Source organism: Gracilimonas tropica DSM 19535, from assembly GCF_000375425.1.
Lineage (GTDB): Bacteria > Bacteroidota > Rhodothermia > Balneolales > Balneolaceae > Gracilimonas > Gracilimonas tropica.
The window spans coordinates 57,672-115,342 of sequence record NZ_AQXG01000009.1 but is presented as its reverse complement, the minus strand read 5'-3'; the positions used below and the strand labels follow the sequence as shown (position 1 = coordinate 115,342).

The 57,671-nt window shown below is 43.1% G+C and carries 48 protein-coding genes (2 of these 48 cut by a window edge); 20 read left to right on the top strand and 28 right to left on the bottom strand.

Going from position 1 to position 57,671, the window contains the following annotated elements; genetic code table 11:
- From B151_RS0113420 to B151_RS0113380, 9 genes are all read right to left on the bottom strand, one after another.
- On the bottom strand, positions 1–643 hold the start of the coding sequence (locus tag B151_RS0113420; RefSeq protein WP_020404165.1) for a glycoside hydrolase family 9 protein. Its footprint begins 1,103 nt before the window's first position; only the first 643 of its 1,746 coding nucleotides appear in the window; the start codon lies at positions 641–643; the stop codon falls past the left edge of the window.
- A 14-nt stretch (positions 644–657) separates the two neighbouring features.
- Positions 658–1,782, bottom strand: a complete 1,125-nt coding sequence (locus B151_RS0113415) for a glycosyltransferase family 4 protein (RefSeq protein WP_020404164.1) — start codon at positions 1,780–1,782, stop codon at positions 658–660.
- On the bottom strand, positions 1,779–2,675 hold the full coding sequence (locus B151_RS0113410) for a polysaccharide deacetylase family protein (protein ID WP_020404163.1): 897 nt from the start codon (positions 2,673–2,675) through the stop codon (positions 1,779–1,781). The genes B151_RS0113415 and B151_RS0113410 overlap by 4 nt, the downstream gene beginning before the upstream one ends.
- Positions 2,676–2,845: 170 nt before the next feature.
- Positions 2,846–4,204: a GNAT family N-acetyltransferase gene (locus tag B151_RS0113405; protein WP_020404162.1), complete on the bottom strand. Its 1,359-nt coding sequence runs from the start codon at positions 4,202–4,204 to the stop codon at positions 2,846–2,848.
- Between the two features lie 25 nt (positions 4,205–4,229).
- Entirely contained in the window at positions 4,230–5,762 is a 1,533-nt protein-coding gene (locus B151_RS0113400) for an oligosaccharide flippase family protein (RefSeq protein WP_083909915.1), read from the bottom strand.
- On the bottom strand, positions 5,731–7,245 hold the full coding sequence (locus B151_RS0113395) for an O-antigen ligase family protein (protein ID WP_169332218.1): 1,515 nt from the start codon (positions 7,243–7,245) through the stop codon (positions 5,731–5,733). The genes B151_RS0113400 and B151_RS0113395 overlap by 32 nt, the downstream gene beginning before the upstream one ends.
- Before the next feature lie 66 nt (positions 7,246–7,311).
- Entirely contained in the window at positions 7,312–7,473 is a 162-nt protein-coding gene (locus B151_RS20115) for a hypothetical protein (RefSeq protein ID WP_020404159.1), read from the bottom strand.
- Between the two features lie 12 nt (positions 7,474–7,485).
- Positions 7,486–8,205: a CpsD/CapB family tyrosine-protein kinase gene (locus tag B151_RS0113385; protein WP_211207856.1), complete on the bottom strand. Its 720-nt coding sequence runs from the start codon at positions 8,203–8,205 to the stop codon at positions 7,486–7,488.
- 25 nt (positions 8,206–8,230) lie between these two features.
- Positions 8,231–9,559, bottom strand: a complete 1,329-nt coding sequence (locus tag B151_RS0113380) for a GumC family protein (protein WP_020404157.1) — start codon at positions 9,557–9,559, stop codon at positions 8,231–8,233.
- Between the two features lie 383 nt (positions 9,560–9,942).
- Here B151_RS0113380 and B151_RS0113375 point away from each other — a divergent pair, with 383 nt between their 5' ends.
- From B151_RS0113375 to B151_RS0113340, 8 genes are all read left to right on the top strand, one after another.
- Positions 9,943–10,650 carry a polysaccharide biosynthesis/export family protein gene (locus B151_RS0113375; protein WP_020404156.1) on the top strand — a complete coding sequence of 236 codons (708 nt, stop codon included), beginning with the start codon at positions 9,943–9,945 and terminating at the stop codon, positions 10,648–10,650.
- Positions 10,650–11,624, top strand: a complete 975-nt coding sequence (locus tag B151_RS0113370) for a PorV/PorQ family protein (RefSeq protein WP_020404155.1) — start codon at positions 10,650–10,652, stop codon at positions 11,622–11,624. Before B151_RS0113375 ends, B151_RS0113370 begins: the two co-directional genes overlap by 1 nt.
- 3 nt (positions 11,625–11,627) lie before the next feature.
- A complete protein-coding gene (locus tag B151_RS0113365) occupies positions 11,628–12,449 on the top strand; it encodes an AAA-type ATPase lid domain-containing protein (protein WP_020404154.1) in 822 nt (273 codons plus the stop codon).
- A gap of 17 nt (positions 12,450–12,466) precedes the next feature.
- Complete coding sequence (locus B151_RS19675) at positions 12,467–14,401, top strand: undecaprenyl-phosphate alpha-N-acetylglucosaminyl 1-phosphate transferase (protein WP_020404153.1); 1,935 nt, start codon at positions 12,467–12,469, stop codon at positions 14,399–14,401.
- 2 nt (positions 14,402–14,403) lie between these two features.
- Positions 14,404–15,672, top strand: coding sequence for a glycoside hydrolase family 18 protein (locus tag B151_RS0113355; RefSeq protein WP_020404152.1), 1,269 nt, complete (start codon positions 14,404–14,406; stop codon positions 15,670–15,672).
- Positions 15,673–15,694: 22 nt separating this feature from the next.
- Entirely contained in the window at positions 15,695–16,468 is a 774-nt protein-coding gene (locus B151_RS0113350) for a hypothetical protein (protein WP_157471013.1), read from the top strand.
- Between the two features lie 23 nt (positions 16,469–16,491).
- The gene (locus tag B151_RS0113345) at positions 16,492–17,727 is read left to right on the top strand and encodes a glycoside hydrolase 5 family protein (RefSeq protein ID WP_020404150.1); all 1,236 of its coding nucleotides are present in this window, start codon (positions 16,492–16,494) and stop codon (positions 17,725–17,727) included.
- Positions 17,728–17,790: 63 nt separating this feature from the next.
- Positions 17,791–18,957 (top strand): carboxylate--amine ligase, encoded by a 1,167-nt coding sequence (locus B151_RS0113340; RefSeq protein WP_157471011.1) that lies wholly within the window; start codon positions 17,791–17,793, stop codon positions 18,955–18,957.
- Between the two features lie 9 nt (positions 18,958–18,966).
- Here B151_RS0113340 and B151_RS0113335 read toward each other — a convergent pair whose 3' ends face one another.
- Positions 18,967–19,755, bottom strand: a complete 789-nt coding sequence (locus tag B151_RS0113335; RefSeq protein WP_020404148.1) for a class I SAM-dependent methyltransferase — start codon at positions 19,753–19,755, stop codon at positions 18,967–18,969.
- 583 nt (positions 19,756–20,338) lie between these two features.
- On the opposite strand from B151_RS0113335, the gene B151_RS19670 reads away from it, so the two are divergent.
- Complete coding sequence (locus B151_RS19670) at positions 20,339–22,471, top strand: cellulase family glycosylhydrolase (protein WP_157471009.1); 2,133 nt, start codon at positions 20,339–20,341, stop codon at positions 22,469–22,471.
- Positions 22,472–22,570: 99 nt separating this feature from the next.
- Here B151_RS19670 and B151_RS18810 read toward each other — a convergent pair whose 3' ends face one another.
- From B151_RS18810 to B151_RS0113310, 4 genes are all read right to left on the bottom strand, one after another.
- A complete protein-coding gene (locus B151_RS18810) occupies positions 22,571–23,569 on the bottom strand; it encodes a sigma-54 interaction domain-containing protein (protein WP_020404146.1) in 999 nt (332 codons plus the stop codon).
- A gap of 261 nt (positions 23,570–23,830) precedes the next feature.
- On the bottom strand, positions 23,831–24,205 hold the full coding sequence (locus B151_RS0113320; RefSeq protein WP_020404145.1) for a response regulator: 375 nt from the start codon (positions 24,203–24,205) through the stop codon (positions 23,831–23,833).
- A gap of 33 nt (positions 24,206–24,238) precedes the next feature.
- Positions 24,239–25,294 carry an SDR family NAD(P)-dependent oxidoreductase gene (locus tag B151_RS0113315; RefSeq protein ID WP_020404144.1) on the bottom strand — a complete coding sequence of 352 codons (1,056 nt, stop codon included), beginning with the start codon at positions 25,292–25,294 and terminating at the stop codon, positions 24,239–24,241.
- Positions 25,295–25,673: 379 nt separating this feature from the next.
- Complete coding sequence (locus B151_RS0113310) at positions 25,674–26,582, bottom strand: methionyl-tRNA formyltransferase (protein WP_020404143.1); 909 nt, start codon at positions 26,580–26,582, stop codon at positions 25,674–25,676.
- Positions 26,583–26,948: 366 nt separating this feature from the next.
- On the opposite strand from B151_RS0113310, the gene B151_RS0113305 reads away from it, so the two are divergent.
- The 8 genes from B151_RS0113305 to B151_RS0113270 all read left to right on the top strand — a co-directional run bounded on the left by B151_RS0113305 (position 26,949) and on the right by B151_RS0113270 (position 34,089).
- Positions 26,949–27,956 (top strand): LLM class flavin-dependent oxidoreductase, encoded by a 1,008-nt coding sequence (locus B151_RS0113305; RefSeq protein ID WP_020404142.1) that lies wholly within the window; start codon positions 26,949–26,951, stop codon positions 27,954–27,956.
- On the top strand, positions 27,953–29,575 hold the full coding sequence (locus B151_RS0113300) for an amino acid adenylation domain-containing protein (RefSeq protein WP_020404141.1): 1,623 nt from the start codon (positions 27,953–27,955) through the stop codon (positions 29,573–29,575). The genes B151_RS0113305 and B151_RS0113300 overlap by 4 nt, the downstream gene beginning before the upstream one ends.
- 25 nt (positions 29,576–29,600) lie before the next feature.
- Positions 29,601–29,837: an acyl carrier protein gene (locus B151_RS18805; protein ID WP_020404140.1), complete on the top strand. Its 237-nt coding sequence runs from the start codon at positions 29,601–29,603 to the stop codon at positions 29,835–29,837.
- A 184-nt stretch (positions 29,838–30,021) separates the two neighbouring features.
- Positions 30,022–30,402 (top strand): BlaI/MecI/CopY family transcriptional regulator, encoded by a 381-nt coding sequence (locus B151_RS0113290; protein ID WP_020404139.1) that lies wholly within the window; start codon positions 30,022–30,024, stop codon positions 30,400–30,402.
- Positions 30,402–32,411, top strand: coding sequence for a TonB family protein (locus tag B151_RS19665; RefSeq protein ID WP_020404138.1), 2,010 nt, complete (start codon positions 30,402–30,404; stop codon positions 32,409–32,411). Before B151_RS0113290 ends, B151_RS19665 begins: the two co-directional genes overlap by 1 nt.
- A 128-nt stretch (positions 32,412–32,539) precedes the next feature.
- Complete coding sequence (locus B151_RS0113280) at positions 32,540–32,722, top strand: PspC domain-containing protein (RefSeq protein WP_020404137.1); 183 nt, start codon at positions 32,540–32,542, stop codon at positions 32,720–32,722.
- Between the two features lie 63 nt (positions 32,723–32,785).
- Positions 32,786–33,640 (top strand): Gfo/Idh/MocA family oxidoreductase, encoded by an 855-nt coding sequence (locus B151_RS0113275; protein ID WP_020404136.1) that lies wholly within the window; start codon positions 32,786–32,788, stop codon positions 33,638–33,640.
- 98 nt (positions 33,641–33,738) lie between these two features.
- Entirely contained in the window at positions 33,739–34,089 is a 351-nt protein-coding gene (locus B151_RS0113270; protein WP_020404135.1) for a hypothetical protein, read from the top strand.
- 225 nt (positions 34,090–34,314) lie between these two features.
- Here B151_RS0113270 and B151_RS0113260 read toward each other — a convergent pair whose 3' ends face one another.
- The 4 genes from B151_RS0113260 to B151_RS0113245 form a co-directional block, all read right to left on the bottom strand.
- On the bottom strand, positions 34,315–35,172 hold the full coding sequence (locus B151_RS0113260) for an SDR family oxidoreductase (protein ID WP_020404133.1): 858 nt from the start codon (positions 35,170–35,172) through the stop codon (positions 34,315–34,317).
- Between the two features lie 100 nt (positions 35,173–35,272).
- Positions 35,273–36,460, bottom strand: a complete 1,188-nt coding sequence (locus B151_RS0113255; protein WP_020404132.1) for a thiolase family protein — start codon at positions 36,458–36,460, stop codon at positions 35,273–35,275.
- 33 nt (positions 36,461–36,493) lie between these two features.
- Positions 36,494–38,839: a 3-hydroxyacyl-CoA dehydrogenase/enoyl-CoA hydratase family protein gene (locus tag B151_RS0113250; RefSeq protein ID WP_020404131.1), complete on the bottom strand. Its 2,346-nt coding sequence runs from the start codon at positions 38,837–38,839 to the stop codon at positions 36,494–36,496.
- Positions 38,840–38,914: 75 nt separating this feature from the next.
- Positions 38,915–40,705, bottom strand: coding sequence for an AMP-dependent synthetase/ligase (locus B151_RS0113245; RefSeq protein WP_020404130.1), 1,791 nt, complete (start codon positions 40,703–40,705; stop codon positions 38,915–38,917).
- 179 nt (positions 40,706–40,884) lie between these two features.
- Between B151_RS0113245 and B151_RS0113240 the strand changes: the two genes are divergently transcribed.
- Positions 40,885–41,313, top strand: a complete 429-nt coding sequence (locus B151_RS0113240) for a PaaI family thioesterase (RefSeq protein ID WP_020404129.1) — start codon at positions 40,885–40,887, stop codon at positions 41,311–41,313.
- Positions 41,314–41,324: 11 nt separating this feature from the next.
- On the opposite strand, the gene B151_RS18795 is transcribed toward B151_RS0113240, so the two are convergent.
- The 7 genes from B151_RS18795 to gltX form a co-directional block, all read right to left on the bottom strand.
- Complete coding sequence (locus B151_RS18795; protein WP_020404128.1) at positions 41,325–42,320, bottom strand: stealth family protein; 996 nt, start codon at positions 42,318–42,320, stop codon at positions 41,325–41,327.
- 126 nt (positions 42,321–42,446) lie between these two features.
- The gene (locus B151_RS18790; RefSeq protein ID WP_020404127.1) at positions 42,447–44,093 is read right to left on the bottom strand and encodes a class I adenylate-forming enzyme family protein; all 1,647 of its coding nucleotides are present in this window, start codon (positions 44,091–44,093) and stop codon (positions 42,447–42,449) included.
- Between the two features lie 78 nt (positions 44,094–44,171).
- Positions 44,172–44,636 (bottom strand): GNAT family N-acetyltransferase, encoded by a 465-nt coding sequence (locus B151_RS0113225; protein WP_020404126.1) that lies wholly within the window; start codon positions 44,634–44,636, stop codon positions 44,172–44,174.
- A 20-nt stretch (positions 44,637–44,656) separates the two neighbouring features.
- On the bottom strand, positions 44,657–46,000 hold the full coding sequence (locus B151_RS0113220; protein ID WP_020404125.1) for a M24 family metallopeptidase: 1,344 nt from the start codon (positions 45,998–46,000) through the stop codon (positions 44,657–44,659).
- A gap of 144 nt (positions 46,001–46,144) precedes the next feature.
- Complete coding sequence (locus B151_RS0113215; protein ID WP_020404124.1) at positions 46,145–48,169, bottom strand: LVIVD repeat-containing protein; 2,025 nt, start codon at positions 48,167–48,169, stop codon at positions 46,145–46,147.
- Between the two features lie 83 nt (positions 48,170–48,252).
- Positions 48,253–48,978 (bottom strand): DUF305 domain-containing protein, encoded by a 726-nt coding sequence (locus B151_RS18785; RefSeq protein WP_245550415.1) that lies wholly within the window; start codon positions 48,976–48,978, stop codon positions 48,253–48,255.
- A 196-nt stretch (positions 48,979–49,174) separates the two neighbouring features.
- Positions 49,175–50,653 carry a glutamate--tRNA ligase gene (gltX, locus tag B151_RS0113205; protein ID WP_020404122.1) on the bottom strand — a complete coding sequence of 493 codons (1,479 nt, stop codon included), beginning with the start codon at positions 50,651–50,653 and terminating at the stop codon, positions 49,175–49,177.
- A gap of 235 nt (positions 50,654–50,888) precedes the next feature.
- Between gltX and B151_RS0113195 the strand changes: the two genes are divergently transcribed.
- Positions 50,889–51,551: a WbqC family protein gene (locus B151_RS0113195; RefSeq protein ID WP_020404121.1), complete on the top strand. Its 663-nt coding sequence runs from the start codon at positions 50,889–50,891 to the stop codon at positions 51,549–51,551.
- Between the two features lie 313 nt (positions 51,552–51,864).
- Positions 51,865–53,592, top strand: coding sequence for a sodium:solute symporter family protein (locus B151_RS0113185; RefSeq protein WP_020404119.1), 1,728 nt, complete (start codon positions 51,865–51,867; stop codon positions 53,590–53,592).
- Positions 53,593–53,626: 34 nt separating this feature from the next.
- Here the strand turns inward: B151_RS0113185 and B151_RS18780 are convergent, their stop codons facing one another.
- The 3 genes from B151_RS18780 to B151_RS0113170 all read right to left on the bottom strand — a co-directional run.
- Positions 53,627–54,490 (bottom strand): sterol desaturase family protein, encoded by an 864-nt coding sequence (locus tag B151_RS18780; protein ID WP_020404118.1) that lies wholly within the window; start codon positions 54,488–54,490, stop codon positions 53,627–53,629.
- 128 nt (positions 54,491–54,618) lie between these two features.
- Positions 54,619–57,123 carry a zinc-dependent metalloprotease gene (locus tag B151_RS0113175; protein WP_020404117.1) on the bottom strand — a complete coding sequence of 835 codons (2,505 nt, stop codon included), beginning with the start codon at positions 57,121–57,123 and terminating at the stop codon, positions 54,619–54,621.
- A 115-nt stretch (positions 57,124–57,238) separates the two neighbouring features.
- Positions 57,239–57,671 carry the 3' portion of an alpha/beta hydrolase family protein gene (locus B151_RS0113170; RefSeq protein ID WP_020404116.1) on the bottom strand. Its footprint extends 443 nt past the window's final position, so 433 of the gene's 876 nt are visible here — the last part of the coding sequence; the start codon falls outside the window, past its right edge; the stop codon is at positions 57,239–57,241.

Genomic DNA, 57,671 nt, shown 5'->3' with positions numbered 1-57,671 from the left:
TTTCTGCTTCGGGAATAGAAAGCTGTCCGTCTTGAAAGACGGTCGGATCCGATTCATACAAATACAACAATAAGGCTGTACTGTAGGAGGTGTTCACTGAAAACTTATTGTAATCGCCCGCATCATGCCAGCCACCGGTAACATCCATCTTTTTTTCTTCCCGGTTGTAAAAAGGAGCATCCTCAATATGACAGCGTTCATGCTTCCAGGGGCTTCCATTATCTACCGCTGATCCACATCGGTGGTAATAATAGCTTTGAATGGCCGTCAGCGAAGCTTTTAAATAGGGATTTTCACCGATCATAAAAATCTCCGACTCATAATACTTTGGGCTTGTGATACGAATGAAATAAGACCCGGCTTCTTTGAATTCTGAAAAATCAAGTAAGGTGATGTAATCGCCGGAAGCCAAATCCGACTCTTGCCTTCTATCAGCCATCTTCATGAACACCACTTTATGATCCTCTGCCCGCACCAATTCAAAATGATTGGTTAGCCCGTTTACGAGAAACGCCTGTTTTTCGCCCTCTAAAGGATAACCAACCTGGTTGATGGCAATGAATTCTGCTTTCTCATATTGTGTGCAGGAGATCATGCTTATCAAAAGAGGAAAAAATACTGCTATACGGACACCTGCTGACATGATATGCTCCTTTTTCAGGCTGAGTTTGATACTTGTTGAACCACATAGTCTTCTTCTGCGAGCGAAAGGGGGATTACCGATTCCACTTCCGAACGGATATCATCCACAAATTGCTCCATGTTGTGATATTGCTCAATAAACCTGCGGCCTGCTTTTCCGGCAGTCTCACATTTTTGAGGATCGTTCCAGAGTTCAACAATCTTATGGCGAAGGGCCTCAGGATCTCCTTGTGGCACAAAGAAACCCGTCACGCCGTCTTCAATGATCCCTATCTGTCCTTCCGTTTGGGAACATATCACCGGCTTGCCCATCGCCATTGATTCTAATATCGTCGTTAACCCATTATCTGAGTCGCTTTTCATCAATGGCACAACCACAAAACGGCTTTGAGCATACATCTCCCGCAATTCAACCGGGCTTTTTCTGCCTACGGTAATATGCTTCGGTATATCCGTAATGCTGTACAGTTTTTTCACGGTATCAAATAATTCTCCCCTGGAGGCGGTGACTGCAATATGGCAGGGGATATCGAGCGGACGAAGTGCTTCTATTAAGGTGGGGTAATCTCTCGCCTCCATACCCGCAGCACTGATCATAATGCTTTTACGTTCCATGGGCTTCCAGAAATTCTGATCGGTGCCCCGGCGAACCAGTTTTATTTTAGCCGGATGAACGCCCAACTTTTCGATAGCTAAGTTGCGTTGCGAGATCGACCAAATCAGAAATTTTGATACAGAGTCTTTGACTCTCTTCATGAACCATATCTTCCGTTTTGACTGCCGTTCATCCACCGAAGTTATTCGTGAGATCACAAATACATGAGGGGTTTTCATGTGCAAAATCTTCATGATGTAAGCCAGCGGAAAAGCCACTTTCTCCGATTGAGACAGGATCACATCGTAGTGATGCTGTATGATCAGTGCTTCAATGATCTGTCTGAAATGAACCGGAATCTTTTTATATAACCGTTTGCGAAAAGCAGGCACCTTATCCTCCAGAAATCGCTCGTCCAGCACATCTGCATTGATCTCCTTTTCCAGCAGTGTAACCCGCGGTATCTTGTTTTCCTGTTCCATTCGGATGATCTCTTCTTCAGAAGCTTTTCCGATTCCTTTGGATATGATATAAAGTGTTTTCAATTGACCAATACCTCTGGTTTCTGTTGAAGGCCATCCTTGACGAGCTTACCGTTCTTTCTCGAGTTATCAAGAGACGGTTTTTTACGGTCGCGTGTAAGCGTAGTGTCTTTGATCTTAGCATACGACCACTCCACATATTCAAATGGTGTGAGTACCCTTAGCAGGAAAGTGAGACTTCCTATTTCGTCTCCAATGGCTATGCGACGAATGTCGAAGTTATTTTCTCCAAACCAGGCCGGACCCGTGTACACCCCGCAGGCAAATCTAAAACCGGCTTCTAAAGCGGCCATTTGAACCCGTTCATCTACCCTGCCATAGGGATAAGCAAAACTGTAGATCGGTTTACCCAGGATCTGTTCGATCTGAAATTTCGACCACATAATCTCGTGTCCGAGGTCTTCGTCATTAATAGAAATAAGATCCAGGTGATTCATAGAATGTGCCCCGATCTCAAATCCAAACGACTCTGCCATTCGTATCTGATCGTCATTCATCAGCAGGCAGTCATTTTCAATTTCAGGATCATCCCAGTTAGCCCGGCGCATCGAACGGTTGCCCATCACAAAAATGACCCCGCGCATATTATATTTGAGCATAATTGGGATAGCATTCTCAAAGGTGTCGTGATAACCATCATCAAAAGTGATGATGATCGGTTTTTTGGGCAAACTCAGATCACCCAGTTGATAAAGCAAATAATCAGTAAAAGTGATGGTAGTGTAGCCAAACCGGTCAAGCCATTTCATGTGATTCTCAAATTCCGTAGCCGTCACATAATGCCACTTTACCTCTTCCTCCGGTTTTTCCCATAAAACCCGGTGATACATCAATACTTTGATGTTTTTATTCACCTCTCCGTTTTTATTGTTTTGTATTAATTCGGCATTTATCATGATTCTCTCTTCTTTTTTGATCAATTGGCAACAAGTGTGCCAATCCGATAAAACTCTTTAAAGTCTCTTAAAAGAGCTTGTTTAATTGATTCTTTGCATACTCCCAACCCATCGTGTACCATATGTTCACAGCCTGTATTTTCAGATGTGTAATTATTCCACAAGTTAGATCAGTCGCCTTTCAGTCTTCTTCGAATACTCTCTGTACGGAATGAAATATAGCCGGGTAATGCCCCCATCCAGCCTCTGTTTTGATATTGAACCTTCAGCAAGTTTTTCTCTTTTCCAACAGTGGTGTATATGGCAGAAACCACCCGGAGTAATTTATTGGAGAGTCGCTTTACAAGGCTTTTATGGGCTTCGGATGTGATCGAAATTTCCCAGTTTTTGAAATTCAGATCCGTAAAGTCATACTTGTAGCTTTCTTCACCCCTGAGCAGTTCTATGCGGTTTATATTTTGAGCGATCGCATCCTGAACCACTTCCAAAAGAAGTCCAAATCCCGGCCGATATTTGGCCGATGGACTTTCAGGATCAAACCCACTTATATAATCATAAAAACGGCCGTTAAAGCGAATCAACATCCGTGATGCAGACACACCGGCTACATCCTGCGCTTCTTTAAACCATAACCATTTTTTTTCGGCGCTTTTCTTTATCAGGTCTTCAAAAAATTGTTCAAACCGCTTATCGTGAAATACCCCCGGGAAACCCAGCTCATTCCATCGGGCCTGATGCAATTCGATCAGCCGTTGCGTAGCCCGCATCAAACCATCCGGAGTCAGTACTTCCGTTACCAGGAATTCGGGTTCTTTATCCATTGCACGCATAGTTTGCCGCAGCCGGCGTCGCGCGTTGGATTTCACTCCCTTTATGAAATCATCCAGATTGGAAATACCGGCAAGATCTACATACGGGCAGGTATCGCTATGATTTAATGTAACCTGCCAGCTTTTGCTTTCCATTTTCGGGAACAGTACCTGCTTAATGAAGCTGTCTTCTCTGACCTGATGAAAAGTGATCTCATCTACATTCTCGGTAAGAACAGAAAGTATATCCATCAGCAGAACACCCAGCGGTTCCCTGAATTCAGGGTCTGTGATGATATCCAGGAAATCACTGATGCCATAGTCGTTGGTAAAGCCCCATTGTTCATTTTTACTGCCGCCACTGCCAATAATTTGAAGCCTGCGGTGAATCACCTGCCCTGCGATCCCGGAATAACCTACATAAAATGGGGCCAGCCCTACCAGTTTTTTCTTATTTCGCATGGTGATGATATATAGCTGACGGTTGGGGTTTTCCCCAAAATGATGCCACCAATTCTCTACCCATTCCAAAGTCATGCACAGCGGGGCATCTGCTTTGATAACTAGTTCATTCCACTCACTGGCAAGTGATTGAAATGCTGTTTCATCGGTGTAGACATCTACATTCAGAGCCATCATCTCCTTTGTCTCGGGTGGGCCTGCAAGGCGCGGTTTTGCATTTATGTTTGTAGAAAGCGGGTATTCGATTGTCAATTCCATTGCTATGTCATTATTAGGTTATGTTTCAGTTTGGCTCCTTTGACAGTTTTAGAAATCCTTTAATGTGCTCCACCGATATGAATTCCCTGAGTAAACTGACTTCAACATTTGAAAAGGTTTTGAAGAGAAATAAAGCACCGAGGTAAACGACCCCACCAACCAGCATGGAGATCATCCAATACAAATTCAAAAGTCCTGCACCCAGTATAGAAATCCCCATCACTCCTGTAGCCAATGCCGGTTTGAACAGAAACGATGGCTTAAAGCCTTGCAAGTATCCTTTTGGCAACAGGATAAAAGCCGAACCCATCATAAATACTTCTGTGAAAAGTGTTGCTGCAGCAGCCCCAACGCCACCATTTCCATATGCTGATTGGGTGTAGGGAATCAGTACATAATTCAGCCCGATATTCACAAAAATGGCAATGAATCCCACGGTAGCCCATTCTTTTTGACGATCGGCGGCGCTCAGTAACGCACTTCCCAGAATGATATCGAGATAAATGATCGGGATGCTGGCAGAGAAAATTTGAAGTATCAAAACAGATGGTCCAAACTCATCGAGCCCCATAAAGAACTGGATAATATCTTCCGCGAACCAGAACACCACCAGCGCAACCGGAAGTCCAAGAATGATCATCAGCCGTAAACTTTGGCTGATGGTATGCTGGAGCTTGCCTTCAGTATTGTTCCATAATCTTGAGAATACCGGGAAGATGGCCGTTTTGTAGATGAGGGGCAAAATCATCACAATATCAAAAAAGCGAAAAGCGCCGCCATACCAGCCGGTTACCGTTTCGCTGGTAAAGGAAGCGATCATAACTGCATCAATACGATAATAGATCACGGAAAAAAGAGAGAACAAAAAGTAGGGCAATCCGGTGTATAAGAGTCCGAATATCTTGAAATCAAACGCATATTTAATGGGCACGATCTTATGCGAGAAATACAGTAATACAATGAGGTGCAATAAAGCGCCTGTTGCCATGATGACGGCAATTGCGATTGAATCGGCTCCAAGAAAAAGCGCTATGATCGAAAAAATAGCAACGGCCATTCGTTCAACAATACTTCCCAAAGAGGGATATTCCATCCGTTCAATGCCCTGAAAGTATGCTCCAATGGCGGAGTAAGCTCCTTCCCATAACTTCCCAATTGCAAGGATCAGGATCAGGAAATGAACATGCTGCGAATACCCAAGGAGGTTCGAAAACAGGATGATCATTCCAATGGCCAGGATCCAAAGCAAGATTCTTAAAATGATATAACTGCTAAGGATGGAGGAGCCTACTTTTTGGGAACGGGCCACTTCTTTTGGAATGAGATAATTGCCTCCAAAATCGATGAGTAACCCTAACATCATTTTTATAGAGAGGGCCAGGTATAACCGGCCGTAGTCTTCGCTTCCCAGAAAACGAGGCAGAAAGTAGAGCAGAATGAAACTGGATACCCAATTCACCGCTTGCGCACTGAACATTACCGACATATTCCGGGCTACGGATCTGCCTATACTTTTATCGGTGGAATCATTGGTCTTCATCACCGGCTTCCTCCTCATTTTTCTTGTGATCTTTGCCCTCTTTATCCCATATATATTCGATGGATGGGACCAAAGCCATCAAACAGCCCAGGTACAACATGTTTCTGTAATAGGTAAGCTGAAGGTCGAAGAAGGAAACTACCATCTGATTGATCACCGCCAGTGATATCATCAGCAGTAGAGCCTTGAAATAGGGATCATCTACCCTCATGAACAGCCGTACACTCTTGGCAACAAAGGCATTGAAGAAAAACCAAAAGGCAAGAAATCCAACCGTTCCCGTTTTTACAATGATCCAGAATATTTGGTTGTGCGGAATATAATCTTTGAGCGAAAACCGTATTTGGGCAAGCGGTATCGGCTGCTCGTATCGTTTACCGAATCCTACCCCCCAAACCGGGTTTTTAGCTACGGTATAAGCAAGGTTATAATTCTCAAATTCCCGATATAGATTTGAATAATAGTCTCGGGCGTTGGTTTCCAGGCTGGGTTTCTCAAAACCGGATTTCAGGGTTTGAACCGGCCCGGCAAGTGTTGAATTGCTGTTCCAAAATGCGGCCCCATAAACTAAAAGTACCACCACCGTGGGAATGAAGAATTTCAGAAACTGCATCCGTTTTACAGCCGGCAACAACAATATGAGCAGGGCCACAGATACAATCATAGAAGCATAGGCCGCGCGACGCTGAGCCACGTAGAATCCCAGCATCATAAAAAGCATTGAGATCAGGATGAACCTTCTCTGGCCATTCCTAACCCCGAACACCATAAACCCGATCAATAGCAAAAGGATGGTGACGATGAAAACTGCATCCTCGTGATTGGTGAGCACATCAAGCCCGCCGGTAGTAAAGCCCAACTCAATAAAGCGCTTGATGCCTTGCAGCGATTTAAATACCGTTCCGGTTATGAAGATCCAAACCAACGTTACTACCTGCTGCTTTGAAGAGATAATGTGCGGCACGGTCACGAAAATAATGCTCAGGTAAAACAAGGCACGGATCTCCCAAAGGGAAACCATAAAATCACCACCGCCTTTAAGACCCCGAAGCACTGAAAAAATAATGGCTCCCAAAAAACCCAGGAAAGGCAGAAAAACCGGAATGGGCTTCATAATTACATTCACCCGTAAGATGAGCTGCAACAACGTTGAAAGTACGATCGCAATGAGATGTATTTCGGCAGGACTTACCATCCCGGCTTCAAAAAACGGGATGTAGCTGATCTCTTTCAGATTGCTGAAATAGCTCAGTTCCTCGGTCATTGTTACGAAACCCGGAACGGGATACTGATCGAGAAACATTACTGCGGCCATCAACAGATACAGGCTCAGATCCAGGCGGAGAAAGCTGAGTATCACAACCCCGGTCATATAAAGAATAAAGGCAACCAAAGGCACATTACCCAGCGACCAATAGTTGCTCAGAAACAACAGCGCCGTAAATAAGATAACCAACCAAAAAACCAGGGCATTTTCACGATCCAGCCCAAGCGGTTTCAAAAAAATCTTTTGAAAGATCGAATCTTCATATGATAGCAATGATCTTGTCCCCATAACCCACATCCTCTATCCGGGTACTTTCATATTTGTCATTAAAAAAGCAACTGCAGCTACCATCAGTGCGGAGAGCAGAAGCACACTAAGCGTCGGAAATTCCCCTTCAGGAGCTGTTTTAGCTCTTAGAATCACTAACGCATGAAATCCTATGATTACCAGAAGTATGAGCATAGTCGGGTTCCCTTATTTTTTAACCTTATTGAATACATAGCCCATGAACCGATGCTCATCCAGGTGTTTGAATATCTTATTGAACTCGGTTTTTTTCGTTCGCGTAGTATCGATCACGCTGATGAGCCCATCTACTTCATTGATGAAATGAACCGGAAATTCGTTGATTGGCAGAATTGAGGTCATGTCTATCACAATGAATTCGAATTCCTCTTTCAGAGTTTGAAGTATATTCCGAAGTACCAGCGTATGCTCAATACCGGGATTAATTTCTTTTGTGTGGCCGGCCGTCATCAGGTAAAGATTGGGCTCCGGAGTAGGCCGGACTTTGATCAGTTTTTGATCCATAGCATCCGCCAGTCCGGGGCCTAAAGGAGCATCAAAAACATGGTGTAACTGAGGGTTTTGAAAATTGAAATCAATAAGCAGTGTTTTCTGCTGATACCCCCGTGCCAGAGAGATCGCCATATTCACGGCCACCATGGTTTTGCCATCATGGCGATTTGCACTTGTAATCCCAATGGTCGTTTTCTTTAATGAAAAGGCATTGGATAATCTCAGAAAATTAAAATTGCTGTAATGTCGGGCTGATACATACTCTGAGATCGGCGATTCCGATTTTTCTTTTGTGATGGTAACCGGCAACAGTGCTTCTTTGCCTACCGTCAGCCTTTCTTCTCTCTTCTGGTCTTCATCAAACCGTTCAGGGATAAATAGTTTACTCTCTTTCATTCGATGTGGACGTTCCATAATTAAGTTATCCATGAGTCAGGTAAGCAATGATCGGTTTCTGTATAGGCAGGTCCTCTTCATTTCTGATGGTGGTATCCATAACCTCAGCAACGCCACTAAGCGAAATAGCTACAAAAAGTCCCAGCAAGAATCCTATCCCCACAACCAATCTCTTATTGGGTTTGGCCGGACGTTCCGGAATGTAAGGTGCATCAAGTACGATGAATTGCTCGGCCGCGCGATCTCCAATATCACGGGTCATTTTGGCCTGCTCAAGCTTCACTTTTATATCGGCAAGTAACCCTTCATATATACTGAAATCGGATTGTTGGGTGTTTGCCCGCTGTGTTGCAATAAAGGAGCGTTGCATCTCATCAATAAGATCCATTCGCTGCCGGACAAGCGCTTCTTTCTGTTTTTTAAATCCTGCTACAATACGCTCCTGAGCGGGCAGAATTCTCTCGGTTGTTTGTTTTATCTGCCCGGCAAGTGCCCTTAACCGCGGGTAGCTTTCGGTAAATTGTTGAGCAAGCTGATCGTGTTCATTCAGCAATGCCGATAATTCTTCACCAAAAGGCAGCGTTGAAAACGGCAACTTATAAAGAACCTGAATTTCATTGGGTTTACTTCCATTATCTACGAAGGAACGGATGGCATTCAGGGTTTGCTCTTCCTCATAGAGCTGCCAATCCACGGTTTCGATATTGGCTTCCATGCTTTGCAACTGAAGTTGCAGGGCTTCGGTTTCGACAGGCACTTCCCGAACTCTTGTAGACTGGTCGCTTTCTGAAATTTGCCGTTGTTGGTCAACGATCTGCTCCATCTCTCTCAGTTTATCCGAAAAGAAATCAACGGTTTCATTATTACGGCGATTTTCAAGACGGAGCCTGGTTTTGATAAAATGGCCGGCTAACAACGACACTCCGTCCCGTGCCCGCACCGGATCGGTATCCAAAAAGGTGATCTGAAACGAATCGGAAGCTTTGAAACTGGTTCCAATCTTTTTCTTAAGATCCTCGATCAGCTTCTGCTTCTCCATTTCCGTTTTGATGTTTTCATCCAGCCCAAGACTGTCAATAAGCATCTCCATCGTAGAGCGGCTGTATATGATCTCATTAAAAGATTCCAGCCGGTTTTCTGATACCGTGTTCACGGCGATCTCATACAACACCAATGGATTAAGTGTCTCATCTTTTTGAACCAAAATAGACGTTGACGACATATACTCAGGTGAGATCATGTAAACAGCCGCTATGCTCATTCCCACGAATAAAATGGGCACGATGACCAGCAGTTTAATACGTCGTTTTGCGGCTTGTTTTACTTCATAAACCACATCTTTAATATTATACACAGCAACTCCGGATTAATTATTTGGGGTTGTATTGTTAGTGAGAAATGCTTTTGCAATTGCTGTGCCAAAGTATATCTGTGATCAGCCCAAAACCCCTAAAAACCGCTTTAAACACCCTTCAGGCTATTTTTTGGGAGGATAGTCCCTCCCTGAATCTTCTACTCCTTCGCCTACTGATACAAAATTACACAGCTAACCTATCGAATTCTGTAACGTTTATTCTCACTTTCATCTGTTCGGTTTTTTTTCGGGAAGTCACATTTCACTTAAACCTATTAATTACTGTGGTTTATAAATCACAATGAAAGCCCAAAACATGGATTGGCACACTTATTGTATTTCACGGGTAAACTTATTCAATCCATTCACTAATCCATTTCATCGTGAACAAAATCTTAAGAATTACGGCTTTTTTTGGGGTGATGATCTTCACCTTATTTATCATTGAGGGGTGTTCCAGTTCCAGACGGGCAATGGAGGAGTCTGCCGCGCTACCTGAAGACGTGAATCAACGCACATTCGAAGATACCTATCGCATACGAACGGGAGATGAGATCGAAATACTGGTTTGGGAGCAGCCTAATTTTAATACGCTTACCACCGTTTCAGGCCTTGGCTTTATCGCCATTCCACTTGTAGGTGAAATACAGGTAACCGGCATGACCAAAGAGGAACTTCACCGTGAATTAGAACGGCGGCTTTCAGAATTCATAAAGGGAGATATTGAGCTTACTATTTCCATCCGCAATACAGATGGATTGATGGTCTCCATTTTTGGAATGGTAACAAGGCCCGATAATTATCCGGTGGTTGATAAAACATCCATTTTTCGAGTGCTTTCCACTGCCGGAGGTCCTACCCCTGATGCAAACCTCCGCCGTGTAAAGGTCTATCGCCCAAAAAACCGTAAACCGGCTGAAACACTGGATCTTACAGAGTACCTGGAAAACGGTGAGCTGGACTCAGAAGAAGTAATGATCTATCCCGGAGACATCATATATGTAGATCAACGCGAAAACGTGGTTCGCGAAATGTCTGAGTTTTTGCGTGATGTAGTCATCTTGTTTGGAATCTTTAGAGTCTTCAACTGATGAAAGCAACCGGATTATATATCGCCATTTGGATATCAGCCTTGTTACTGGGTCTCTTATGCTCCGCATCCATTCAAGCGCAAACCACCCCATTTCCTTTTGAGGGATTGGTGGGATATCCCCGAACCTACAAACTGGATGCCCGATCTGTTTCATTAGCCGAAGCAAACTTTGCTGATCCGGCTTCATTTGCTTCCTTTACCGTTAATCCTGCCATACTGGGCTTCACGCACAGCTCCAGAAGTATATACATGAGCGGATTCCAGAATTGGCAAAATAACTTAAACCAGTTCGATCTTAGCTTACCTTCAGTAACCCTCGGCAGACATTCCGGGTTGCTTCGTTTTGGATATTTCTATCCCGGTTTGGGAGACATCAATCCACTGGGAAGCAGTGATCAGCCCGAACCTGATCTTGCTCTTTATCAGATCGAATTTACCTATGCCTTTTTCGTCCGATCAAATTTCAGCGTTGGTATCGCTCAAACGCTTTCATACGGAAATAACGATGATGCGCAGTTTACAACCTACATGGTAAATGCCGGGCTTATTTACGATCCGGATGGAGCAATAAGTTATGCCATGGTATTAAACGGTATTGGCCGGGGATTGAAGTATGAATTCATTGAAGATGGAACCACCATTCTCGGAAGTCGAAGCATTCCGGTCAGTTTACAAATCGGAGCCTCTTTCCGTTTTCCCGTTGATGATGACGAACCGTACCTGACGTTATCTTTTGCCAACGAAAAACGATTTGGGGAAAGCGGTTTATGGTACAAAGGCGGTTTAGAGATAAAACCCGCTTCATTCCTGTCCTTAAGAAGCGGACTGATGTTCCAGCCTGAAGATCTCACGTATGTGCCCAGATATGGCATAGGCTTTGAGACTTCATTCCTGGAATTTGACTACGCACTCTCTCCCAATGAATTTCAGGATGAGAGATATCACACAATAGGAATCACTATTCATTTTTAGATCATGCTACCACTGCTACAATATCACTCTAATCACCCTTCTTCCCGGCTGCAAGATGAGGTTTATGCCAGTCCTCTCATGAAGGACATATATGCAAAAGCACAAGCACTTGCCCAGCTTGACAATCCCGTTATTATTGTCGGTGAGATCGGTACCGGAAAAAAACATATGAGCCGATACATCCACCGGCACAGTAACAGAAAAAATGAGCCTTTCCACTGTTTCTACTGTGTAGATATCAACGAAGACTCCTATAAAGAAGCATTCTGGGAGCATGTGGAGATCCAGGGCTCACATATTGTACTCACCTATGATGCGATCGAAAAAGCCGCGGGCGGCATACTTTACCTTGATCAGTTTTCTGAGATCGAAGAGCGGTTCATGCTGGATATCATAGAATCTTACCAACAAGGTTGCCGGCAGATCTACAGGTTCAATATGAGTCAGGCTCCGCGTTTATTCATATCCATCAACAGGGAATCGTACCGAAAAATGATCGGCCATTCTACCTGGAAGGCTTTACTGGATATGCTGAATCCGTTGGTGATCATGATTCCCCCGCTTCGCGAACGGCGGGAAGATATCCCGGGACTGATCTCACTGTTTATGCAAAAGATCAGGTACAACAGAGAACAATGGTTCAACCTTAGTATATCTCACCAAGCTATGGAAGCATGCCTTCATTTCAATTGGCCTGGAAATGTAAGACAGCTCAAAAACGCCTTGTTGCAGGGAGCAATTTTGTCGAACGGTAAGCAAATAGAAGTGCAACACCTTCCATTTTCACTCAACTGGCGACTTCCATATCGCCTTGGCAAAGAATAAATAAATAGAGGTTACTCATGATCATTCCTGTTATTACCGCATTCCTGCTTCCCGTACTGCTTTCACTGGCTATCACTCCTTGGGTTATTCATTTTGCAAAAGTGATCGGTGCCACAGACAAACCCGATGCGCGTAAGGTTCATACCGTAATTACTCCACGGCTTGGCGGCTTGGCTGTATTTCTATCTGTTGCGATATCATTGCCTGTAATGATTTTTCTGGCTCCGTTGCATATGGCGGAACTGATTGAGCATCTGAGGCTTACCATTGTGCTCTCCGGATCACTGTTCCTCATTTTTCTGCTTGGTTTTTGGGATGATCTTCATCCTCTTAAACCGGGCATAAAATTTGGCATCCAGTTCCTGGTTGCAGCTGTGATCTACTTCGCAGGCTTCAAGATCTCCAACATTACAAATCCATTGGGCGGTGAGATGCTGAATGTCGAGATCATTGATTTTCCACTCACTCTTTTATGGATCGTCGGTATTACCAATGCGTTTAATCTCATTGACGGGCTCGACGGACTGGCCTCCGGAATAGCAACCATTGCCTGTGTTTCAATTTATACCGTTTCGGCAGTTACCGGTGAATGGGCAACAGCTATGCTGGCACTGATGATGGCCGGGGCTTTAGTCGGTTTTTTAAGATATAATTTCAATCCTGCTCACATCTTTCTTGGAGACTCAGGAAGCCTTTTTATCGGCTTCAGCCTCGCCCTGATGTCGATACACAGTACAACAAAGATCACCACCGGCTTTGCATTGGTGTTTCCTCTATTGGTATTGGTTCTCCCAATTACCGATACGCTGGTATCGATGGTTCGACGACTTTTAGGCAGTATCCTCAACGAGCAAACGAATAAGAAAAGAGCGTCTCTGATTCAAAAGTTACATGAAATGTTTATGCCCGACCGGTCTCATATTCACCATCAGCTGCTTTCACTGGGACTTTCTCACCGAAATACCGTACTGCTTCTGTATGGGATCTCCGCCTTTTTTGCGGCAGGTGCTTTTGCCGTTACGTTGATCGACAGTTTTCAGGAATCGCTGGTAATCGCTCTCATTTTTGGCATCGTTCTGATTTATGGCATCAAAAAACTGAAATACCATGAAATATCTATTTTCAACAATGGATTGATCATGCCGATATACGAACGGTGGGTGCTTAAAAAATCCATGTATTTACGGTTATTTGACCTGGCATTTATCATGGTTTCTTACCTGGTGAGCTATTGGCTTTTGCAACGGGTTGAGCCTGTCATTGAACAACCTTTATTTGAAAAAGGACAAACGTTCGTCATCATGATCTCGGTGCAACTGTCCGTGTTTTGGCTTGCCGGCCTTTACAAAGAAAATATTCGCCTGATCGGCATTGGAAGTATCATACGGGTAGTTTCAACCATTGCCTATGCCGTATTTGCAACTTCTCTGCTGCTGTATTATCAGACCAAACTTCCCCTGCTGCACACGCTACTATTCTTCTTCTTTGATTTCTATTTCCTGCTCACCCTAACCCTTGGATTCCGGGTCGCTTACCAGGTTTTGAATTTCTGGTTTAACCGTGAGAAAAAAGGGCGTAAAAACATACTCATCTACGGAGCAAATGAGACCGGTGCTTTGATGTTAAATCACCTTAACCACTCAGCAGACAGTGAATTCAAGGTCTTAGGTTTTTTGGATGACGACTCAACACTCGAAAATAAACACTTTGATGGGTATCCCGTTTGGGGCGCTCACTGGAAATTGCCCAAGATCGTGAAACGGTACCCGGTACATTCCATTTTTTTGTGTGAAGATGAAATCAAAGCAGAAAACCTGCGCCGGCTTAGCAAAATTGCTGAAGATCATAACATTGGAGTCAAAAGGCTCAACATCAGCCTGGAAGAGGTAAGCTCCAAAAACATCCCAAGGATTCTTTCAGCGTCATCAAAACCTATGATCTCCTATAGCTGAACATGAAATTCAAATCTACATATTTCCTCATAATTCTGATCCCATTTCTGGGATTTTCTTCCTGCGAATTATTCCGGAACGACCCCGGCATTCCGGTCAATGACGATATTTGGGTAAATGCGTATCTCGCCTCATGGCAGCACGACCCGGAGACCCGCCCCAGCACCGGCACCAAGATCAAAACGAGCGAGATCAATTGGGATGCCATGACCCACATGACCTACTTTTCTCTTAGCATTGCCGAAAGTGGAATGCCTTCACAAGACCTGGATTCCCTTGGCAATTTCAACTCTGAACGGCTGTATTCGATTGTACCAGCAGCACATGCCCACGACAAAACTATAATTTTCAGTGTAGGCGGCGGCGGTAACTATGCAGGATTCAGCGGAGCGATAGAAAGCCAGAACCGGACAGTCTTTATCCAAACCATTCATCATATTTTAAAAGAGTACGGGTTTGATGGAGTCAACTTAAGTATGCCTCCGTTTATAGCTCCGGCCGGTAGCAGCTCCTCTCAGGCCGAAGCAGAATATCTTAATTACAGAGCCAACTTCAGTGCATTTGTGGTTCAGCTTTATAATTCTTTTGAAGACTTCCGGACAAACCGCAACCGCAAGCCTTTGATCACCATTGCGGCCCTAAAAAATGCGGAACTGATCTCTCTCTATGCCGAGCTTCAGCCTTATTTTGATCAAATAAACATTCTCAGCTACGATATGGCTCAGCCTTGGAGGGGCTGGCAAGCCTGGCATAATTCTGCTTTATATAACAAAAATGAATTCTTCGACGATAATCCCAACCTGAAATTCCCTTCTATCAACAGAAAAGTAGATGAGTTTATAGAAGAAGGCATTGACCGGAAAAAGATCGGTATCACCATCAACTTTTACGGCGCAGACTGGGAAGGAGTGAATCTCTTTGGAAAATGGCCCGGCTGGCCTACGCAGGATATGTCGATATACAGCAATGCCACTTATCCTGAATTATCAGAAGCCTACAACCTGGCCGAATATGAATGGGATAAAAATGCCAAAGTGCCGTTCCTGAATCTTGAGAATCCGTCCCGGTTTGTAAGTTTTGAGAACGATGCTTCCATCCGTGAAAAAATTCTGTACGCCAAAGAAAAGCGCATTGGTGGGGTCATGATCTGGGAGCTCGGAGGTGGGTTTTTTCCCGAAAAAACCGGAGCGCTGAAGGAGCCGCTTCTTCAATCTGTCAAAAAGTATGCGTTCACTCCTCACGAACTCATCAAGCAATCTCCGGGAGAATAACATGAACCACAATTTTAAAGCTATGGAACATTCAAGCATAAACAGGATCACGCGGGCTAAACGAGCACTTGGCTTCATGCACAAGGGAAACTTGGGTATTTTTTTCCGGGAGATCAGAAAAAGGTGGAATTCGACTTCCCTTACCATTGGCTTACAACGTGATCTCCATGATCCAATCATCCCACCAGAGGCCAAAATTCCACTTAACATCAGAAAACTGCATGCAGCTGACGTGGAGCATTTGATGGGCTATGGGCAGTTAAAGAAAACTGATGTACAACTCTACCATCATCAACTCGATACCCTCGATGCTTTTTTTGCAAACTGCTTTGTAGCCGAGAACATCCATGGTGAAGCTTGCTTTATGCAATTCTTGATCGGTCCCCAACAAAACGAGAAGATCCAAAAACACTTTAAAGGTGTATTCCCGCGATTGGGAACTGAGGAGGGCTTATTAACAGGAGCTTATCTGAATCCTCTGTACCGTGATTTGGGGATCATGCCTGTGGCAATAGCCCGCATCGCAGAAAAGGCCAAATACTTTGGTGCCCAATGGGTATTAACCTTTGTCGATAAAGAGAATATTGATTCCCTGAAAAGTTACCACCGGGCAGGATTCACTCCCTATATCATGCGGTATGACCGATGGTTCCTTTTCAGAATGACAACCTATTTTGAGCCGCTGGATGATGATATCGTAGCAGAGTATGACGAAATAATGGGCATTCCCTCCGACGAAGAAGCTAAATATTCAAACTCCATTCGAAAAGCCGCTTTAGTGAATGGCTCTATATAAACCTCAACTTCATCTATTAAATCATGAAATCGATCTTTTTCCTTTTGCTGATCAACGTGTCGCTGCTCTTTTTGATGCTGAGTTGTGGCTCTACCACCGACTCTGAACCTGACAATAACGTTCAATTTGTTAAAGTTCGGGACGGTGATTTCATCCTGGCCGACAAACCCTTTCATTTCGCGGGAACGAACGCCTATTACCTTCCAAATTATCAAAAATTAGATACCGCTGCAGTTGAACGGGCTTTTGATGCTTTTGAGGCTGCAGGTATTCGGGTAGTTCGAATGTGGGGATTTTATGACGGATACGATTGTGGCTACAGTGCTCAGGACCCATCGGAAAACGTGATCCAAACCGCACCGGGCGAGTATAGTGAAGAAGCACTGCAAGATCTCGATCAAGTGATCGCCAAAGGCAAGGAACGAGGAATGATGTTCATCATGCCATTCATCAATTATTGGAATCAACTTGGCGGGCTTTGCCAATACAATACCTGGGCTGGGGTCCAAGATCCTTCCACAAACATGGAGGCCTTCCTGAACAGCGAAACCACTCAAAATTGGTATAAGAATTACATTTCTACCCTTTTGAACCGTGTTAATACTGTTACAGGGGTAGCCTATAAAAATGAACCGGCGATTTTTTCATGGCAGATCATCAACGAAGGACGAAATTCAGGCCGCGATCCGGAGATTTTAAGAGACTGGTACCAGGAAATTGCCCGATTCATAAAATCCATTGACAAGAATCATTTGGTTGGAACCGGAGAAGAAGGTTTTGACGAGCGTGTTCCTTCTGAATATTCTGAAAGTAATTACAGCAACACCTATGCACTTCGGGCTAATGAAGGCACCAGTTATATACTGAATACGGCCATCCCTGAAATTGATTATGGCAATGCCCATTGGTATGCGCCGGATTACGGCTTTGGGTCCAATGCCTCTCAAAATTTGTTGGATGCGCAAAAAGCATGGATCGAAGACCATCAGCAGATTGCGGAAGATCTGGGTAAGCCTTTTATCCTCGGAGAATATGGTTTTCCCGGCTGGGGTGATGAACGAACCCTTACCATCTATACCGAGCTCTGGAAGTTTGCGGAGGAAACGAAACTGGATGGCAGCCTGCTGTGGCAGCTCACGCCTGATTACGTTAAATGCTGGGAATTTGGAGGAAACATCTGCTGGCCCGCCGGCCGGGAGGATGAGGCTCTTTACAACAACTTTGCTCAACATATTGAGAGAATGAATTCAATTCGGTGATCTACTACGGTCGGTATCGGATCATCAAAAAAATCGGGTCAACAATTAATGAACGGAAGAAAAATGGAAAAAAATACAGCACTTGTTCTGGGACAACTAAGCCTGGTGCATAGTTTACAAGCCGCAAAAATCCCTATGATACTTGGTGTAGAGAAAACCAAAAACTGCACTTGCTACTCAAGATTCGTGAAAGACGTCGTTTGTTTTTCCTCATTTAAGAATGAAAAATTTATTGAAGAACTACGCGATTTCTCAAAGTCATTTGAAAACAAGCCTGTGATATTCAGCGATGACGATGATGCAATTCTTACGATATCTGAACATCGCGAAAGACTAGAGGATTATTTCTTGTTCTCTTTTCCCGAAAAGGAAACCGTATCTCACGTTTTAGATAAACAGAATTTTTCAATATTAGCCAAAAAGCATGAACTGCCTGCTCCTAAATCATTCAACATACATTCTGTGGATGATTTAAATGATGCCTTATCTGAATTTGAGTTTCCATGCATAGTCAAACCTGTTTTTCGCTCCGACTGGTATCACAAAGATTTTACAAGCACGGTGGGAAAATACACCAAAGCTTTTTTGCTTTATACCCCGGAAGAACTGTATCAATTATATGAGAAGATCTCCATCATAAATCCCAATATCGTACTTCAGGAATTTGTGGAAGGGGATGATAAATTCCATTTCAGTGTAAACATGTATGTAGATGAAAACTACGTTACAAGAGGAATATATATCGCCCAAAAATTCAGGGTTTATCCAATTCATGCCGGCATGGGCTCCTTCATAAAAACGGTAGAGGATGGTGAAATTGAAAAAATTTCCGATCAAATCGTAAAGAAATTGAAGCTTAAAGGACTGTTAAACCTTCAATTTAAACGCGATACAAGAAACAACAAACCGTACCTGATTGAGATGCATTTCCGAAATAGCGTCTGGGGAAATCTTGGTCCTGCAGCCGGTGTAAATCTCTATCATCAATATTACAAAGGGCTTGTTGGAGAAGAACTTCCGATTGCAGAACCCGCAAAAATCGGTGTTAAATACATTAACCTGGAAAGAGACGTACTTGGCTTTTTAGAATACCGGGCTGCAGGTGAACTCACCTTCCGGGAATGGATTAAATCTTATTCCGGCAACGTTACATACGGAGATTTTAAATTTTCTGACCCGATGCCTTTTATTGTACAATTCGGACGAAAATTTCTCTTTAAAAACAAATAAGTAAAGAGCTTATTTCGGATTACAAAGAAAGAGAGTCACTCTGTACTTTAAAGTGATGGTATCGTTATCCACACTTTTGGCCAGTGTTTCTAACCCCTCGCATAATTCACTCCACAATTCACCTTCGTGTTTTATAAAACTCTGGGATTTGGCATACCCGATTATATCACTCTTGGGTAAGTTTTGATCGTAAGAAAATCGCAGTTTTTCTACCGAGCTAAAATATGGGAGCCAACCTAATTTCCATAAAAGACGTATTCTCCACTTTTTTATATATCCTGAAGGAAATCCATCATAAGGAGTCACTTTTTCCTCAAATTTTGAAGAAGCCTTGTTGATCAGTGAATTGAACTTGCCCGTGAAGTCATCCGATTCATCCCAATAGCTCCAAACCAGTGCCAACTTCCCATCCGGTTTAAGCAACCGGTTGAATTCCTTTAAACTTTCATCAAAATGAAACCAATGAAAGGCCTGAAACGAGGTAACCAGATCGTAAGAATTGCTTTCCAGGCCTGTGCTTTCTGCGGGAGCAATTATGTACTCAACATTAGTATGCTCATCTGCTGCTTCGGCCATTGCTCTGTTAGGTTCTACAGCGGTAACTTTAACACCGGCATCTCCCAATAACCTGGATGAAATTCCTGTACCGGCTCCAATGTCTGCAGCGTTAATGGTGGACTGTGTTTTAAATGGTTCAACTATCCGGTCAATCATCTCAGCCGGATAACTTGACCTGTACTTGGCATAGGAATTTGATTTGTCGGTAAACAGTTCGGTATTCTCTTGATTTGCACCCATTTTTTCTCCTTTTAAATTATACTATAAAACTTCATAAACCCTTATTTATAATATAATCTATTATGAAATAATCTGTTCAATTTTTTGCACCCATCCATTAAAAAAATCATGTTTTTTTTGATACACCCTCTCTTCATAAATTCGCAAATATAAACAGGGTTTGAGCTACAAGGCACACCTAGCTCCTGCATAAAACCTCCACTTAAGCTCAACTTCTGTTTCAATCTCTTTAGGACTAATAATTGAACTTCAGATGGTTGAAAAATGAGAGATTCGAATAAAAAAAATAGAGGTGCATAAGAATCAAAAAGTTCCCTTTAAAACCCCAAAATTAGATTTCATTCTGCTCTTAATTAAAAAGAGAGAAAATGAAATTTTTTACAATTTCGTAAGCACTTGATCAACCTATAACTTGGCTTTAAAATTGCCATTAAGAGTGTGCTGTGCAGCATTTTTTTAGAAACAAATTCCGGTTTTAAGTCTCTAATAAGTAACTCAAGTTCGAAACCCGATTGGAGAAATTCATACGAACCAAAACGGTTACGTGCCTATCGAATTTCACAATCACTATCTCTTAAAACCAATGAATACTATCATAAAATACAGCCTAATAATATCCATGTTCGCCCTGTTGTTTTGGGGGTGTGAAAGCATCACCAACAACGATGAAGGTGACGATACAGACACCTTAACCCAACCCGAATTATTAACCCCTTTGAACGAAGCTACCGGCCAATCGGTAGATATCGATCTAAAGTGGCAAAAAATTCGTGGCGCAAAAGAATACAATATTCAAATTGCAACCATTGAAGATTTTTCAACGACGGTTATAGATACCCTGGTTGAAGGAACTTCTTATTCAGCAACAAACCTCGAATATGAAACCACCTATTTCTGGAAAGTTCTTCCACTCAAAAACCGAAACAGTGGTCCATGGTCTGAAGTTTGGTCATTCACTACCGGTTCTAATGATGCTGAAACAATTACAACTGAACTTCTCTCTCCTGCCGATGGAGAAGAAGTGGAACAATCAGATCTGCATTTTGAGTGGGAAGCAGTAGAAAATGCTGAGAATTACATCTACCAAATTGCGGCCGATACCTCTTTTGATGAGCCGGTTTATGATTCGGTACTTACCTCAACCTCAGTTAAGATCTCGGATCTGCGAAGTAATCGCGAGTATGCCTGGCGGGTATCACCGGTACTTGATTCCCAGAAGTCCGGGTGGTCGGAAGTTCGTACAGTAGTCATTGTTGAAGCAGAAACTCCTGCGGCACCCAAAGTAGTGCTCACTTCTCCTGAAGACAATGCAACTGATATCTCAACTGACCCCGTTTTTGAGTGGGAAGAAGCTACCGGTTATACGGACTACCAGATTCAGATCCATACTGCCTCAGATTTCTCAAACCCCGTAATAGATGAGACGGTAAGCAGCACCTCGTTTGAAGCAACCAATCTTGATTATCTTCAAACATACTATTGGAGAGTTCAGGTTGTAGATGAAAGCGAAGATGTCTGGTCAGATATACGTTCTTTCGAAACCAAAGCCGAACCTGTCACAACTCCTCCTCCATCCAAAGAAGGATTTGTACAAGTACAAAATGGCGACTTTATCCTGAATGGAGAAGTATTCCGTTTTGCCGGAACCAATGCATATTACCTCCCCAACTATGAGAAAATAAATTCCGGTGTTGTTGACCGTGCTCTCGACCTCTTCGAAGAAACGGGAGTGAATGTAGTACGAATGTGGGGATTCTATGATGGATACGATTGTGGATACAGTGCACAAGACCCCTCCGAAAACGTGATCCAGACTTCGCCGGGTGTTTACAGCGAAGAAGCCCTTCAAGACCTTGACCGTGTAATCGCAAAAGGCAAAGAAAAAGGTATTCGGTTTATCATGCCTTTCATAAACTATTGGGATCAGCTTGGCGGGCTTTGCCAATATAATACCTGGGCCGGAGCTTCCAATCCGTCAACCAATATGGAGTTTTTCATGAATAACGAACAAACTCAGAAGTGGTTTCGTGATTACATCAACATGTTGCTGAACCGCGTGAATACGGTAACAGGTGTAGCTTACAAAGACGAACCTGCTATTTTTGGATGGCAAATAATTAACGAAGGAAGAAACAGCGGTGCCGATCCACAGGTACTTAGAGACTGGTACCAGGAGATCGCTCAGTATATCAAGTCAATCGACTCAAACCACCTTCTTTCTACCGGAGAAGAAGGTTTTGATGAAGGAACACCGGATGAGTATTCGCAGCAAGAATACAGCAACACCTATGCATTGCGTGCCAATGAAGGAACCAGTTTTATTATGAACACTTCCATTCCGGAAATAGATTTTGGAAATGCTCACTGGTATCCATCTGATTATGGCTTCGGTTCAAGTACCGAAAATATGCTGCAAGCCCAAAAAGCATGGTTCAGTGATCACCAAGCCATCGCTGAAAGTTATGGCAAACCGTTCATAATAGGTGAATACGGTTACGCCGGATGGGGCAATGAAACCGTAGAACAGATCTACAATGAACTCTATGCCCACGCTGAAGCCACAGAGCTTGATGGAAATCTGCTCTGGCAACTGGTTGCTGATGGCACAAAATGCTGGGAATTCGGAGGGAATATTTGCTACCCTGACGGACGCGCAGATGCTGACCTCTATCAGCCATACAAAGAACACGTAGCTACCATGCGTGCCAGTAAATAAAGGTTTAATTCATCTATTTTCATGCATAAAAAGGGGCGTGTTTTCAACACGCCCCTTTTTTTTTCAGCGCACGGATTTGGAAAGCACATACTCAGTAAGTCACCGAGTTACAAGCATTTCTTTACCGTATTTATCTAATTTGTTATGTAAAGTCTTACGGGTGAAACCCAGTATTTTGGCTGCTTCAGTCTTGTTGTTATCAACCGAATTAAGTGTTTGATCAATGACTTTACGTTCTATTTCCTCGAGACTGGTTCCAATCGGAATGTGCAGGAACTTGGAATCGGCCACTACTCCACCGGCATTGTACGATTTTGCCTTTTTCTGGAACCAAGGGCTTACTGCTTCTGAACGGATCAGCCGGTCCTCAGAAAGCACAACAGATCGTTCTACCACATTTCGTAATTCACGCACATTTCCCGGCCAATCATGCTCCATGAACATATTCATGCAATCCTCGCCAAATTGAATGCCTTCCCTTGCATAAAGTTCAGAAAAGTAATTACTGTAAAAATTGACCAACAGAGGGATGTCCCCTTTTCGGTGACGCAGAGGCGGCACATATAGTTCGATCACATTAATTCTGTAGTATAGGTCTTCCCGAAAGGAACCTGATTTAACCTGATCCATCAGAATTTTATTGGTAGCAGAAATGAGGTTCACATCAACCTGAATTTCCTGTTTCCCGCCTACCCGGCGAAAGGTACCGGTTTCAACAGCACGCAGCAGCTTCACCTGCATGTTCAGAGGCATTTCACCGATCTCATCCAGAAAAAGGGTCCCTCCGTCAGCAAGTTCAAAACAGCCTTTCTTTTGTTCATAGGCTCCTGTAAATGCACCCTTTTCGTGCCCGAATAATTCACTCTCAACCAATTCATCCGGAATGGCTCCGCAATTCACTGCAACCATCGGTTTATCATTCCTTTTACTAAAGTAATGATACATCCGGGCTAAGACTTCTTTGCCGGTTCCATTTTCTCCGGTAAGTAATAATGTAGCCCCTACCCGCGCAACCTGTTTCACTTTTTCAAGCAGGTTTTTAACGATGTCATCTTGTGTAAGAAATATTGGTTTGCCTGTATAAATTTCGTGTTTCATGACTCTCCCTATTTGTAATACCCATTTTTAGCTATTCTTAAAACCTTGTATTTCAATATTTATAAGATCTGCTCATTATTTGAGCCGGTCATAGAATTTGTGATTTAAAAGTATTCCTGTGTCTTGTTTGTTGTTTCAAGTGTATGAAAAGCAATGAACTTTTCCTGTAATGTGAACTTCCCCAGCCTTGTAATGAAACCCTTACACGGTATTTCAAAGAATACTGACATTATAAATATCAACCGGATCATGATCTCTCCCTCAGTTGTACGCCGTTTCAACATTTAGCCTTAGCAGGTTCTCCCATTCATGCAAAGGCATATTTAAGTTGTGCATTCTGCTTTTGAGTCCCGTAAGTGCATATTGATCTATAGGATGAACACTGATCGGAACGATCTTCACAAAACGACTTCGCCGTTCTACCTCTTCTGCAAAATCCACCCCACTCCGCCAGGTCAACCCCACATCTACAATGGCTATATCGGGATGGGTATGCTCCAGCAATTTTAAAAACATTTCTATGGATGTAGCCTCTCCAACGATCTTAAAGTCAGAATTTCTCTCTTTCAAAATCGATTTTATACCGGACAGAATAATTGGATTGTAAGCGGCTATAACTACACGATTGATCATCATACACCTTATTCTTTTAATGTTATATTGGAATATTTAAGTATAATATACCGGCAGCTTTTCAGGGCCTGACCGGTATGTTTTGGGGTTATAATATCTTTGATACCATTCAACAAATTTTTCGATGCCCGTTTGTATCGGGGTACTCGGCTCAAAACCAATGGTATGATATAGGTTACTGCAGTCGGCCCAGGTTCTGTATACATCGCCCTGTTGCATAGGTTTAAAATTTTTCTTTGCCTCTTTACCCAAAGCCCGTTCCAGGGTTCGGATAAATTCCATCAGGTTTACCGGTCTGTTATTGCCAATGTTGTACAGTCTGTAAGGGGCAATTGTATAATCCGGTCCCATCAGATCTTTTTCCGACTTATGGTGTGGTTTGGGAACAACATCCTTAAGCCGGTATAATGCCTCCACAATGTCATCTACATAGGTAAAATCCCGATACATGTCTCCTCCATTGTACACGTCGATCACCTCTCCTTTCATGATCTTTTCGGTGAACTTGTAGTAAGCCATATCGGGCCGGCCCCAAGGCCCGTATACCGTAAAGAATCGCAATCCCGTAGTCGGAATTTCGTACAAGTGAGCATATGAATACGCCAATACTTCGTTCGCTTTCTTGGTAGCTGCGTACAATGAAACGGGATGATCGGTTTGATCCGAAACGAGGTATGGGATCTTGGCATTATCCCCATAAACCGAAGAGGATGAGGCAAAAATGAGGTGCTTCACTCCATGATTTCTGCTTGCTTCCAGAATATTGTAAAACCCGACCAGGTTGCTTTGGATATAAACGTCAGGCCGCTCGATGGAAAAGCGGACTCCGGCTTGTGCCGCTAATTGATAGATAACATCTATGGAATGGGCATGGAAAACAGCATCCACATGATTTTTATCTGAAATATCCAGTTCATAAAATGTAAATGAGCCTCGCTTTTTCTGCAGCTGTTTAACCCGGTCTTTTTTAAGTTGAACCGAGTAATACCCGTTCATATTATCCACCCCAATTACTTCGATGTTTTCATCAATCAGACGACTGGCTAAATGATATCCGATAAACCCTGCAACTCCTGTTACTAATACTGACATACGTTCTCTTTTTTTTGAATTAGTATTTATTACTTCACAGAAGGGTCTGGAACCAGTTTCAAGTACCTCATTAATCCCATTACCCACTATCTTTAGCATCTGCCTGCTTTTGTATGCATTTAAAAGCAATCCGGCAAATAATTATACCTCTAAATGATTTTCTGTGAATAATCTATTTTTCTTCGAGACATTTTGGAGTAGAACTTCCCGCCATTCTGTTGTAGTACTTCCTGCAAGGCTATGTAATGATTTTCTGTACGTACTTGTAATGATTTCCATTTCTTTATTTCGAAAAATGGCCAAATCCTCAAAATCCTGTTATTTCTACTATTAGAAGCTTTTAATTTTTTGAAAAAGCACAGAATTCAGGAATACTGACTCATTTATGAATCCCGTTCGACTCAAAGACTTTTTGAGGTGAAACTACCGAACCTTTTACGCGACAGGAATTCACTTGAACCCATTTGTCAGCACTGGCAATGAGTACCTCTCCCTTTTTATTAACCCGTACTTTTCCCGGGTCCTTGTCACAGGAACAATTTGTTACCCCAACCGATAATATTTCGATTTCCATCCCATTGAACCTAACCGTTGGATGTCCCCATGGCGAATTGAAAGGGCCGTAGTTGCATGCCCGCACAAACCGGTCAATCTCTTCTGCAGTTCTATCCCATTTCAAAAGGCCATTTTGAGGTACCTCAAACTTCCCAAAATAACGACGACGTGAAAGATCCTGACTTACTTTTGGTATCGACTCTGGATCTGTACTGAGTTCATCCAGGAATTCAGTGATAAGGTCCATACCCTCCATGGTACACCTGTTGGCTAAAGTCAATCCTGTATCATTTGGAGTGATCCGGACTACGGATTTATAGGCGATCGGTCCTGTGTCTATCCTTCCGGTGATCCAATGAAGGGTAACTGCATGAGTATTCTCCCCATTGTAGATCGCCCAGCTTGGCACATTCAGACCGGCATATTCCGGTAAAGGTCCGGGGTGCAAATTAAAAGCTCCAAAATTCACAGCTTCTATAATTTCAGGATGTATAAGCTCGGACAGGTGGACATTCAAAAGCACATCTACCTTGTTCCTTCTCATCCAAAAAGTAAAACCCGGGTCTTGCAATACATCGGGCTGGAACATTGCGAAGCTATCATCTTTAGCCAGACGATACATGGCAACGTTTGACTTAGGAGTGACAATCCCCGAAATGTTATGTTCGCTGCTCTTTAGGATTCTAAGTGCGTATAAACCGGCAGCCTCGTTTGCAGTCAGTAAAATATTCATCGTCCCGAATTTAGCAGTAACCCTCCGGCTACGTGTTGGCTTCTATGATAAGTTAGTTTATCAAAATTTAAGCCAAACTATCTAAGCTCTATAAATATCAGAATGTTATACAAAATAACCAGACGCTAAGTTATTGGTAGGTAGAAAGGTTTTGCATAATTCTTGCCCATGCTGTGTGTAATAAAGTTACACCTTTTACCAGTTTCAGCATTCTGCTTTTGGAGGATTATCCCCATTCGGATACTGAATAGCTGTTTTTAAATAAAGGCTTCTCTTTTGGCATCACAATTGCAATTTGATTTCAGTCAGAGGTTAAAGCATTTATGTGATCTATAACGAGCTAACTAAGAAGAGGTAGTTAGAAACATGCCGAATACGGATCTTTTCACAACCATCCCGCAATCCATAAAACATCACAGAGAAACCTTTGCACAAAACATTCGAAATATCGCCCGCCTAAGTGAAGATCATGGCTATAAAGGCATTTTTATTTTTAGTGATAACCGGCTGGCTGATCCCTGGACCATTGCTGGATTTGTTTTAGCAGAAACGAAAGTCCTGCTTCCTATCATTTCCCTGCAGCCCGCCTATATGCATCCTTATATGGCAGCAAAAAAAATTTCGAGCCTCGCTCTTTTGTATAAACGGAAGGTTGCTTTACACCTGGTAGCCGGAGGGTTCAGTAACGACCTTATTGCTTTGAATGAGCATACGGAGCACGACCGACGCTTTGACCGACTGGCAGAATACACCTTGATCACGCAAGAATTACTGCGTTCGGATGAACCGGTTAGTTTTAAGGGTGATTTCTACAAGATCAAGAATCTGAGACTAAGGCCATCTATCCCTGATGCTCTCCAACCCCAATATTTTTTATCAGGCTCGTCCAATGCTGCCAGGAAAGCTGCGGAGAGTCTTCACGCAAAATTGATTGAAAACCCCGAACCCTATCATACCTGGAAAACACGGCATAACGATAGCACGCCATCGGTGGCAATACGCATTGGTATAATTGCGAGAAATAACCATGACGATGCCTTGAAAGAAGCGCGGAGCCGTTTTCCTGTTACCCCTGATGGAACCATGATGCATCACCTGGATGTGAAATTCTCCGGGTTTTACACTAATAAAAGTTATTCAGGAAAAAGCGAACAGAACGAGAGAAAAGAGTCGGTGTACTGGCTGGAACCTTTTGAACATAATCATACGCTCTGTCCTTATTTGGTTGGGAATTACGAAGAAGTAAGCGTGGAACTTAGCCGATACCTCAGCTCAGGCTGCGATACCTGCATCCTCGATATTCCTGTTACAAACCAGGAATTAATTCACACCCTGCAAACTTTTGAAATCGCCGAAAAACTGATATTGCCATGAAAATGATCTATGACTATGCCCGACACCGAGCCGGTATCTACCCGGACAAAGTTGCTGTTTCACTGCAAAATGAGCATCTCACCTATTGGAAACTGGAAACACAAAGCAATCAGCTTGCTGAATTACTGCTTCAAAATGGCCTTAAACCCGGTGATCGTGTGGCATTGTTGCTTGGTAAAGCACCGCGCACCATCATTGCGATGCATGGTATAAGCAAAGCAGGTGGTGTCTATGTGCCGCTTGATATCCAGAATCCGGCGGAGCGATTGGATAAGATGGTAAGAAAAGCCGACCCCCGGTTTCTTTTTGTTGATGCTGCTTCCGAAAGGCTTTTATATGCTTTGAAAAGACCAGCTCAACAGACAAACATCCCATTTATTTGGTGGGATATTGATCATCCTGAAGAATATGTGCAGGATCCGGTTTTCCGGTTTGATGATATTCATAATGAGCCTGATTTCCCTCATGCTGTTGTTAGGGATCCGAATTCCCCGGCTTACATCCTCTTCACTTCCGGGTCTGCGGGGAAACCAAAAGGTGTTGTAACCACGCATCAAAATGTTACCTCGTTTATTGATTGGGCGAAACATTACTTTGAAATGAATGAAGATGACCGCGTTTCATGTCACTCACCACTTCATTTTGATCTTTCCACTTTCGATATCTACGGTGCGTTTTCTGTAGGAGCCCGTGTATTCCCGGTTCCCCCCGAAATGTCTGCTCAACCCATGGAGCTGGTTCATTTTATTCACGAAAACAGGCTTACTCAATGGTGCTCCATTCCTTCTGTTTTAAGTTATCTGGCTCATTTCGATGCCGTACCTGACCGGGGCTTCCCATTTCTTAAACGGATTCTTTGCAGCGGAGAGGTGTTCCCGGTTCAGTCTTTGCGATACTGGATGAAGAAAATTACCAATGCTCAATTTACCAACTTGTATGGTCCAACGGAGGCTACCATAGCAAGCAGTTATCATACGGTATTTCAAGTTCCCGCAGCAGATGATGATGTACCCATTGGCAGGGCCTGTTCAGGAGAAAAGTTGTGGGTACTCAATGATCGTATGGAACAAGTGCCCATAGGGGAAATTGGCGACTTATATATTTCCGGCTTGGGACTCAGTCCCGGTTATTGGCAGGATGAAGGCAATACTAAACAAGCTTTTATCATGTGGGACAGTGGCGAGGGTTCGAGGATCCGCCTGTATAAAACCGGAGACCGGGCTGTACTGGGTAAAGACTTGAATTTTTATTTCCATGGCCGGGCTGATCATCAGATCAAGAGCAGAGGTTATAGAATTGAACTTGGAGAGATCGAGCAAGCCTTGAAAGAGCTTCACTTACTCGCCGATTGGGCGGTAGTTCCGGTTCAAAAAGATCAATTTGAAGGGGTACTTATAGGATGTGCTTACGTTCCGGGAAAAACGAACATCTCCCCTGCTTCATTGAAATCAAGGTTGGAAGCAAAAATACCTGCATACATGATTCCTCAATTCTGGCAAACGTATGCCATACTGCCCCGAAACAGTAATGGAAAAATAGATCGAAAATTCATATCAGATCAATTTTCAGAAAAGAATATGTCCCTGAAGATAAATCATCCCGATCCGGTTTCACATTAACATCACATCACAACTGATCTACCTTATGACCTTAATCATCATTGAACTAATTAAAAACACCCTGCTAATTGAAGACATACGCCCGGATGATGATCTTATTGAAGCCGGTTACCTCGATTCATTATCCATTATACATTTAATAGTAAACCTGGAACAGACTTTTGGGATTACTTTGGCCCCGGAAACTTTAGATCTTGATGAATTTCGCACTCCAAAAAACATTCAAAAGCTGGTAGAATCACATATTCAAAATACGGAATAGGTGATTTCAAGAATATCAACCAAAAATAGAACAGCCCTAAGCTGTATTTGATATAAAGAGCTATTAGAATCAAATGGCTTGCTTAGTAAGTATCAATCAGAATTCACATCTTTGATTCAATAATTTTTTTATTGCATTTTGATCTATTACTATTATATTAGTACTAACTAATTCAGATACTGCTATGCGAAAATCACTGACACCCCTTGGAGAATCGGAAATGGAAATCCTGCACCATGTGTGGGAATTGGGCGAAGCAACGGTAGCTCAGGTTAAAGAGCGCATTTTGAAGGAGCGTAAAGTGGCTTACACCACGGTTATGACCATCATGAAGAATTTAAATGACAAAGGATATTTGAAGTATCGTAAAGACGGAAACACGTATGTGTACAGTGCCCGCAAAGATCCTCAAGAAGTACAATCGAGCCTGGTTTCAGGTATGATAGATAAAGTTTTCAAAGGATCGACCTCGGCATTGGTACAAACGCTGGTCAAGGGAGAGAATATCAGCGAGAAGGAGCTCAAAGAACTCAAGGACATGATCGATGACATGGAGGAGAAGTGATGATAGAGCTCATTTACTACCTTAAAGAAATTGGGAGTTTCAGTCTGGATGCCCTGTGGTTTCCGCTTGGTATCTGGACGATCTGCTGTGGACTTGCTTTCCTTTTTTTACGGACGCAGGAAAAGTTAAACCCACTCTTTCATTATCATTTACGCACTGCAGCTTTGCTTTCACTTCCTTTTGGCATTGGTGTAGCGTCATTGATGAACCGCATTCCCGCCTGGTTTGCAGAGTCTAACATTGAAACTGCTTTTATTGTGGTTCAAAATCCTATTGAGTTAGTACCATCAGCCGGCAATTCTTCGGCTGAGGTCTCCATCAACTGGCTTGAACCCTCTTTATTAATTGGTGCAGGAACCATACTAATTGCCTTGATTTCGCTGTTAATGCTGGCTCGGCTTATCAGCAGTTACCTTGCGTTGAAATCATTGTATAAGAATTTGAATATTACTACACTTCAGGATGTAATTTCGAGTGACCTTAACAAAGTTAGAAAAGTAAAGCTGGCCTTTCACGATCATCCGCTGGTTCCATTTACATTTGGATGGAAACAGCCGGTGATTGTCCTTCCTAAAATACTACAGCATGAACCGGAAAAAATGGAGATGGCCTTGCAGCACGAACTCACCCATATCAAAAGGGGGGATTACCTGCTGCAACTGGCCTTGTCCATGATCGAATCGCTCTTTTGGTTTCATCCACTTATATGGTATGGAAACCAGGAGATCGACACCTATCGGGAAATTTCCTGTGACCAGGAAGTGCTATCCAGATCCGATTTCTCCATAAAATCCTACGCTAATCTATTGTATGAATTAGTTCCATTACAAAGTGGTGCGGGACGGTTGTCAGTAAGCATGGCAGTGAAGACGTCAACCTTAAAGAAACGGATCAAAACCATGAAATATCACAAATTACACAAAGCATCCTTCCGTCAAAGCATCGCCTTTTTGATGCTAATGATAGTAGGAATTACACTACCTATTGCCTGCTCAGATTTGAGAGGGCCAGAAATGATTTCATATGAGGAGCTGGAAAGTTCAGAAATAAGTCTTGAAGATCCATCCCTAAATATTAATGGTATAGAACTTGACCTCAAAGATGTAGGACAAATAAAAGTAAATGGGTTAGGTGCTTTAAATATAATAGCAGGTAGATACGGGATGTTTAAAGTTGCACCTCGAAAATTTGAAGGAGGGATTAAAGCAGGAAAAATTGATGGAAATAAAATTACATTTAAAATTAAAGAGTTAGATATAGAGCTAACGGCCAATAATGAGATTATTTCAGGTACCAACAAAGCGCCTGTTTGGGTGAGTCATATAAACACTACCGGCGATGAATCATCTTTTATTCTCACACATCCAGATGCTACTGCATCTTTAGCACCACCTCCTCCGTCCCCACCTAAGAAAGACTCTGGTGAAGATCTGGGAGATTATTTTGTAGTCGTGGAAGAAATGCCTCAACTAATCGGTGGTATGGCAGCCCTTCAAAGCAAAGTAGAATATCCGGAAATGGCTCGACGTGCGGGTATTGAAGGCCGAGTTACAGTTCAGTTCATTGTGAACGAAAACGGGGATGTAGAAAATGCTAAAGTCGTTCGAGGTATTGGTGGTGGTGCAGATGAAGAAGCCCTGAGAGTTGTAAGAGAAGCGAAATTTAAACCCGGAATGCAGCGCGGAAAAGCTGTAAGAGTACGATATGCATTGAGCATAAATTTCAGACTCGAAGACTCGGATTTTTCCAGTTCACAACCATATGGTCCGGTTCCTCAGTCGATCTTAGTTAACCTGACCAAAGCAGAGGATGGAGAAATAGTCGGCATTGTTACAAATGAAGATGGAGAACCACTTTCCGGTGCTAATGTAGTCATTACCGGTTCAAATCGTGGAGCTGTAACCGATGCTAACGGCAAGTTTACTATTAGGAATTTGGATAGTAAATCTCATGATGTAGAAGTTAGCTACGTGGGATATGAACCCGAAAAACTGAAGGTGGGTTTATAAAAAGTACTTTTTGATAGTATTTTCAAGCGGAGCTAACTACTCCGCTTTTTTTATTTGAACTTTTTTGCAACTTCTTTTTTTAACTGGCGTAATCAGAGGTTAGATTATAATCTAAAAAGTCTATCATCATGCCAGCTAAACTCAGAAAATCTCGCACCGACAAAATGCTTGCAGGCGTTTGTGGCGGCTTTGCAGAATACCTTGGATGGGACGCTACCATCGTTCGAATTATTTTTGCCGTACTTTTGGTCTCCAGTTTTGGAACCGCAGTTTTGGCCTATTTCATTCTTGCTATCGTCATGCCGGATTAAGCCCTCCCTTGTAAAAGTCCTGCCGGCTTAGCATCTTGAGCGCCAACGAATCATGGATAGCTTATGAAAGTTGGTATTATTGGAGATGCAAAACGCGGTGTTGCCTGGGAACGGCATTTACGTCCTCATCATATTGTAAAAGAGGTCGAACTGAGTGCCAATATTCAGGACCTCAAAGACCTGGATGCATGCTTCGTGGTAGATGAATCACAACAAAACTTGGATATTCTTTTAGAAGGCATCCGACAGGGACTCAATTGTTTTTTGATTGCCCGACAGCCTACAGACTCTGAAAAGCTGGAGAAAATTTATCAAGCTACCCGGGAAGCAGGCGTGCATGTTCAATTCTCACATTGGCCAACCTTAGCTCCGGCTACACAATGGATGATGGATCGCATGCACCGGCCTGCTTACCTAAGCATTTCAAGAGAAATTCAGTACACTCATTTTTTAAATTCACCCAATGAGTTCCGGCATTTTTGGATCGATGAGCTTGGGCTGTGTATGAAGTGGATGAGCAGTGGCATTCATCATATTGAAGCTAAGCAAGTGATCCTGGAAGACACCCACCCTACAGCCGTTCATATCTTCCTCCGTTTCGATAATGGCTCCACTGCCGATATTAACATATACACAGGCGCTTCTGAGAATCGACACAAGCGGATATCTTCCAATAAACAAGAAGTCTTCGATTGTAATGTTCCGGATCAGCGTATCCGGATTGGGCGTTTAAATTCCGGCAATCACCTCTTTTTTGAAAAACAACAGTTTGATCCAGCTAAATCGGCCGAGAAATCTGCATTACTTTTTTTAAAGGCGATACAAATGAATAAGGAAACTCCATATACAGCCTACGATGCTTATCAACTTTCATTGCAGGTCAAAGCACTGGAAAAACGCCTCTCACAGTTCTCCTGAGCCCTATGTTAACTTAATGTTAACTTTTCGTTAACAAACCATTTACATTGAGTTAACAATTCCTTAACATTGGAGTAGTCCAAATGTGGAGGAATATTATGAAGTCTTTTATCTCAACAATTTTATTTGCACTGGTTTTAACGACCGGACTTTTTGCACAGCAAACCATCAAAAATGAAAAACATGAGCGCCTTTTAACGCATGTTGAAGGCAACGTCTTTGACGTACAGTTTTTAGATCACGATGGAAATGTAGTGCAAGAAGGTCAATATTGGAAAGAAGGAGACTCATTCAAGCCACATGGAACCTGGTTATTGTTTGCTCAAAACGAAGACAAAGTAGTTACTAAAGCTACTTATGAGAAAGGCAGACAGTTAACCGTTGAAACCATTATAGATGGAAAAGTGATAAAAGCTGATAAACAGCAATTAGTTGCAAAAAATAAGTAGCGGCTCTTTTCCAAATTAACAGTCAAAAAAGCACCAAAATTAAGAGGAGGTGCCACTATGAGAGCTAAATTATATGAGAAATATTACAAATTAGGATTCGACCATTATATTTTTAAAAATATCTTGGGTTTGCACAAGCCGGATAAACATGTGAAGCGTTTCTATTACGCGATCATTGCTACGGCTTTGATGATCGGATTCATTATATCTTAATGAAGCAGATCATCATTTTTTAGGCTTCATGGCTTTAAATATTTTCTTCAGTTTTTTTCTGGACATTAATCCATCAATAAAATTAAACTGACCTGCCTGAAGCCGTTCCCCTCCGTCAATGACCACGCACTCCCCGGTCATATAGGATGAGAGGTCAGACATTAAGAAAACAGCAAGATTGGCGAGCTCTTCGTGCTCGCCAACTCTTTTTAGGGGAATCTTTTCTATAAATTTCTTTTCCATCACTTTCTGAGGAACTAATCTCGACCAGGCCCCTTCTGTTGGAAATGGCCCCGGGGCAATTGCATTCAGCCGAATTCCATATTCAGCCCATTCGAAAGCTAGAGAGCGGGTCATTGCCAAAACCCCTGCTTTCCCGCACGCGGATGGAAGTACAAATGCACAACCGGTTCCTTCAGCATAAGTAGTTACCATATTCAAGATGGTACCTTCTTTTTTGTTATCGATCAGGTAATTCCCAAACACGTGTGTACAATTAAAGCTTCCGTGTAGCACAATATCCACGATCGCTTTAAAACCACCGGGAGTAAGATCTTCGGATGCAGAAAGGAAGTTTCCGGCCGCGTTATTCACTAAACCTTCCAAACTGCCAAAATCATCTATAATGTGTTCAAACATTGATGTTACACCGTCATAATCACGAACATCACACTGATAGTACTTGACAACTGCTCCATCTCTTTGTTCTTCGATCTCTTTGACCGCTTTTTGGAGCTTCTCTACGGTTCTTCCACAGACGGCCACATCTGCTCCGGATTTAGCAAAAGCTTTCGCCATCGCCAAACCAAGACCGCTTCCTCCACCTGTAATTAATATCGTTCTATCGGAAAGCGTATCTGCTGTATACATATGATCCTTGTTTTTTCTTTTTTATAAAACCGTAAGGGTAATTCATGAATTACCCTTACGGTTTTATAATTCTATTCAGGGATATTATTTCTCAATTTGATCAGCTCAAATTCTCAAAAATTCCTGCTGCACCCATTCCACCACCTATGCACATCGTTACTAAACCATATTTGGATTTGCGTGCTTTCATTTCATACAAGATTTGGGTGGTCAGTTTTGCGCCGGTGCAGCCAAGTGGATGCCCCATCGCAATAGCTCCTCCATTTACATTTGTGATATCCTCATTCAGACCTAATTCTCTGATCACGGCCAAAGATTGTGATGCAAAAGCTTCATTTAATTCGATCAAATCAATATCAGTAAGCTTCAATCCGGTTTTTTTGAACACTTTTGGAACAGCCTCTACCGGGCCAATTCCCATAATTTCCGGAGCTACCCCGGCAGCCTGAAATCCAACATATCGTGCCATCGGTTCAAGTCCCAGCTTTTTCACCATTTCTCCACTCATTACCACTACTCCGGAAGCGGCATCATTCATTTGGGATGAATTTCCTGCCGTTACACTTCCGCCATTTTTAAAAACCGGCCGCAACCCGGACAAAGCCTCAACCGATGTATCTTTGCGTGGACCTTCATCCTGCTTGAACGTAAAAGACTCTTCCACAACTTCTCCATCCGCAGTGACCTTCTTTTCCTGAACCTCAATTGGGGTGATCTGAGATTCAAACTTTCCATCTTCCCAAGCATTTATCGCTCGCTGGTGACTTCGATAGGCAAATTCATCCTGGTCTTGGCGGCTCACCTTATACTTTTCTGCAACATTCTCTGCAGTGATTCCCATGCTTACGTACACACCCGGCTTTTCATCCATCAACTGAGGATTGGGCTGAACTGACATTCCGCCCATGGGCACCAAACTCATGGATTCCACTCCGCCGGCAATAATCACATCTGCTCCACCGGACATGATCCGCTCGGCCGCCATCGAAATGGTTTGCAATCCTGAAGAGCAAAACCGGTTGACGGTCACACCGGGCACTGAATCAGGCAATCCTCCCAAAATGGCTATTTGCCGGGCTACATTGAGTCCCTGAGATGCTTCCGGAAAGGCACAGCCCATAATTACATCTTCTACCTGCATGGGCTCCAATCCTTTGGTCCGATTCAGCAGATCTTTGACAACGGCTCCACCCATAGAATCAGGGCGGGTAAACCGTAGCGATCCTTTGTTCGCTTTTCCACAAGGCGTTCGGGCTGCTGCTACGATGTATGCTTCTCGATCTTTCATAATCTATAATCCTCAATCTTGAATTTTGAATCTTTAATTCCTAAGCGGCTTTCCCTTTTTCAACATATGCTCCATTCTGGCCAGCGTTCGGTCATCCTGCAAACACTCTAAAATGGCATCCCTTTCTAATTTCAGTACATACGATTCCGGCACATCCTGAGCTTCACTCAGATCTCCACCTGCTAAAACATACGCCACACGTTCTGCTACCACCTGATCGTAATCGGTGATGAATTTTCCTTCATGCATCACGTGCAGCATCAATTTCATGGCTGCAAAAGCTGTTTTCCCGAGCACTTTAATGGGTGTTTCTGCGGGAGACTGATACCCGGATTGCACCAAATTCAACGCTTCTTCCTTAGCTGTTTTGATGAGCAGATCCCGATTCATGACAATGGTATCAGAAGGGCGCAAATAGCCAAGTTCTTTAGCCAAATGCGCACTTTCCGATACTTTTGCCATCCCAATAGTCTTGAAAACTTCACGGATATACGGCAATGGGTCTGCCTCTCCTTCCAACTTTTCCATGGCTCTACGAAGCAGCTCAGTGGTTCCTCCTCCTGCAGGAATAAGTCCAACCCCCACTTCTACCAGTCCCATATATAATTCGTGATGAGCAACCACTTTATCCGAATACAAACAAAATTCCACACCGCCGCCCAAGGTTTTCCCGAAAGGAGCTGATACCACCGGAAAGGGTGCATATCGCAAAGCCACGGCTGTTTTCTGGAAATTATTGACTGCTTCAACCACGCTGTTCCAGTCATTATTTTTTTTGGCGACCAATGCTTCTTTCAAATTCGCACCGAAAGCAAAATTATCGCCATCGTGACTAATGACCAATGCCTCAAAATCCTGTTTTACCAAATTCAGGGATTTGTGTAGCGACTGAACCAGCTCGGCTCCCAGCGTAGCATTTTTTGTTTTGAATTCAAACAAGGCTACCCCATCTCCCATATCGTGAAGAGCAGCACTGTCATTTTCCATGACCGGAGTTCGTGCTTTTCTGAGATGAGAAACATTAACCTCTCCTTTGGCTTCCGGTGGGATATCTATCATGGAGCCTGAAGTAGGATCATAGACTTTGTCCTCCTTATAGAAATGATCAAAGCCATTTTCCAGCATCTCTGTTATCAACTTTGGAATCTTCTTACCTTCCTTCTTAATACGTTCAGCTGTTTCTTCCAATCCCAAAGCATCCCAGCGCTGAAAAGGTCCCATCTCCCAGTTAAAGCCCCACTGCATAGCCCGATCAATAGATAATGGGGAATCGGTGATCTCAGGAATTCGATTTGCCGCATATATCAACAAGTCACGATTCACGTTCCATAAAAAGTCACTGATCTTGCCATCAGAGTGTACCAAGTATCGTAATCGTTCGGCAGCATCCTTGATCTGATTTACTTCTTCAAGAACAGGATCTTCCAAAGTTTGTTGAGACTCATACTCAAAAGTATCCGGGTTAAGCACCAAGTACGCGCCATCCCTTTTGGTATAAAATCCTTTACCGGCTTTATTTCCGATCAATCCTTCATCCACCATTTTTTGAAATTCATCCGGTAAGTTGAAGGTTTCCCGCATTTCGTCATCGGGAATAGATGGATAAAGATTCTTGGCAACGTGATTGGTAACATCAAGGCCGGCCATATCTGCAGTTCTGAATGTCGCGGCCTTCGAATAACCGGTAAGCGTTCCGGTGAGCAAGTCAATTTCTTCTGCTCTGAAATCACCATTAAAAAAGTACGGCATGATGTTGGCAATGGAAAAGATCCCCACGCGGTTTGCAATGAAATTTGGTGTGTCTTTGCAAATTACTACCCCTTTTCCAAGTGTTTTCTCGCAAAACCGATGCATGAATTCGGTTACTTTCTTTGAAGTAGAATCTGTCGGAATCACTTCCAACAATTTCATATATCGGGGGGGATTGAAGAAATGCGTTCCCAGAAAATGAGCTTTGAAATCATCACCGCAATCTTCCGAAATTTCTCCGATTGGCAAGCCTGAAGTGTTAGAACTTACTATAGTTTGCGGCTTTCGGACCTTTTCAATGCGGGACATCATTTCTTTTTTGATGTCCATTTTTTCGATGATCACCTCACAGATCCAATCGGCCTCTTTCAGTTTATCAAAATCATCTTTGAAATTACCGACTTCCACACGCTTCGCAAATTCGGGTTTACCGAAAGGCGCCGGTTTCATTTTGGATGCTTTTTGCAAACTTTCTTCTACCGTTTTGTTGGGTCGCTTTGGGTCATCACTTTTCAGATCCAGCAATACCACATCCAGTCCGGCATTTACACAATGGGCTGCAATTTGACTTCCCATAACGCCCGACCCCAAAACCGCTACTTTCTTGATCGAATATTTATTTGTACTCATTGCTCATCCTTATTTCTCTTTCAGGTTTCAACCGTGAAGTTGATTCTGATTATTCACCTTAATTATGTCAGTATATCATTCCGATTCTATATCTGCGTAAATAGAATCGATCTCTTCTTTGTATTTTTCGTTGATCACATTTCTCTTCACTTTCAGAGTAGGAGTGATCTCTCCGGCTTCAATAGTAAACTGATCTTTCAACAGTTTAAATCGTTTTACTTTTTCCCATTTCGAAAGCTTTTCATTCACTTTGTCCACTTCTTTCTGAATACGCTTGATCACAAACTCATTCTCCGTTGGGTTTTCTTCAGGAAAGGTATGTCCTTTGGTTTCGAACCTTTTTTTCATGTTACCCCAATTTGGGACGATCAAAGCCGCACAAAATTTATGCTCATTTCCAACCACAACAGCCTGCTCAATAAATCCACTGTTCACCAAAGCATTCTCGATGGGCTGAGGAGCTACATATTTTCCTGTAGAAAGCTTAAAGAGTGATTTTTTTCGATCTGTCACAAAAAGCCAGCCGTCTTCATCAAGATGGCCAATATCTCCGGTGTGGAACCAGCCATCTTCATCAATAGCTTCATCTGTTTTTTCCGGCATTTTATAGTAGCCTTTCATGATGCCCGGCCCTTTTGCAAGAATCTCGCCATCTTCAGCAATTCGGATCTCCACATCCGCAATGGGTTTGCCCGAGGAACCAACTCTTAATTCTCCTTTAGGCGGTCCTGTGAGTACCGGCGAAGTCTCCGTCAGGCCATATCCCAAACCACAATAAATTCCGATCCCATTTATAAACCGGGCGATATTTGGTGATAACGCGGCTCCCCCTACATTAAAACCGATCATCCTTCCACCAAACAACTGTCGTATCTTGGAATAGACCAGTTTATCTGCAATTTTCCACTTCCATTTAGCAGGCGGATTTTCAGGATCATAATTCTCAGCCAGGTTTACTGCCCAGTAGTAAAGCTGTTTCTTCAAGCCACTCATTTCCTGCCCTTTAACCTTGATCCCTGTTACAATTTTCTCAAGTAAGCGAGGGACCGTAACAAGGTAAATTGGTTTAACAGTAGCAAAATCATCCCTGATCTCCTCCACATCTTCAATATAATAAGGGGGAATGCCGCAATTCAGATAAATGTACGATGCAGTACGTTCAAACATGTGGGCCAGCGGGAGATAAGAAATCACCTTTGGCTCTTTATATTCTTCCGGTTCAAAAGGAAACAATTCATAAGCACGCAGGGCATTTCCGGCGATATTATCGTGTGTAAGCATCACGCCTTTTGGAACTCCTGTGGTACCGGATGTGTAGATCAGAGTTGCAAGATCATCAGGATGAACCTCACTTTTGAGCTTTTCAAACAAAGTAGGATCTTCCTCCCCTTTCTTATGCCCCATTTCCAGGATCTCATCCAACGTTCGCAGCTTCTTGTGATTTGATCCCAAAATTGAGATCACAGCCTTCACATTCTTTACCTCTTTAATAAGTGGCTTTGTCTCAGAAAAAACCTCATCGTTCGAAACAAAATGTACTTTGGCCTCAGAATTTTCGAGAATATATTTAATCTGTTCACCAGGCTGGGTAGTATAGATAGGCACAACTGCCGCACCAAGGGAAAGCACAGCCTGATCAATAACCAACCATTCTGTTGAGTTTTCGGCATGAAGAGAAACCTTATCTCCTTTTCTTACACCAAGCTCATACAAACCGAGGGCGAGGTCTCTAACCATCTGCTGAAAGTCATCGATGGAAGTTTCATGCCATTCTCCATTTCTTTTAACGGCAGAAATGATTCCGGCTTTGTTCTGCTCAAAGCCCTGCTCAACAATCGAGAGTATGGTAGTAGGCTCGTATTTCATATTATTTCCCTATCATCTGCTTGGTTGTTCTTGAATGAATGAATTAGTTACCGGGATTACCTTTATTCTATGTTTTTCATAACCATTACCACTAACTAATAACAAATTCGCCGTTCATTTGAAAGCGATTCCATCATTTTATTTTAATAACTTAACACCGTTAATCAAATTCAAGTTTTATGTTCATTGAAGACGAGCTTAAAGAAAAAGCGGATACATATTTTAATTTTAAACACAAACACATGGGGCATGCCCTGGGCATCGAATTTCAGCATGTAGCGCGAAATAAAGTAATTGCTTCTATGCCGGTGAATGAGAATTCGGTTCAGCCCTTTGGAGTATTACACGGTGGTGCTTCTGTGGCTTTAGCTGAAACATTGTGTTCTGTAGGAGGATGGTTTCTGCTTGATGATATGGAACAGACCGTGGTGGGGGTAGAAATTAATGCCAACCATATACGCTCCGTTAAATTGGGTGGCAAAGTAACCGGAACGGCCAAACCCATACATACCGGAAGGAAGATCCAGGTTTGGGAATGTGAGATCAAAAATGAAAAAGAGAAATTGGTCTGTTCATCAAGGTGTACACTTGCGGTGATCCGTCGATAAGTATTGTGCTTTTACGAATCAGACAATAGATCGTCTAATACAGCTTCAATGGCTTTTCTCTGTGATGCTTTAAACCGTTCCATAGCCTGAAGACAAGTAAACATAACCCGGCCATCCTTTATCTTCTTCAGCTTTTGATTTAATAATACCGGAACATCTACTTCTCCGTGAACCATCAGGTAATGGTCGGTATTCATTAATTCAGCCTTATCATATTTTATGTCGAGATGACTGGCTAAAAAGATGGCAGAAAATTGGTCAGTACTTCTGAATTGATATTGAATATTTTGGTCAAACTGATCCGGATGATCCTTAAAAAAAGTCTGCAGCGTGTTCGTTTGGATTGGATGTGGTACATGGGGAATATGAAAATAACGCTTCTTGAAACCTGCCAGTTGAGCTGATCTAATCTGAAGCAGCGTGTGCATGGATCTGGTGATACCAAACAGCTTCTTGGTTAGCAAACTGAAGAAGTCATTGATCTTCATACGAAATGGGCTGTACTCCGTAATAGAGTGCCATGAACCCCGAAGTTTAGATTTATTATTTTCAAAGAAATCTTCCGGAGATACTTTTCGCGTGATCACAAAATCATCATTGAAGTAAATGAAGCGCGATGCTAAATCCGGAATTCTCCAAAGTGCCGTTTCAATAGTACGGGTGTTAAAGGTTGGAAGGGCCCATTCATAGGATTTAAAGATCTCTGTATGATCTATAATAAAAATGTTGTGCTTTTTCTTGAGATCCGGTGTCAGAAAAGCCGGCTCTTGGTTATCCGTTACAATGTAGATATTTCGGATCCAGGGAGCGAATTTCAGGATCGACATTACACAATACCGGATCTCATTATTGTCAGAGAAACGGGTGGCATCGAAACCACTGGGCAAGGTGTGATTTTCCTCTAATTTGGTTTTTTTAAGTGCTTCCTGCCTTCTCTGTTTATGCTCAGGATCGTCCCCGTCTACCCAACTTATGACCGCGTCTATATTTTCATTTTTAAAAGACATAAAACCAAGACAACTCCCTTGCCTTTCACTAAATGCACATTAATCTGCTCAAAGATAGCCTTAATTGCAATTAAACACCTTTTAGATTTTTTATAAAGAACTTAGAGCAAGGTGAATCGTTTTCTATCACTTTCGGAATTGTACTTTTTTCCATTTTTCAAACAAATGTGCCACTTTCAAACGCTGATATTTACCTGTTGATGTAACCGGCAGCTCTTCTCCAAATACCACTACTTTCGGTGCTTTGGAAAAAGGAAGGTGTTTCTGACAATAAGCCAAAATGGCTTTCTTATCGTTTTCAGCCCCTTCTCTTAACTGCACATACGCGCCCACTTCCTCTCCGTACCAATCGTTTTCAAATCCCACGGCAATGCCTGCTTTAACCCCGGGAGCTTTATTAATCACTTCATCAATTTCCAATGGAGCCAGATTAATTCCTCCGCGAATGATCAATTCTTTCAATCTCCCTGTAATGAAAAAGTACGGCTTTCCATCTTTGTCTTTTTTTATGAAACCTTCATCCCCGCTTCGAAACCATCCGTTTTTAAACGCCGACTCATTTGCTTCCCGATTATTGAAATACCCCTTCATCACATTCACCCCACGGATCACGATTTCGCCGCGCTCTCCTTCTTTAACCGAATTTCCTTCCTCATCCTGAATATCCATTTCATTGGCGGGAACCGGAATTCCAATGCTGGGGTAGCCGAAATCACGCATCCACTTGTTGTGTTCTTTTTTGGGTTGATCCGCCGGAATGAAGCAGGAGTAGCAGGTTGTCTCCGAGAGTCCGTACCCGTGAATGATCGACACATCAAATTTCTCCTCGAAATTTTGAGCTACCTGCACAGTGAGCGGACCTGCTCCACAAATAATGTGCCTGAGATACCCGGTCTTTGGAGCCTTTTTCCCGTCGAAATAATTGGTCAGATATTGCAGCAAAGTTGGAACTACGCTTACTATGTGTACTTCCTCTTCTTCAACCGCCTCAAAGAAATGTCCTGCACTGAATTTTTGGTTGAGCACCGTAGAACCGCCTGTATAAAATGGGGTAATCATAGTGACAACGGTGCCATTGACGTGATGGATTGGAAGCACGCACATCATTTTTGTTTGAACATCAATGTTGTGCCATTGGGATATAGTTCGCGCATCTTCGAGCAGATTTAGCTGTGTTAAAACAACCCCTTTTGGATTTCCTGTAGTGCCAGAGGTAAAAACAATCAGCGCTTCAGATTCTAAATCAATCTCAGGTTCATGCAGCTCTGATCCTGCATCCGAAAAGCAATCTGTATCTTCATCACAAATAACCAATTCAATCTCAGCAAGCGCAATTTCTTTGTTAACGATAGATTTGATTCTTCCTGCATATTCCTCCCGTACCAGTGCAAGTTTTACTTCCGCATTCTCCAGGATATAGGCAATACGATTATCGTCTTCACCCAAATTCACCGGTACCACTACTAACCCACAGAACCAGGCTGCAAAGTATTGCACCACCGTGTGCCAGTGATTGTGGGATATGGTCGCGATCTTATCTCCGGGTTGAATTCCTTTAGATTGGTAAAACCGGGCTGTGTTTAGCACATATTCGTAAAATTCCCGATAAGTGACTTCCGTTCTGTTTTGATCTGCATCCCGATAAGTTAGATAGACCTTATCGCTGCCAATACCTTGTTTAAGAAGCTTTTTGAAGTCGGTTCCTAAATCCGGCAACGGCTCATTGAGGCTTCGGGCATGATTGATCTTTTCTTCTAAGTTTTTGAATTCCATCGTACTCCAACTTATTTTTTTGGATGGTAGCAGATGAAATCAAGAAAGGCAAGCTAAAGCTATGAGCTGCAGATGAGCTTATTTTAGCACTTTACGCATTTTGAAATTATTGATACTGATCCCCTTTCTATTTACAACTTGTTCCTGAATCACTTCAAATCCATGTTTCTCGAAGAAGGGTCTTGCAGTAATACTTCCTTCTGTAATTATCTTATCAAGATTTCTTTCGTTAGCAAATGCAACCAATGCTTCCACTAAAGCTGTAGCAATGCCTTCGTGTTGATGATCTTTATGAACAAAAAGAGTATCCAGATAACCTTCTTTCGTTATTGACCCAAAACCGGTTATCTCGCTATCATTTTCTGCAACCACAAAACATTGATCAGCAATCTTTTTCAGCCACCTTGCTTTATCTTCAGCACCGGATTTCCACGCATCTAATTGTTGCGGGTTATAATCCTTGCTATTCACATTTGTGACGGTGTCTTTGAAAAGTTCAAGGATCTGCTTAAGATCAATTTGTTTAGCTTTTCTTAGCTTCATTGTATTTCAATGTATAAACATCATTGTTTAGCCGGTATTCTTGGGATCATCATAATATCACGCTGACGACCGTCGATGTACCAAACGCCGGTACTATCAAAAAAGGCGTCTTCTTCCAGCATAATACGGATCTCCTTACCCCACTCTTCGATGTAAGTAGCAGCATTCAGTTCAATGGAGTAGGCCGTATTCAGATGCAAAGTATAATCCCCATCGCCGGGCACTCCATCTTGTTGGTCCCACATTCCAAGAGTCGTTCCTGCTGCATGGCCATGGTAACCGATCGGGTGTGTGTAGATGCTTGGTTTAAGCCCTACTTCCCGGGCTTCCTTCAAAGACATGGCCAGCACTTCGTTTCCGGTTCTTCCTTCTTTGAAATTATCGGTAAATATATCCTGAACCTTATTTCCATTTTCAAAAGCTTTTCTTAGGTACTCGGGAACGTCATTCTCTCCGGGACGAAGTACATAGGCATGCTGTTGGGTGTCTGTATTCAACCTTAAGTATTTGATGCCAAAATCTACATGCAATAAATCACCGGGAAGGATTACATTACCGTCTGGCCGGCTGTCAAAAGTTCTTAAATGATCAAAAGATTCAGGATCAGCCCGTTGAATGGAAACACTGGGATGAAACCAGGTATCGAGTTTCAATGCTTCGATCTTTTCCCGGTACCACCAAACAACATCATCTGTAGTAGTAACTCCCGGTTGAATCACACGATCAGAGAATCCTTCCGCAATGATCTCATGCGCGATCCGCACAATTTGTGGATAGATATCCATTTCTTTTGGAGTCCGTGTCTCTAACCAGCCAACGGCCAGTTTCTCTGCAGAAACCAATCGGTTTGCATATTTTTTTCCCAACGCCTTTTTCATTTCTTCGTGGTCCGTGACTACCAATCCATCGGCATGCCCCCAGATCTTTGAGATATTGATACCAATGGTTTCAGGATCTCGTTCTTCGATGATCTCCTTAAGCCGCTCCCATTGATCCGGTTGGGATTCCGGATCCCATGCCCGCTTGAACATTTCTCCCACATCGTAGCGGGCTACTGCCAGGGTTTCTACCTTTCCGTTTCCCAAGTGATGCATCACCAAAATGGTTCTGCGGCGGGCTGCATGCCATGTAGCCGGAAGCAGCGTTTCAATCACCGGATCTTCATTGTATTCGCGGGATACGACGATCCACATATCAATTCCGGTTCGCTCCATTAACTCCGGTAGTACAGTCTCGATCTTATCTTTGAGCAGATCATCGATTACCTGTGCCCGTTCTTTAAGGGGTAAAATGTGAGGGTAATCCTGGGCAAAGGAAAATGGAGTTATGAATAGCAAAGCAAATAGAAGCAGAGATTTTTTCATTATGAAATGTTTGAATCTGTTTTTTGGGAATATGTAGATGAAAGTTGAGAGGGGCAAGGCTGTATTGAAAAACGGTTCACACAAAAAGAAAACCCCGATTTGCTTGACCAAATCGGGGTTTTGCAACAAAAATGAGTTTGAGAATTACATGGAGGCAAGATCACGAAGAGTCTTAGCCAGTTTTTCTACTTTTTTGCTGTCGTTGGTATTAGCGGCTTCATTCTCAAGGCCTTCTGCAAGGTCGTTAAGAAGTTTAGTTCGCTCTTTACCATTTACTTTTTCAGCAGCTGCAATTCTTGTACGCAGGTCAATTAACTCTTCACTACCTAAGGTGTTGTTACGGTCAAGTTGATCTACATAAGCTTTAGCCAGCACAAAAGTGGTTGGCCAGCTAAACTTAGGCTGCCCTTGAGCATTCAAGTAATCAAGTTTAACAGTATTGGCTGCTTCAATTTCATTACGAGTGAGATATGGATTTGGAGTTAATTCAAAGATATCAAGGCCGCGGGCAATCTCAGAGTTGATGATAAGTCCGTTGTACCAATACACAGACCAACTGCCTCCCATTTGCATTTGATTAGCATCAACCGGGCCACGATCGTGGTACGCAATTTCAATAGGGTTGGAAATATCGGTCCAATCGAACACCGAAATGCCGCCTTGATACCAAGATTGTACCATGATCTCACGATCCGGAACCGGAATCAAAGAACCATTATGGGCTACACAGTTCTCCTGAGCAGATTGAGGGGCCGGTAGCTTGTAATAGCTTTGGAACTCCATTTTGTTATTCTCATTAATGGTAAACAGTGCGTTTGCGCCCCACTCATATGGATCTGTTTCACGGCATTTAGGTTGGCCACCGCCGCCCCACTCATCGGTGAACAATACTTTGCTCCCGTCATTGCTGAATGTAGCAGAGTGCCAGTAAGAAAAGTTGGAGTCAGCTACCGCATCAACTCGTTTTGGGTTGGCAGGATCAGAAATATCCAACAACAAACCATACCCTTCGCAAGCTCCGCCTGCTAATCCGATCTCCGGATATAGTGTGATATCATGACATTGGTTAGGGCCACGTTCTTCGCGAGCTTCGCCACCGCCAAACTGTTCGTTTACAATCGCCTGAAGGTTTTCACGAAGGCTGGCGGAATCTGCAGCTGTTATTTCCGTTCCACCTCGTTTTTCCATTTGTTGTTTAAGCAATGCAGGTATAAATCGATCGGGAATCACACGTTCCTGGCCAAAAATTTCAGCAATATAAGCACCCTCTTCACGAGCTTTTTCCAGTTCTGCTTTTTCTGCAGGAGCCAAACCGTGTGTTGGAGGAGCTTTCAGATCTTCAAAAATTCGAGGAGAGTTAACGATCGCAGCTTCTTCAGGATTATCTAAAGGCACTTTAATGACCTCAATCCTAAACAAAGCAGAATTTGGATCTTCATCGGGGAGAGAACTAACACAACCCGGCAATTCTTCTTCCGGGCGAACCGGAGCTGAACCTGAAACATAGATATATACATTCTCATCATCATTTGGGTCTTTCAGGACGGAATGTGTATGAGAACCACGACACGTTTGAACGTTAGCCACATACTCAGGCTCTTCTACATTGGTAATATCGAAAATGCGGATACCACGAAGTCGTTCTTCACTTACTCGTTCCTGAACTCCTTCCGTTCCGCAATCAAGACGACCGCCAAAACCTTCACCGGAAACAAAAAGCAAGTTGCCATATACTGACACATCACTTTGTGAAGCCGGACACAAATAATCGGTAACCAGCTCAGGAGATCTTGGATTGCTTACATCCCATACAATCACTCCGTTGTAGTTACCTTGAAATACGTAGTTCCCTTTAAAAGCAAGGTCAGAATTTGTTACACCAACAAAATCCTCAGGTGGTTGCATTTGGGAAAGCATTTCAAGATTCCAGATAGCTTCTTCAGCATCAAACACACCGGCACCCAAACCCACACGAGGATCCGGAGATGGAGGATTAACATCAGAAATCGGTTGTGGTTCAATTTCGGGTGTTACAGGCTCCATGTCGTCCATCACTGATGAGGAAGAACAGGCATAACCTGCAATCAGTACCGAAACCATAAGCGTAAGAAACAGGCTTATCCGGCTACGCTTTTGAACCGGGCTGCTTGTTGTATCTTGGTTTTTCATACTGTTAGTTTGGTAAGTTGATCTTTCAGTAAAAGCTCTTGTTCGAAACAAATATCGTTTTGTTGTGATTTTAAAATACTTTTTTAATTGACCGACCCGGTTATTTCATCAAGCATCAGCTGCATTCGGTCTATTTCTGTTCGCTGGTCTACCTGAATATCAGAGGCCAATTTAAACGCCGCTTCATCTTGTACCGCTCCATCACTGTTGAATAGTTTGTCAACCATGGTAACCGCCCCCTGATGGTGACCGATCATGTATTTCAAAAAGAGCCGGTCAAACTCTTCTCCTTTGGCTTCACTAAGCTCTTTAAGCTGAGCAGGCGAAAGCATTCCGGCCATATTTGTGTGATCCATTTTCATATGATCTTCCCCCAATCCGTGGATCATTAGGTTAAGTCCTTCAATATGTACTTCAGGAACCGGCTGTCCCCGATCTTCCAGCCAACGCTGCATGGATTTAATTTCATCTTTCTGTGCATTGATTATCCTCGAGGCTAATCGCTGTACGGCAGGACTTGCATTATTCTCCGGAGCAAGATCAGACATGATGAGTGCCTGGGCGTGGTGAGCGATCATCCCGGTCATAAATTTCACATCATCTTCCGAGAAATTCATAAGAGCCTCTTGCTTTCGCTGCCAATACAATTCTTCCAGCTCCTCCGTTGAAGCATTTTCGGAAGGTTCGGTTACATTATTAGCAGAAGGTTCACTTGAAGATCCGGAGGTCATTTCACTGCTTTTACAAGCTGATAGTGTTCCGGTTACCAATAGAATTGCCACTATTCTCAGAATTCCAGAAAAATTCATCTGTCCCATTCCTCTTACTTATTGTCAAATTTATTCATCCCTACTTTATTGAGGGCATGTATTATAAGAGCATTCCACAAGAAAAACTATTAGCAAATGTAAACGCAGTTCGATCTGCGTTCGATATATTGCACACAAAAAAGGCCATCCGAGCAAACGAATGGCCTAAAAATTTTGATAATATTTTAAAGATTGCTTACAACTTCTCGATAGCCAAATCAATTCGTTTGAGCACTTCTTCTTTTCCGATAAGCTCAAGCGCGGGCGTCAGATCGGGACCAAAACCCTGACCGGAAACAGCCACACGAAGCGGCATCATCAACTTTCCGAAACCAACCTCATGCTCTTCAATGGTTTCTTTGATCTTATCTTTAAGCGTTACGGCTTCAAACTCCTCCTCAGAAAGCTGCTCGATCTTGTCGCGATAGGCTTTCAAAATCACAGGACTGTCATCTTTCCATTTTTTGAGAGCATTTGGATCATACTCTTTGGGAGCTTCAAAGAAGAAGGCGCCCATGCTTACGAATTCGTCAACTTTGGAGACGCGCTCATGCAGTAACTCAATAACTTCCGTTAAAAACTCATTGCTTGGAATCTCGAATTTAGATTCTTCAAATAGCGCTTTAACACGTGGCTTGAGCTCTTCTACCGAATGCTCGCGGATGTAGTTCTCATTATACCACATCAGTTTTTTGAAGTTGAATACCGCTCCGCCTTTGGAAACGCGATCGAGCGTAAATAACTCACACAATTCTTCGAGAGAATGAATTTCGGAATCATCACCGGGACTCCATCCCAAATAAGCCAGAAAATTCACCAGCGCATCCGGTTCGTAGTTACCTGAGATATAGTCTTTCGTATTTACCGGAATGCCTTCGCTTTCGGCTTTTCGCTTGGACAATTTTCCACCGCTTGGACTCATGATCAATGGCAAGTGCGCCATTTTCGGGGCTTCCCAACCAAAAGCGTTATACAACAAAATGTGCTTTGGCGTACTGCTGAGCCATTCCTCACCCCGAATTACATGGGTAATTTCCATGGTATGGTCATCCACCACATTGGCCAGATGATAAGTCGGCATGCCATCTGATTTCAGCAAAACCTGGTCATCGAGACCTTCGGTATCAAAAGAAACATGGCCACGAATTTCATCTTCAAAACGCACGGTTTCCTTTCGTGGAACCTTAAGGCGTACCACATATTCATCGCCGTTTTCCAACCTTTTCTCAACTTCATCTTTTGGCAAGGTCAAACTGTTTTTCATGGACTGACGAGTGATCGCATCATATTTTGGAGATGGATTCCCGGATTTCTTAAGCCGCTCACGCATCTCGTCAATTTCTTCCACGGTATCGAACGCATAATATGCCTGATCATTTTCGATCAACTGCTCAGCATATTTTAGGTAGATCTCCTTTCGCTCACTCTGTCGGTAAGGACCAAAATCACCGCCTTTACCGGGTCCTTCGTCGATTTCCATCCCTGTCCATTCCAGGGAATCGATGATATCTTGTTCAGCTCCTTCCACATAACGAGATTGGTCAGTATCCTCAATTCGAAGTACAAAAGTACCGTTATTATGGCGAGCAAACAGGTAATTATAAAGTGCGGTCCGGAGTCCGCCAATGTGTAAAAATCCGGTAGGTGAAGGCGCAAATCGTACGCGAACTGACATGTGTTATTTTGTTTTGTTGAATTCTTCTATTTTCGAGACTCTAAAGATAACAATTATAAATGTTGAATTTTGAATGATGAGATAGATTCTTCCTAACTCGGCATTCATAAACAAATAAGAATTTGAAATCCTAAAAGATTTGCCACCAAGTTGCAAGAACATGAAATTCATCCTTCGTGATTCTTTGTGACTTCGAGTCTTTGTGGTAAATAAAAGTATTATAAAAGACCCCACTGTGAAATTAGCTATCATTCAGCCCCAATTTGCACCAAATCTTTTTGATCTCGCAGCTATGCTGAAAGCCGACCTTGTGGTTTGGAATGACCTGGAGCAGTGGAATCGCAAAGGGCGAACGCACCGGGCTGCAATAAAAGGCGAGCAAGGTTTGCAGTGGATCAACATCCCCGTAATAACCGAAGATCGAAAAAAGCCCATCCGGGAAGTACGCATCGATCAGGATGAGGAATGGATCGAGCCATTTTGGAATGCGCTTCACCACAATTATTCCGATGCCACCTGGTACGACTTTTTTGCGGAGGAACTGGAAGCCGATATCCAACAATTTGCTGATTTCGAAAAAATGCTCGATCTCAACCAGTGGTTTTTCGGGAATATGATGAAGTACCTCGAATTTGATGTCGAATACCAGTTAGCCAGTCAAATCTCTGATTTTGATCCCAATCCCGACCTTTTTACTGAGCGAATGAATGCCGATGTTCTTTATCAGGAGCACGATTCCCGCCACTACCAATGGAGAAGTGACGCAGCCAAAGAAGCACTGAAAGTTCACCCCGAATATTCCCAGGTCGGAGATCATTTTCTACCCGAGTTAAGCATCCTTGATTTATTATTCAACGAAGGCAAAGAAAGCTTTCGTGTTTTCGATAAGATATCTTAAATATCAGCGCAACTCCGCGATTCATCTGCGTAAAAACTTTATGCCACGAACTAAAAAAAATTTTTTCTCGCGGATTTTCGCTGAGTTAGGCGCAGTGTTTCGCGAAGTTCTTATTTCTTTGTTCCTTGTTCGGTATTCGATATTCTATTGGATGTTCTAAACACTTTCCCTATCATCGGGCATGGATAAAAAAACAACTGACCAGAAATTCACACCAAAATGGCTGCAGGAATACACCGTATCGCTCATTTTGGGGATACTCTTCATTTTGCTTTTCTGGTGGTTCACCTCAACATTCAACTTACCTTGATGTATGAGCTGGATTGACTGGTCGGTATTGATCGCTTTTTTAGGTTATACCATTTGGGATGGTACGCGCCAGGGTAAACAGGCAAATTCTATTGAGGGATATTTATTAGCCAACCGTTCTATGCCCTGGTGGGCTGCCGGACTTTCCGTAATGGCCACTCAAGCTTCTGCCATTACCTTTATCGGGACCACCGGCATTGCCTACGTTGAAGATATGCGATTTGTACAGACCTATCTCGCTATCCCTTTTGCAATGATCTTCATTTGTATGTTTCTGGTTCCCTTTTTTAGTCGAATGAAAGCTTTTACGGCTTATGAATCTCTGGAAGAACGGTTTGGTTTAAAAACACGACTTACCACAGCAGGTCTATTTTTGATCTCCAGAGGATTAGCGCTCGGGGTGATCATAGCGGCTCCTTCCTATGTACTTTCCCTCCTTCTGGGACTTCCTTTGAATATCACCATTCTGATCATTGGGGTGATTGCTACCCTGTATACCACAGTGGGCGGAATTGCCGGTGTAATCAATACCGATGTCAAGCAAATGATCGTGATGATGTTTGGGCTGGTCTTTTGCTTTGGTTTGATATGGTATCATCTACCGGATGAAGTAGGTTTTGACGGGGCTCTCTATCTCGCCGGAAGCCTGGATAAACTAACGGTTATGGATTTCAACTTCGATCTAACTGAAAAATATAATGTATGGAGTGGCGTGATCGCAGCCTTCTTTTTAATGGCTTCCTATTTTGGAACCGATCAGTCTCAGGTGCAGCGCTATCTCACAACAGATTCTGAGAAGAACGCCCAAAAATCATTGTTACTTACTGCTTATGCCAAGGTGCCTATGCAGTTTTTCATTTTGCTGCTCGGGGTAATGTTGTATGTATTCTTCATCTTCAACTCAGCGCCGGCTTCTTTCCGTGCCACAGAACCTGTGGCCCAGACCGAGCAACAACAGATCGCAGAACAAAAGGTCTTGCAAGAGTATCAAATGGCGCATCATGCTCGAGAACAAGCGGCTTACAATGCCGTCAAAAATCGAGATGCTGCCAGCCAGAAACTTTTTGTTGAAACAGATGCTCAGTTAAACGCTGCCCGTGATGCCGAACTTGATTTGCAGGCTGAAATTCGGCAAGCTGATGTCAACGACACTAATTATATATTCCCTTATTTCATCCTCAATTATGTACCTATTGGATTGGTTGGATTGATCGTTGCAGGAATTTTTGCAGCAGCCCTCAGTTCCATTGACAGTGAACTAAATGCCCTCACTACGGTCTCCATTGTGGATTGGTATCAGCGACTCAAGGGAGATATGCATGAAGAAGCTCATTATGTGAAATCTTCCCGTGGGGTTACATTTTTCTGGGGAGCACTTGCTACCGTTTCCGCTTTGCTGATGGGAGAAACGCGCTCTATCATTGAATTAGTTAACCAAATCGGCAGTTATTTCTACGGCTCCATTTTGGGCGTTTTCATCCTCTTGCTTTGGGTAAAACGAGCTACGGGCACGGGGGCCTTGATCGGATTGATCTCAGGAATGCTATCCGTCTTCACTTTCGATCGACTTTTCTATAGCGCCACTTCCGATAATTATTCTTTCTTCTTTCCCTGGAATCAGGTTCCCGATGGATATACCAAAGCTATCGAGTTTCTATGGTTAAATCCGGTGGGGACGGCGGTTGTAGTCATTGTTGGTTTACTCATCAGCTATATCTTGCCAAAGAAATAAAGCCACCAAAAGATTTATTCCGTAGAAACATCGGTTATTTTCTCAACTCAATCTCATCCTCATCCCAGAACTTTGAACCCACCGGTGGACGGTAGGGCTGAAACGGAATCTTTAATAAGTTACCGAGATCATCATTTTCTTTGGGGTCCATATGGGTGTCGATGCCGTATTTTAGCTGTTTGATATCTTCCACTTCGGCAAAAGTCCCAAATAACCGATCCCACACAGCAAAGATATTTCCATAATTGGTATCCGTGAGGGGCTGGGTGTAGTGATGATGAACCTTGTGCATCAGCGGAGTAATGAACACCCAGGATAAGGCACGATCTACCGTTTTAGGCATATTGATATTGGCATGCGTAAGATGTGCAAAGAGAGCAGAAATGCTTTGGTATAAAAATACGATCCAGATGGGTGCGCCTACAATAATCACCCCGATAATAGTAAATACCATACGGAAAACGGCTTCCCCGGGATGGTGACGAAGTCCGGTAGTGACATCCACGTTGGTATCGCTGTGGTGAACCAGATGAAATTTCCACATGAACCGCACCTTATGCTCAATCCAGTGAATGAGGTAAGCTCCAAAGAAATCCAACAACATGACACCTGCTATCATTTGCACCCAGATCGGCATTTCGATCCACTGAAGTACTCCAAATTCATTTGTGGTGACATAATTTGAAGACCATACTAAAAGCCCGGCAAAACCCAACCCTATTACCACAAAAAAGCCGTTAAGGATCAGGTTGATAAATGCATGACGCACTTTTTTATATCCAAATTCAAAGAGAGGGAATACGCCCTCAATCACCCAAAACAAAAATATCCCTCCTATCAGCATGCCCGCCCTGAAAGTGGTAGGAACGTTTTCAAAAAATTCTATTAATGATTCCATATCAAGTATCTTTGGTTGACCAACTCTATAAAAATGCTAAAAACGTGACTCAGGTTCAAAACAAGATTCCATAAAAAAAGCCCCGTGCAGTTAATGCACGAGGCTTAATTTAAGATCTAAAACTACGCTTAGTCGTCGCCTTCGAGAATATCCTGCACCCGCATTTGGATGTCTTCCAAATGTGTTCTCGTAGCACGATCAAATCCTCCGCTGCGGAGAGCACGATCAATGTCACGATTCAGAATGTTCAGCTGATTTCGAACAACCGGACGGATATCGGATTGGCTAACATCCACAGATGGGCCAAACCACCAGCCATTTGGCAGTTCTTCGGTCATAAGGCTTTCCATTTCTTCAACATAAGCACGTTGTAATGCACGGCGATGCACATCAATATTTTCATTTGCACGTACTTCGCTAAAGATGCCGTTTCGGACATCATCCATCATTTCAAATGCCGTGTAGGTGTCCTCATCGGAACGTCGTTCAAATTCAATAAGCCGTGCAATACGACGGCCATCAACTACGGAACTTAAAACACCTGCCTGAGCACCACGGAAGTTATCAACTGCGGTAGCTTGATTTACACGGTCGAGAATCTCTTTGTTGAAAGCCCAGGTTGGGGTACTGAAGGCATGCTTCTGAAGAAATTCCATGGCTTCTCTTTGCGTAGCCTCGGGAACAGCTTCATACACAACCCCTTCTTGTTCGTAGGTCTTATGGTTTTCATACACACCGCCAATATTGCTGAGTGCATGCCCCATATATCGTCTCCACTGCCCAATTACATTATTGTACAGTTCCTCAAGTTCCTCATAATTTGCACCTTCGCGCTCTGTCCACTCGATCAGGTTATCAGTAATCACCTGAAGATTAGCAAGGCCTAACTCTCCGGCCTCCATAGCGTTATTGGTAAGGTCTTCATTTTGAGAACGAGGATCGATCTTGGAACCGGTTTGAGCACCATAGAAATACAGAGGATCATCAGCTCTTTCAAGCGTCCATTCGTTCAGTGTTTCCTCGATCTCTTCATCGGTCCAGTCTTCTGGAAACCAGGTATATCCCCATTTTGCATTCCACTTATCATAAGGACCAACAGCAGGATAGAAGTTTGTCACGCCATCTCCGGGCTGAGCCACATAGTTGAAGCGGGCATAATCCATGATAGAAGGCGCGGTTCCATTATTGGAGGTAAACTCAGGGTCACGCAATTGATCTACAGTATATGCATAGCTCGATCCCCAGTTGTGTGGGAAACCCAAGGTATGTCCTACCTCATGAGCAGATACAAATCGGATCAATTCTCCCATGATCTCATCATCAAATTCTACACCCCGGGCATCAGGGTTTGCGGCTGCTGTCTGGATGAAGAACCAGTTTCGAAGCAGATTCATCACATTGTGATACCATCCAATATCACTTTCGAGGATCTGTCCGGTTCGGGGATCATGAACATGAGGTCCGTATGCATTCTGAATTGGAGATGCAAAATAACGGATCACTGAATAGCGTACATCTTCAGGACTGAATTCAGGATCTTCTTCGGGAGTTGGAGCTTCTTTTCCAACAATAGCATTCTTAAAACCAGCTGCTTCAAAAGCTACTTGCCAGTCGTCAACCCCTTGGATGAGATATTCTCTCCATTTTTCCGGAGTAGCCGGGTCAATGTAATATACGATCGGGTTTTCAGGTTCCACTAACTCATCACTTTCGCCATTTAACCAGGCAGTGTAAGCTTCTTTGTCTTTAGGTACAAGTTTCCACCTGGTAATATGGCGAATTTGCTTAGCCTTTTGAGCATCAGCTGTATACTGAGTTTTTTGAACACTGAAGAATCCTACCCGTTGGTCGTAAGAGCGTGGACGCATAGGATCATCCGGAAGCACGATCATGCTGTGATTCAATTCCAGGGAAATAGTACCTGTTGAAGAATTCGATGGAGGGTTGCCCGCATCATAGGTGATCACATTTCTCGCTTCTACATTTTTGGGGTAACTGTTGATGTGCTCAACAAACGTTCTGTTACCATCCACTCTTCGCACCTGATACTGACGACGAGCACCACTGTCTAATCCCAAGGAAGGAATGTCATCAGTAAATAAGCTGGTAATCTCTATTACTGAACCGGTAGAATCTTCATTCAAAGCCTCAATACTGAAAGACGCAATGATCGGTTCAAAATTTGAGTTTTTAACGGCTTCAAAAATCGGCTCTTCTTCGGAGGCCACGTTTTCATAGGATACGTGACGAAGAAGGATCTTATCATCTTTCTTTTGCCATCTTATGATCTGGGTATTCAGTTTTTCTCCCCCGTAACCCAGGTTATCGGCTGTTTTGGCAATTCGTGAAACCAATAACATCTCACGGTCCAAAAGATCATTAGGGATCTCGTAATAGTATTTGTCTCCCACTTTGTGCACATCAAACAGGCCTTCGTCTGATTCTGCATCTTTAGTGATGACATCACTGTATTTTTTCATTCCTCCTTTATCGCCGTTAGAACCGCCTCTCATACTTTGAGAAGGCCGCTCAGAAGCCGATGCATTTTCTGTGGTCTTACAGCCTGTAAATACAAATGTAAAACCAAGAAGCAGCACGGAGAGTAGCTTAATAGTAGATTTTCCGTAGTTCATAGATCTTGATTGTTTATGATTAGTTTAACAGGCGTTAAAAGTGAGATTAGTTTGTCAGCTAATCAAGTACCACAAGGCCTGAGTTGTGTAAAAAGATTAAAACGAAACAACCTGATCAGCGAAGATATTCCGTAAACCAACCTTCTGTCCAGTCCAAGGCTTCAGCGAGTGGTTTAGGAAATTCCTGCTCTTCAAATGGATGTGCTGCTCCGTAGGTATGTGTTCCACTTGAAACCAAACGCAGTTCTTTATCCTTCGACTCACATGCGATATGCAATTTCTCGGAGTTGGTGTATGGAACCGTTTCGTCTTCCCGCCCATGAATAAATAATGTCGGGATCCGTAGTTCTTTGATACGTTCCATAGCGATCACACGGTCTGCATTTTCCACAGAATCGTCATAAACCACTTTCCCTACCTTCATCATTTGACCGGTGCGCGAGTTTTCGATCTCGGTATACCCCTGTTTTTCCCAGTCTTCTTTCATTTTGTCAGTCCAGCGTTCCCGGTAATCTGCTACAGCAGACCACGTTACAAGGCATTGAACA

Bases quoted from the DNA above. Each gene is read 5' to 3' on its own strand.
- B151_RS0113280 (WP_020404137.1), top strand. From the start codon at position 32,540: ATGCCAGCTAAACTCAGAAAATCTCGCACCGACAAAATGCTTGCAGGC.
- B151_RS0113320 (WP_020404145.1), bottom strand. From the start codon at position 24,205: ATGATGATCAATCGTGTAGTTATAGCCGCTTACAATCCAATTATTCTG.
- B151_RS0113340 (WP_157471011.1), top strand. From the start codon at position 17,791: ATGGAAAAAAATACAGCACTTGTTCTGGGACAACTAAGCCTGGTGCAT.
- B151_RS0113175 (WP_020404117.1), bottom strand. From the start codon at position 57,123: ATGAACTACGGAAAATCTACTATTAAGCTACTCTCCGTGCTGCTTCTT.
- B151_RS18780 (WP_020404118.1), bottom strand. From the start codon at position 54,490: ATGGAATCATTAATAGAATTTTTTGAAAACGTTCCTACCACTTTCAGG.
- B151_RS0113245 (WP_020404130.1), bottom strand. From the start codon at position 40,705: ATGAAATACGAGCCTACTACCATACTCTCGATTGTTGAGCAGGGCTTT.
- gltX (WP_020404122.1), bottom strand. From the start codon at position 50,653: ATGTCAGTTCGCGTACGATTTGCGCCTTCACCTACCGGATTTTTACAC.
- B151_RS18805 (WP_020404140.1), top strand. From the start codon at position 29,601: ATGACCTTAATCATCATTGAACTAATTAAAAACACCCTGCTAATTGAA.
- B151_RS19670 (WP_157471009.1), top strand. From the start codon at position 20,339: ATGAATACTATCATAAAATACAGCCTAATAATATCCATGTTCGCCCTG.
- B151_RS0113370 (WP_020404155.1), top strand. From the start codon at position 10,650: ATGAAAGCAACCGGATTATATATCGCCATTTGGATATCAGCCTTGTTA.
- B151_RS18790 (WP_020404127.1), bottom strand. From the start codon at position 44,093: ATGGAATTCAAAAACTTAGAAGAAAAGATCAATCATGCCCGAAGCCTC.
- B151_RS0113410 (WP_020404163.1), bottom strand. From the start codon at position 2,675: ATGATAAATGCCGAATTAATACAAAACAATAAAAACGGAGAGGTGAAT.
- B151_RS0113270 (WP_020404135.1), top strand. From the start codon at position 33,739: ATGAAGTCTTTTATCTCAACAATTTTATTTGCACTGGTTTTAACGACC.
- B151_RS18795 (WP_020404128.1), bottom strand. From the start codon at position 42,320: ATGTCTTTTAAAAATGAAAATATAGACGCGGTCATAAGTTGGGTAGAC.
- B151_RS0113225 (WP_020404126.1), bottom strand. From the start codon at position 44,636: ATGAAGCTAAGAAAAGCTAAACAAATTGATCTTAAGCAGATCCTTGAA.
- B151_RS0113255 (WP_020404132.1), bottom strand. From the start codon at position 36,460: ATGAAAGATCGAGAAGCATACATCGTAGCAGCAGCCCGAACGCCTTGT.
- B151_RS0113350 (WP_157471013.1), top strand. From the start codon at position 15,695: ATGGAACATTCAAGCATAAACAGGATCACGCGGGCTAAACGAGCACTT.
- B151_RS0113310 (WP_020404143.1), bottom strand. From the start codon at position 26,582: ATGAATATTTTACTGACTGCAAACGAGGCTGCCGGTTTATACGCACTT.
- B151_RS20115 (WP_020404159.1), bottom strand. From the start codon at position 7,473: ATGCTCATACTTCTGGTAATCATAGGATTTCATGCGTTAGTGATTCTA.
- B151_RS0113355 (WP_020404152.1), top strand. From the start codon at position 14,404: ATGAAATTCAAATCTACATATTTCCTCATAATTCTGATCCCATTTCTG.
- B151_RS0113365 (WP_020404154.1), top strand. From the start codon at position 11,628: ATGCTACCACTGCTACAATATCACTCTAATCACCCTTCTTCCCGGCTG.
- B151_RS0113405 (WP_020404162.1), bottom strand. From the start codon at position 4,204: ATGGAATTGACAATCGAATACCCGCTTTCTACAAACATAAATGCAAAA.
- B151_RS0113185 (WP_020404119.1), top strand. From the start codon at position 51,865: ATGAGCTGGATTGACTGGTCGGTATTGATCGCTTTTTTAGGTTATACC.
- B151_RS0113250 (WP_020404131.1), bottom strand. From the start codon at position 38,839: ATGAGTACAAATAAATATTCGATCAAGAAAGTAGCGGTTTTGGGGTCG.
- B151_RS18810 (WP_020404146.1), bottom strand. From the start codon at position 23,569: ATGAAACACGAAATTTATACAGGCAAACCAATATTTCTTACACAAGAT.
- B151_RS0113315 (WP_020404144.1), bottom strand. From the start codon at position 25,294: ATGTCAGTATTAGTAACAGGAGTTGCAGGGTTTATCGGATATCATTTA.
- B151_RS19665 (WP_020404138.1), top strand. From the start codon at position 30,402: ATGATAGAGCTCATTTACTACCTTAAAGAAATTGGGAGTTTCAGTCTG.
- B151_RS0113220 (WP_020404125.1), bottom strand. From the start codon at position 46,000: ATGAAAAAATCTCTGCTTCTATTTGCTTTGCTATTCATAACTCCATTT.
- B151_RS0113275 (WP_020404136.1), top strand. From the start codon at position 32,786: ATGAAAGTTGGTATTATTGGAGATGCAAAACGCGGTGTTGCCTGGGAA.
- B151_RS0113240 (WP_020404129.1), top strand. From the start codon at position 40,885: ATGTTCATTGAAGACGAGCTTAAAGAAAAAGCGGATACATATTTTAAT.
- B151_RS19675 (WP_020404153.1), top strand. From the start codon at position 12,467: ATGATCATTCCTGTTATTACCGCATTCCTGCTTCCCGTACTGCTTTCA.
- B151_RS18785 (WP_245550415.1), bottom strand. From the start codon at position 48,978: ATGAATTTTTCTGGAATTCTGAGAATAGTGGCAATTCTATTGGTAACC.
- B151_RS0113290 (WP_020404139.1), top strand. From the start codon at position 30,022: ATGCGAAAATCACTGACACCCCTTGGAGAATCGGAAATGGAAATCCTG.
- B151_RS0113260 (WP_020404133.1), bottom strand. From the start codon at position 35,172: ATGTATACAGCAGATACGCTTTCCGATAGAACGATATTAATTACAGGT.
- B151_RS0113335 (WP_020404148.1), bottom strand. From the start codon at position 19,755: ATGGGTGCAAATCAAGAGAATACCGAACTGTTTACCGACAAATCAAAT.
- B151_RS0113300 (WP_020404141.1), top strand. From the start codon at position 27,953: ATGAAAATGATCTATGACTATGCCCGACACCGAGCCGGTATCTACCCG.
- B151_RS0113305 (WP_020404142.1), top strand. From the start codon at position 26,949: ATGCCGAATACGGATCTTTTCACAACCATCCCGCAATCCATAAAACAT.
- B151_RS0113400 (WP_083909915.1), bottom strand. From the start codon at position 5,762: ATGAGGAGGAAGCCGGTGATGAAGACCAATGATTCCACCGATAAAAGT.
- B151_RS0113385 (WP_211207856.1), bottom strand. From the start codon at position 8,205: ATGAAAGAGAGTAAACTATTTATCCCTGAACGGTTTGATGAAGACCAG.
- B151_RS0113345 (WP_020404150.1), top strand. From the start codon at position 16,492: ATGAAATCGATCTTTTTCCTTTTGCTGATCAACGTGTCGCTGCTCTTT.
- B151_RS0113215 (WP_020404124.1), bottom strand. From the start codon at position 48,169: ATGAAAAACCAAGATACAACAAGCAGCCCGGTTCAAAAGCGTAGCCGG.